Below are 56,212 nucleotides of genomic sequence, written 5' to 3' on the forward strand. Positions count from 1 at the left end.
CCTCTCGTTCTCATGTTCGTGTTCCGCCGCGATGCCGAAGCGTGATTTGGCTGTGCGCTGCGGCTGGTTCGGCTGGTACAGATTTCTGAAGGATGCACTCTCTCGAATGAGAATGCGATTCTCAACAACGAAATTCAGACTGCCATACGCGAATGTCGGTAGTCAACCGCTATCGCCGGAGTTTGGAGAAATCCCAGCTCACGATGTTCTCCGGAACGAGTTGGAGCCAGCCGTGCCGGCCGTCGTAACTGAAGTTCCCGTCCTTGCCGATGTACTTGTCGGCAAACAGGCGCTCGGGGGTGATCAAGGCGTCGTCCGGTTCCCCGTGGCGAGGTATTTCGCCTACTTGTCGCACCTTTCCCTCCAGCTCAACGCCGCGTAGGCCGAGGAAGTCCGTATCTCCCTCGTCGACGATGACGCTTACCCGGGGATCGAGTTCGAGATCGGTCCACCGTCTGCTCCGGGTGAGTGAATTGAGCCAGATCGAGGTTCCGTCCCAGGCGAACCACAGGGCGCTGACGTGCGGTCTTCCGCTCTGTCCGACGGTCGCCACTCGGCAGATCGGCTGCGCGGAGAGGAACGTATGGCGTTCCTCCTCTGTCATGGCGATGGCGGTTCCACGACGCTGTCCTGACATTTTTCCTCCTGCGAATAGTCAAAGAGAGCTTGATTCTCTAGTATGGAGAATATAATTTCCTAGGAAGTCGTCAATTTGGACGATCCACCGACGAGTACCTGTCGGCTCGGCCTGATTTCTTCGCGTCGACACTTGACGCCCACAGGTTCGGCCCTGCTCGGCGATCGACCTATCGAAAAGGGAGGTTCACCATGACCGCACCAATACCTTTGCGGCCGGGAGGCCAGCTCGCCAGTTCCGTGTGCACCACGCGGGTGATCGTCGTCCGCGCACCTGCAGCCGGAAACCCGGTAATCGCCTGTGGGGGTAGCCCAATGGTTCCCGCTGCGCCGGGGCAGGCGGCCGCCTCAACAGTCACCGACGCGGTCACGCTCATCGGGAAACGCTATGTAGACGCCGATCAGAGCCTCGAAGTGCTGTGCACGTCGTCCGGAGTAGGTGAACTGAGCTGCGACGGCGTTGCCATGACCCTCAAGGCTGCCAACGCGCTCCCCGCCTCCGATTGAACACGTAGACAGCAACGAAAGTCGGTGCGGGAGTTCGGGTAACCGGGCGCCGCACCGACGAGCCTTCAGGTGATGCACAGCAGAGGAGTCGATTGTGTCCGGCGGTATGAATTTCGAACTGACCGAGGATCAGGAATTGATCCGCAAGTCGGTCGCTGAACTGGTGAAGAAGTTCGACGATCAGTACTGGATGGAGAAGGACCGGGCGCACGAGTTCCCCGTCGAGTTCTACAACGCCATCGCCGAGGGCGGTTGGCTGGGAATGACCATCCCCGAGGAATACGGCGGTCACGGGCTCGGAATCACCGAAGCCACAATACTTCTCGAAGAGGTGGCCAGGTCCGGCGGCGGCATGAACGCCGCCAGTTCGATTCACCTGTCCATCTTCGGCATGCATCCGGTGGTGGTCCACGGATCCGATGAACTCAAAGCGCGAACACTGCCGCGTATCGCGTCAGGTGACCTGCATGTCTGCTTCGGAGTGACGGAACCTGGGGCCGGTCTGGATACGTCTCGAATCTCGACCTTCGCCAAGCGCGACGGAGACCACTATGTGGTCAACGGGCGTAAGGTGTGGATCTCGAAAGCACTTGAATCCGAGAAGATTCTGCTTCTGACCCGTACTGAGCGTTATGACGACGTCAAGAAGAAAACCGACGGAATGACGTTGTTCCTGACCGATCTGGACCGCAGTTGTGTCGACATCCGGCCGATTGCGAAAATGGGTCGAAACGCCGTCACGTCCAACGAATTGTTCATCGACAATCTTCGGATTCCCGTCGAGGACAGGGTTGGTGAGGAAGGTAAGGGGTTCTCGTACCTCCTCGACGGCCTGAATCCGGAACGCATGCTCATCGCGTCCGAGGCGCTCGGTATCGGCCGGGTGGCACTCGAGAAAGCAGTGAAGTACGCCAACGAGCGTGAGGTATTCGGTCGGCCGATCGGCATGAATCAGGGCATTCAGTTTCCGCTTGCGGACGCGCTTGCCCATCTTGATGCCGCAGAGCTGGTGCTGCGCAAGGCAACCTGGTTGTACGACCAGGGGAATCAGTGTGGTCGCGAAGCCAACACGGCCAAGTATCTGTGTGCCGAAGCAGGTTTTGCCGCTGCGGACCGAGCACTGCAAACTCACGGTGGGATGGGCTATTCCGAGGAATACCACGTCGCCCGCTACTTCCGTGAGGCCCGACTGATGCGGATTGCACCCATCAGTCAGGAAATGATTTTGAACTATCTGGGATCACATACTTTGGGAATGCCGAGGAGCTACTGATGACCGCAACCAATCCGATGTTCGACTTGACGGGACGATCAGCACTGGTCACCGGCGCGGCCGGCGGTATCGGCTCCGCCGTTGCGCGGGCGTTTGCGACGGCTGGAGCGACCGTGCTGGTCACCGACGTCGACGGTGACGCGGCAGCTGCTGTTGCAGAACGTATTACGGCGGCGGGTGGCAAGGCGGACAGTTTTGCGCTCGATGTCAGGGACCGTGCAGCCGCCGACGCCGCGGTGGCACGCGCCGCCGGTTTCACCGAGGGGAAGCTGCACATCCTGGTGAACAATGCCGGCGTGACCGCGCCCGCGATGTTCAAGGATCTTGCGCAGGATTCGTTCCAGCGGATGCTCGACATCCACCTGCTCGGCGCATTCCATTGCTCGCAGGCAGCTTTGCCGTTCCTGGCTACCGACGGGACAGGGCGAATCATCAACGTGACGTCCTCGGCCGGAATCACCGGAACGCTCGGCCAGGTGAACTACTCGGCCGCGAAGGCCGGGATCATCGGCCTGACCAAGTCTCTGGCTCGGGAACTGGCGCGTAAGAACATCCTGGTCAACGCACTTGCCCCATTGGCTGCAACGCCGATGACCGAGACCATTCGCACCGACGAGAAGTTCGCCGCGAACATGATGACGCGAATCCCGTTGCGCCGCTGGGCGGAGCCCGAGGAAATCGCGGGTGCCTTTGTGTTCCTGGCGTCGAATGCTTCTTCCTTCGTCACCGGGCAGGTGCTGCCGGTGGATGGTGGCATGGTGATGTGATGTCGGGTTCGGAGCCTGCCGCGGGCTCCTCTGCTACATCAGGGGGGCCGCTCGCGGGAATTACCGTGGTGACGTTGGAGCAAGCCGTGTCCGCTCCGATGTGTACGCGTACGTTGGCGGATTTCGGCGCCCGCGTGATCAAGGTCGAGAATCCGCAGGGTGGCGATTTTGCGCGAGACTACGACGATGTCGTGAATGGTCTTGCCGCACATTTTGTCTGGGCCAATCGCGGTAAGGAATCAGTCACCTTGAACTTGAAATCCGAGGCCGGGATCGAAACCATGCACAGGCTGTTGGACAAGGCTCACGTGTTGGTGTCGAACTTGGCGCCGGGCGCGATGGCACGACTTCGTCTGTCGGCGAGTGATCTGGCCGAACGGCATCCGGATTTGATCACGGTGGAAATCGACGGCTACGGCGCCGGTGGTCCGCTGTCGCACAAGCGGGCGTACGACCTTCTCGTCCAGGCAGAGTCCGGTGCATGTGCCGTCACCGGACGCCCGGGCGAGCCGGCAAAACCCGGACCGCCCGTCGCCGATATCTCCTCGGGACTGTATGCGGCGCTGTCGATCCTGGCGCTGCTGTGCGGCAAGGGTCGTGGAAACGGCGGCGAACTGTCGTCGGTGTCGGTGAGTCTGTTCGACACCATGACGGAGTTGATGGGCTACCCGCTCACGTACACGAAGTACTCGGGGATCGATCAGCAACCATTGGGGATGAGTTCGCCTGCCGTATCACCGTACGGTTCGTACGGGACCCGAGACGGGCAGACGGTTGTACTCGGCACGACCAACGACCGTGAATGGCAGCGACTTGCCCGCGAGATACTGGAGCGTCCCGACCTGGCGGACGACACGCGGTTTGCCGGCAACTCCGGGAGGGTTCGTCATCGGGAGGTTCTCGACGAGGCCATCGAATCATGGTGTGGTCGACACGATCTCGAGCACATTCAGAAGACTGCCGACGCTGCCGGAATCGGAAACTCTCGCTACAACCTCCCCAGCGAAGTGCTCGAGCACCCACAACTGAGTGCTCGTGACCGCTGGCGGCAGGTCGACACATCTGCCGGCCCGATCGAGGCACTGCTGCCACCGCCGATCATTGCGGGCTTCGAGCCGCCGATGGGGGCGGTACCGGGACTCGGGCAGCACACGGATCGTGTGCTCGCGGACTTCGGTTTCACCGGAGACGACATCGCGGCGTTGCGCGGCGACGGCGCGATCGGACCGGCGTACTGCTGATGGCGCACGAGAAAAACACATCGGTGGCGCCCGGCCCCGTCCTGCTGAGCGACGACCGCGACGGCGTTCGGACACTGACGCTCAACCGCCCGCACCGTAAGAATGCGATCAATCCGGAACTATGGGCAGCACTGCGCGATTCGCTGGTATCCCTCGAGACCAACCGCGATGTTCGGGCGCTGGTCATCGAGGGGGCAGACGGCGCGTTCTGTTCGGGTGCGGATCTGTCGGAAATCGCCGACATCCACCCCATGCACAAGTTGCGCGTCCTCACCGATGTTGCCCTGCTGCTCCACGAACTGCCGATACCGACCGTCGCCAAGGTGTCCGGAGTGGCCGTCGGTGCAGGGTGGAATCTGGCGCTCGGGTGCGACCTGGTGGTGGCCACACCCGAATCGACGTTTTCGCAGATCTTCTCCAAGCGCGGGTTGTCCTTGGACCTCGGCGGATCATGGCTGCTGCCAAAACTTGTCGGTCTACAACAGGCCAAACGCCTTGTATTGCTCGCCGAGACCATCGGCGCCGAGGAAGCCGAGGAACTTGGCCTGGTGACCTGGGTTGTGCCGAAATCGGAGATCGACGGATATGCCCGCGACCTGGCACAGCGATTGGCGTCAGGACCACCTATCGCGCTGGCACAGAGTAAATCGTTGTTGCACGAAGGCGCCGACCGCACGATGCGGGATGCGCTCGCCAACGAGGCACGCGCGCAGGCAATGAATTTCGGTACCTCCGACGCACCGGAGGCGTACGCCGCATTTGCGGAGAAACGTGAACCACGATTTGCCGGCCGCTGGGCCGTGCCGCGAATCGGTAGTTGAACAGAATCAGTTCGGAGAGTGGAGAGACATGCGTGAAGTTGTAATCGCCGAAGCAGTTCGGACTCCGGTGGGGAAGCGCAACGGCGGGTTGTCGAGCGTACATCCGGCGGACTTGTCCGCAGTGGTCCTCGCCGCCCTGGCCGAGCGCACCGGAATTGATCCTGGGATCGTCGACGACGTGATCTGGGGTTGCGTCTCCCAGGTCGGTGACCAGTCGAGCAATATCGGCCGCTACTCAGTACTCGCAGCCGGATGGCCCGAGTCCATCCCGGGTACGACGGTCAACCGGGCGTGCGGTTCGAGCCAGCAGGCACTCGATTTTGCGGTGCAGGCCGTCATGTCGGGTCAGCAGGATGTTGTTGTCGCGGGCGGCGTCGAAGTCATGAGTCGGGTTCCGCTGGGCGCCGCCAAGGCGTCCGGGCAGCCGTATGGCCCCAAAGTCTTCGAACGCTACGACAATTTCTCGTTCAATCAGGGATTGTCGGCCGAGGCCATCGCACAGAAGTGGGCTCTCACGCGTACACATCTCGACGAGTTCTCCGCGCTTTCACACGAGCGCGCCGCCGCAGCCCAGGACGACGGCGCTTTCGAGAGCCAGATCGTCTCGGTGACAACCGATTCCGGAGTCGTCTCGGCTGACGAAGGTATTCGCCGCGGAACCTCGGTGGAGACTCTCGCGAAGTTGAAGCCCGCATTCGCAGATGACGGAGTCATTCACGCGGGCAACTCGTCGCAGATTTCCGACGGCGCCGCAGCACTGTTGGTGACGACGCCGGAGCGGGCACGCCAGCTCGGACTGACGCCGATTGTTCGCTACTGCGCAGGCGCTGTGACCGGTTCCGATCCGGTGCTCATGCTCACCGGTCCGATTCCGGCGACGGACAAGGTCTTGAAGAAGGCTCGAGTCGACCTGAACGAGGTCGGAGTGTTCGAGGTCAACGAAGCCTTCGCGTCGGTGCCACTGGCGTGGCTTGCGGAAACCGGTGCGGATCCGGCATTGGTCAACCCCCTCGGCGGCGCGATCGCGCTCGGACATCCGCTCGGTGGTTCCGGAGCGGTTCTGATGACTCGAATGATTCATCACATGCGCTACAACGGAATTCAGTACGGATTGCAAACAATGTGTGAGGGTGGCGGCACCGCGAACGCCACGCTCGTCGAACTGGCTGTGTGAGGAAGAGACAAAATGCGCAGAGAAGTGTTCACTCCCGATCACGAGTCATTCCGTAAGCTCGCCCGCGATTTCATCGAGAAGCACGTTGTCCCCGAGTACCCGTCGTGGGAAAAGGCCGGCCAGATGCCGCGGGCAACTTTCGAACAACTCGGCTCGTTGGGGCTGCTCGGTACCGCAATCCCCGAGGAGTACGGGGGAGCGGGAATGCCCGACTATCGGTACAACGTCATTTTGCAAGAGGAGTCGGCGCGCGCCCTGGTCACGTTGAGCACGGTCCGCACACAACTCGATGTGATCCTTCCGTATTTCCTTGCCTACGCTAACGAGGAACAGCGATCACGTTGGTTCCCCGGGTTGGCGGCAGGAACACTTCTCTCGGCGATCGCGATGACCGAACCGGGTACCGGTTCCGATCTTGCGGGCGTACGCACCACTGCGGTGCGCGACGGGGACGAGTACGTGGTCAACGGTGCCAAGACATTCATCACCGGCGGCTTGCTCGCTGATCTCGTGATCGTTGTCGCGCGCACGTCGACGGATCCGGAGAATCGACGCGCCGGTCTTTCACTGCTGGTCGTGGAGGATGGAATGCCCGGGTTCACCCGCGGGCGTGTCCTCGACAAGATGGGCTGCAAGGTTCAGGACACAGTCGAGTTGTCGTTCGACAATGTGCGAGTGCCTGCTGCGAACAGATTGGGCGACGAAGGCGCCGCGTTCGGCTACCTCGGTCGCAATCTTCCGCAGGAGCGGATGACTGTTGCTGTCGGTTCGGTGGCTCAGGCTCGGGCCGCGGTGACGGCAACTATCGAGTACGTCAAGGAGCGCAAGGCTTTCGGGACACCGGTTGCGTCGTTCCAGAATACGAAGTTCGAATTGGCGGCTATGTCGGCGGAGATCGAGGCCGGGCAGACGATGATCGATCGGGCGGTTCTCGATCTGGTCGACGGCGAGTTGTCGGGTGCTGATGCAGCACGGGTCAAGTTGTTCTGCACCGAAATGCAAGCGCGCGTGGTCGACCGATGCCTTCAGCTTTTCGGTGGTTACGGCTACATGATGGAGTATCCGATCGCGAGGTTGTACACAGATGCCCGGGTGGCACGTATTTATGCAGGTACGAGCGAGGTTATGAAGGTGATAATCGCGAAGTCCCTCGGGTTGTAAGCGATTTAGGGGTCTTTGCGCGCGCGGCGACCGAAAAGCGGCACATTAGCTGTGTCCTGTTGCACAACTTCATCTTTGATGAGACGCTTGTCACAGAGCTGAAAACAACCTACTGTGTGTTCAGTAGGTTGCTTTGAGCAGAGGAGTTCGATGACCGCGCAGCGCCCGTATGCCACTCTTTTAGCAAAGGGCGAAGACCGGAAACAGCTCATCCTTTCCGCTGCTCAGCGACTACTTGCACTAAACGGGTGGCGCAGCACGACGCTTGCGCAGATCGCCGGTGAAGCCGGTGTGACGTCGGCTGGACTTTTGCACCACTTCGAGTCCAAAGAACAGTTACTGCATGCCGTGCTCGACGCGCGGGATGCAGATGACGATGCTCATGCTGATCGAACTGGCGATGTCATAGAACAGCTCGAGCAAGTGGGTGCGCGGTTCGAACGCTCGCCTCACTTGATCGGGATGTACTCGGTGCTTCTGATCGAGAGTTTGGATCCGGAAGCCCCGTTGCATGGTCGCCTGCTCGCTCGGCAGCGTGCGGCAATCGACACGATTGCCGCAGGTATTCTGCGCGGTCAACGCGCAGGAAAATACCGCAATGATATTGACCCGGCCGTCAAGGCCGTAGAGATTGTCGCGTTTCTCAACGGAATGGAGACCTCATGGCTGCTCGATCGTTCGATTCCACTGACCGAAATCTTCAAGGACTACACGCAATCGCTGACTCGACAGCTCGCGCTCGCCGGCACAGCCTGAGGTACCGTCTGGCAGTCCTCGCGCCCAGCGTTGTCGACGTGGTGCGCCATGCCGGCGGGTGGATGTTCGACCAGGTAATGGCTGGCTGGGACGTCACGGTTATCGTCGAAAAGCACGAGAACACTCGGCCGTTGCAGATTCTCGGGGCAACCACGTTGGATTTGGAGTCCGTGATGGCCGCGCCCAACGGGCCGCGCCCGCAGGCGATTGCTCTGGCGGGTGATCTGTTCGAGTCCAATGCGATGGTGCGTGAAGGATTGCTCGATACCCTCGATCGCGGCATTATCGACGTCACGTTGTGGGGTGACACGGTCCCGAGCGATCTTGCTCATCACTTCGGGCCGAGCTCGCACCAGTTAAGCCGCGCTGCAATGGTTTTCAAGTCCCACGCACTTGCGGCCGCATCCAGCTCGCCCGATCCCGTCGGTGCGACCGAAATGTTTCGTGGGGTCAGTCTGTTCGGCAAGTGTCCGGCAGACGGAGTGAACCTCGTGTCAGTCGGTTAGTGAACTACTTCCCGCGCACGGTCCGGTGCGGGAAGGATCGAGAAGCCGCATGCTCCGGCTGTTGATACGCGTGAACGTGTATCAACAGGCGGAGCATTGTTGTGAGAAAGCAGTGCATGTGAACAGTAATGACTTTGTCAGCAGATATGGCCCGGTAGCGCTGGTGACTGGTGCTTCCTCCGGCATCGGTCAGTCGTTTGCCGAACAGTTGGCGGCCATGGGCCTCGATGTGGTCTTGGTTGCGCGCCGGGAATCGCTCCTGGAGGAATTGGCCTCGAGATTGCGAGCCGAGCACGGCGTCGAAGTAACTGTCTGCTCTGCAGATCTTGCTGAAGTTGCGGCGACGGCGTCGATTCTCGACGCGACATCAGGCCTCGATATCGGGCTGGTTGTGAGTAATGCCGGTTACGGGTTCAAAGGAGAACACTCCGCTATGGACCCAGCAGAGCTGGCGGACATGGTGACGGTGAACTGCACAACGCCCATGCTGCTGACCCGTGGTTTCATTCCGCGCCTACGAGCGCGTGGACGTGGCGGCATCATTGTGACCAGCTCGATCGAAGCATTGTTGGGTTGCCCGTATTCCACGGCCTATTCGTCGAGTAAGGCATTCCTGAACAGTTTGGGAGAGGGCCTGTGGGGTGAGCTGACGCCGGAAGGTATTGACGTACTGACGATTTGCCCGGGGGCTACCGATACCGAAGCGCTGCGGCGGAGCGGGATCGACCCGGCCACGATGAATAATGTCATGTCGCCGGACGAGGTGGTGACGCTGACCTTGGACAACATCGACAACGGGCCGACGCTGTTTCCCAGCGACCATCACAAAGCGGTTTTCGATCAACTCCTGTCGATTCCTCGGCGAGATGCACTGACGGCGATGGCTCGGGGTATGAAGGTGAACTCGGTCCAGCCCAACTAGTCGGGACGGGCAAATGTCTTGGTCGCGTGTTGTTTTGCGGGGATCGCGAGATTTCCTTGCATTCCGCGCGTCCGGGTGAGAATATTCTTCTCATGCCAAAGAATCTTGTTCTGGGTGTTTTGGGCGCACGGGTGTCACAGGCGCCGCGGACCGAGGTGATCGAGGAATGAAGGCCGAGGATCTCTTCCATCTCGGGATCGTCACCGAAACGTTCGAGCAGACCAGGGACGAACTGTCGTCGCTGTTCGGGTACGAATGGGGCCCTGAGGTCGGTGGCCCGATCAACGTCACATTGCCGAGCGGCGATGCCACCGTTGATCTGCGATGTGCGTATTCGGTGACCGCGCCGCGCGTGGAAATCGTTCGCGCCGTTCCGCAGTCGACTCTGTGGGATGCAAGTAGAGGGCAAGGCATTCATCATGTCGGGTACTGGTCCGACGACGTCGCGGCAGATTCTGCAGAGCTGGCGCGTCACGGATACGTCACCGAGGCAACACGTCTCGGGTCTGATGGCATACCGTTCTTCTCGTTCCAGCGTAGTCCTTGGGGATTTCGGATCGAACTCGTGAGCAGAACCGCGAAGACCGGCCTCGAACAGTGTTGGGCGACACCGGTCGCGCGGCAAGCGGAAGTTGGTGCGAAGTCATGACTACTGTCGGAATTGTGACCGGCGCGGGACGTGGCATGGGTTTTGCCTGCGCGCGGCGTCTGACCGACTCGGTGGACCGTTTGTTGCTGGTCGACATGGACCCGGAAACCGTGGCGGCGGCAGCAGCTGAACTTTCCGGGACCGGCCGCGCCGTCGTAGAACCGTTTGTTCTCGATGTCACGGACCCTGCTGGCCTTGCTCGTCTAGTCGATCGAGTGCGTGAACTCGGAACCTTGCGGTCGGTCGCACATGTCGCCGGAATCTCGCCGACCATGGCCGACTGGCGCAGAATCTTTTCTGTCGATCTTGTGGGTACCGCCTTGCTCGCGGAAGCGTTGCGCCCGCTCGCCACGGCTGGCACGGCAATGGTGTGTTTTGCATCCATGGCGCCGACACTGGCGTCACTCGAGCCGGACGCTGCAACCGCTGCAGCGCTGGAAGATCCTCTGCGAGAAAACTTTCTGGACGAGATCTACGAAGCGGTCGGGCCCGCGATCGAACACACCGGCGCCGCGTACGCGTGGGCGAAATACGGTGTTCAGCGTTTCGTGAAACACGAGGCCGTGCGATTGGGCGCCGTCGGCGCACGCGTCTGCTCGCTGTCACCCGGATTGATCGACACCCCTCAAGGCCGACAAGAAGCCGAGAACAACGCGCATCTGCGTGCGCTGGTCACACAGACGCCTCTTGCCCGGACCGGTACTGCTGACGAAGTAGCAGCAGTCGTGTCGTTCCTGCTCTCGGATGACGCCAGCTTCCTCAACGGAACAGATATTCTCGTCGACGGTGGAATCTGCGCCGCGGTGCATACCAGCGGCGGACTGAGTGCGGCTCGTTCGTGACGGGGTATCTTATTCCGATGGACATGAGTGGTTCGACCACCGAGCCGACACAAGATCTGGCAACCCGAATTGCTGCGCGGGCCTTGGCAGATCGAGGCGCTGTGTATGCCAGCGAGGTTCGCCGATTGCTTGACGCCGCGTTGGTGGTCATCAGGTCACTGGGAACGAACTCCCGCCCTCGCGTCGCGGATATCGTGGCACAAGCGGGACTGTCCAACGATGTCTTCTATCGGCACTTCAAGTCGAAAGATGCACTGGTTTCGGCGATCTTGGAGGATGGTTCCGAGCGTTTGGCAACGTATGTTGCGCATCAGATGGACAAGGAGAACACCCCAGAGGGGAAGATTCGGCGGTGGGTCGAAGGTGTCCTGTCCCAGGCCGACGAAGATTCGGCGGCCACTACCCGAGCAGTGCTCTGGAATGCGGGTGGGACGGGCGTCGGCGCAGTATCGGGGCCACCGTCGGCGAGCGGTCCACTGGCGACCCTGCTGCGTGGTCCCCTTGCGGAACTGGGCAGCGCAGCACCGGAGTTCGATGCCACATTGGCGGCACACGCGACAGTCGGAAAGCTCTCCGACTACCTCTGGCAGCGGATTCAGCCTACCGATTCGGATATCGACCGGATCACCGAATTCTGTTTACGCACAATAACGCCCGCCTAGTCGATCTCAATCAGGTCTGAGACTTCGAAGAAACAGTGCTACCGCGGACTGAACATGCCGTTCTTGATCTGCGGGGTCATGCACAATTCCGAACGAGGCCAGGCGGGCCGGACCGCCGGACGCCATGCCGAGAAATAGTTCGGCGAGTACGTCCGGTTCCTCGGCGACGATCTCGCCGGCCTCGGCATGCCGCACGAGTAGATCTGTGACCAACTGTTTGCGCGGCCAGAATCCCGTGCCGTGCGTTCGACGAGCGATGTCCGGAAAGCGCTCAGCGTAGGTGATCGCGATCTGTTCGAGTTTGATCATGGACGGGTTCAGGGCGCGGCTCAGTGCCGTCCTCGCGATGGTGGTCAACGCGACTTCCAGATTGTCGAGATCAGGTGCAGGTGGTTCTGGCACAGGCCAATCCGTGCGTTGGACGGCCCAGCCGAGAACCGAGCGGAAGACTGCTTCCTTGGTGGGGAATCGTGTGTACAGCGTCGGTTTGGTAGTGCCGGCCGCGGCAGCGATGGCATTCATCGACGTCCCCTCGTATCCATGCTCGAGGAACATGGCGAGGGCGCCTTCACGTATGGCGTGATCCAGTGCGGTGGCCTGCTCGAGAGTGGGGCGCCCCCCGCGGCTTCGGCGTGCTCCGGCTGCGCCCGGTTCGGACCTGTGCGACGTCATGAACATCAGTGTGCCAGTCGAACTCAGCTATAGACAGAAAACTAAACCCATGGGTAAAGTTAATTCCGGGGGGCAACATCGACTGGAGGCACAATGTCAGGGACGACCACACAGCGAGATGAGATTGTCGAGCGACTCGACGCGCGATTCCAGGAACTGCGTCAGCAGGTACCGGTACTGAAGCAGCGGGCGGACGACGAGGGGATCACCGAAATCGCACGGCGTGAGGACATGATTCCTCTGCTGTTTCCGCATACCACGTATAAGAGCTACCCGGAATCGTTGATCGCTAAAGGTCAATGGGCGCAGCTTAATCGGTGGCTCGATTCGCTTTCGGCGCATCGCGTCGAGGGAGTGGACGTGTCGGACGTCGTCGACGTCGACGGGTATATCGACGCCCTCGAAGCTGTCGGGCACCTGGTGTCGAGTTCGAGTGGAACGAGCGGGAAGAGTTCCTTCCTCAACAAGTCCGTACAGGATCGCGAAGTGTCCATGCAGAACATGCTGGACTGCCTGACGGACTTGGGGATTCATCGCGACAACTCGTGGCACGTTATCCCGGTCGGGCCGGAAACGGGTCTGAGTGGACACAACGCCCTGCGTGATCTCATCTACAAGGAGTACGGCCGACCGGACGGAATCGAGCGGCCGTCGGGCGCGGAGGCAAGCGGTCACTATGCGTATATGGCGCGTCTGTCTGCCATGCGTAAGGCAATGGCAGACGGGACCGCGGCACCGGACGAGCTAGCTACCCATGAGGCGTCAGCCGCCGCGCGCCAGGCGGAAAACGAACGCCGTCTGCGGCATTGGGCAGAGCAGATCATCGAACACCGCACCGAGAAGATCTTTTTCAATTCTCAGTTCCCGAACCTGTTCCGCCTCACCGAGATTCTGCGAGAACTCGGAATGAAGGAGGGAGACATCACGGGGGAGAACGCGATGACTGCGGGCGGCGGGCTCAAGGGCATGTCACTGCCGGCTGACTACCAGAACCAGATCTTTCGAATGCTGAATATCGATCCGAGCCGGTTCTTTCACTACTACTCGATGCAAGAGTTGAATATTCGTTTGCCGAAATGCGCGTCGGGTCGGTACCACGTTCCTTCGGAGCTGGTTCTGTTCGTTCTCGACAAGAACGGCGAAGCGCTTGCACCCGAGTCGGATGGCAAGGTGGAAGGCCGCGCCGCGTTCTTCGACACTACCGTCGACGGACGTTGGGGCGGAACGATCACCGGAGACAAGATCTCGGTCGAACTCGGTGACTGCTCCTGTGGCCGAACCGGCCCCACGGTTGACGCAGACATCACCCGCTACTCCGATCTGGCAGACGACGACAAGATCACCTGTGCCGGCACCACGGACGCGTACGTCCGCGGATTCCTCGAGGACTGAGAGAAACTTCAATGACTACGTCATCAACACTCGCACCGAGTAAGTCCAAGATCCGTGTACCTCATTTCATCCGAGGCAAGCTCGTCTGGGGTGAGGACACCGAGTATCTGTCGCGGGACTTCGGGGTTCCGTTTGTCACGCCGGCTCTGGAACTGAACAGATTGTTCGTGCCACGCACCGAACCCGGACCGGCATTCGACGTGCCGGTCACGGACATCATCGACTTCCTGGTCGAGACGGCAAAGCATCTCACGCTAGAGACAAACGAGTACCTGCAGGAATCCCTCGAGATGACCCTTCAGGTCAGTGCGCTGCCCAGGAGAATCATCGAGAACACCTTCGCGCGGCCGGGCCAGTTCCTGACGCGGGAGGCGCTGGAATACCGTCTTGACCGCACCTTCGGTGATCGCAACCTCCTCGACGGATGGGTGGAGCGCACCGACCCCAACGGTCGTGTGAGCCGGGTCCGGGCATTCCCACCCCGCCTCGTGCACATGCTTGCCGGAAACTCGCCGAGCGCCGCTATGACATCGATCGCAGACGCGGCGCTTGTCAAGGCAGTCAACGTCTTCAAGATGCCATCGGCTGACCCGTTCACCACCGTGGCGGTACTGCGCACCATGTCCGACATCGAACCCGATCATCCGATCCTGCGCTCGATGTCCGCCGTGTACTGGCGCGGCGGTGACGAGAAGGTCGAGAGCGTGCTCTACCGCTCCCAGTACTTCGACAAGCTTGTGGCGTGGGGTGGTGGCCCCGCCATCGAGAACGCCGCGAAGTACGCCGGTCCCGGCTTTCAGCTGATCTCCTTCGACCCCAAGGTCTCGATGTCCGTCATCGGACGTGAAGCCTTCGAGTCCGAAGAGACTCTCCGCGAGGTCGCGGAGTTGGCAGCGTCCGACGCCACTATCTTCAACCAGGACGCCTGCCTCGCGGCGCGTCACATTGCCGTCGAGGGTGACATCGAGCAGGTGGATCGCTTCTGTGCGTTGCTGTGTGAGCGTCTGGGAGTCGACCGCGACTTTGCCGAGGCCGTTGGTCCCAAGACGCCGCGCGATATTCGCGAAGAAGTTGAGGGCATGCGATTCCTCGAGCCCGACTACCGCATCTGGGGCAGCTACGACGGCAGTGGTCTTGTTGTCCGCTCACCGGAACCGGTGGACTTCCACCCGACCAACAAGACGGTCAACGTCGTCCCCATTGCATCGATGGCCGACGCGGCGCATTTCGCGACGGTGGCAACACAGACCGTGGGTGTTTACCCGACACACCGCAAGGCCGAGGTACGAGATCGCCTGGCAACAGCAGGAGTTCAGCGTGTGGTGAAGCTCGGTAGCGCGTTGACCGGCAGTATGGGCAGCCCGCACGACGGCATGTACCCGTTGCATCGATTCGTCAACTGGGTAGTGGACGACGATGCCTGAAGCCGTGAGTGGTGCAGGCATGCCGCTGCGAGTGCTCGGCAGATCCGGACTACGAGTCAGCGAAATGTGTCTGGGCGCCATGACGTTCGGAACGGACTGGGGCTTCGGAGCCGACGAGTCCATTTGTCAGGATATCTACAAGGAGTTCCGCAGCGTCGGCGGTAATTTCATCGACACAGCCAACAATTACACCAACGGTGCGAGCGAGACGATTCTCGGGCGGCTGATCGCGTCCGAGCGTGACGATGTTGTCGTGAGTACCAAGTACACGCTGCCGACACATCCGGGTGATCCCAATTCCGGTGGAAATCATCGGAAAAGCTTGCGTCGCAGTGTCGAAGAGAGTCTGCGACGCCTCGGCACCGACTACGTCGACTTGTTGTGGGTGCATGCGTGGGATCGGCAGACGCCGGCCGAGGAGACGCTCCGCGGACTTGACGATCTGGTCCGCAGTGGCAAGGTCTTGGCGATCGGTATCACCAATACTCCGGCCTGGGTGGTTGCCCGCTCGAACGCAATCGCCGAGTTGCGCGGTTGGAGCGCCTACTGCGCCATGCAGGTCGAATACTCCTTGGTGGCACGAAGTCCCGACCGTGAGCTTCTTCCGATGGCGAGCGAATTGGATTTAGCCCTGTGTGCCTGGAGTCCTTTGGCTCGCGGCCTACTTGCCGGAAAGGGAGACCCCGAACGACTCTCGCCTGCCGGTCGGGAGGCCCGAACCGTTGCCCAAGACATTGCGGCCGAACTGGGAGTCAGCCCCGCGCAGGTTGCCTTGGCGTGGGTCATACGTCGGGGGCTCATGCCGTCGATCGGCGCGCGCACGGTGGAACAGCTTCGAGACAACCTCGGCGCTCTGCAGGTGATGCTCGACGAAGGGCAGCAGGAGCGTCTCGACGCAGCATCGCGGGTGCGACTCGGCTATCCGCACGATTTCCTGAACGAGCGGCGCGCGGTGTTGGAGCCGCAGGAGTTGTAGCAGCTTCAATTTCTGAAAAGCATCGACAAAGGGTCGGCACTTTGTTAGATTCTCGACATTAGAGTCGGCTTATTACGTCATCTTGTAGATGGGAAGTGCGTTGGACAAGCTCGATCATTGGATCGCCGGTAGTGCGGTGATGCCGACCAGTGCCGACTACATGGCTGTCACAGACCCGGCAACCGGATGTGAGGCAAGGCAACTCGCGTGCGGCAATGCTCACGACGTCGACCTGGCGGTTCAGGCCGCATCTGCTGCCGAAACGGCATGGAAGCAGATACCGGCGCTTGCTCGGGCGCGGTTGTTCGGTGACCTCGCCCGGGCCATGCGCGCCGATTCTGCGGAGTTGGCCCGGTTGGAGATCAGTGAAACCGGTAAACCGGAGGCCGTTGCACTGGCTGAAGTCGAGAACTCGGCGACGTACTTCGATTTCTACGGCGGGTTGATCGGCATGCCGGCCGGTGACACTCTCGACGTGGCACCGGATCAGCATGTGTACACCCGCCGTGAGGCTTTCGGAGTAATCGGAGTCATCACGCCGTGGAATGTGCCACTGAACCAGGCAGCGAGGGCGTGCGCACCAGCTTTGGCTGCCGGCAACACAGTGGTGGTCAAGCCGTCGGAGAGCACGTCGGCGTCGACGGTTCGGTTGGCTCAACTCGCGACCGAGGTGGGTTTTCCGGCCGGAGTCTTCAACGTGGTTCTCGGTACGGGTCAGGATGCGGGTGCTGCTTTGGTGGCCCATCCGGATGTGTCCAAGGTGGCATTTACGGGTTCCGTGGGCACCGGCCGTGCGATCGGGCATGTTGCTGCAGACCGAATCATCCCGGTGACACTGGAATTGGGTGGAAAGTCCGCCAACATCGTCTTTGCCGACGCCGATGTGGAGAAGGCGGTTGCAGGTTCGCTGCTTGCTTTCACGGCCAATGCCGGCCAGGTGTGTTCCGCCGGCACAAGGCTCCTGGTTCATCGATCGATCCACGACGAGGTCGTACAGAAATTGGCTGCGGGTGCCGCAGCGGTGCGTCCCGGGCGCGATATCGGTCCACTCATTACCAGGGCGCAGTTCGAACGAGTGCAGGAATACTTCAAGATCGCGGAATCCGAAGGTGCACAGGCTGTAACCGGAGGAACAGTCTCTGTGGTGGCACAGGAGACCGGCGGCTTCTACATCGATCCCACGGTGTACATCGGAGTCGACAACTCGGCCCGGATCGCGCGCGAAGAGATATTCGGACCCGTGGTTCTCGTGCTCGCGTTCGATACCGAAGACGAGGCGATCGAACTGGCCAACGACTCGGATTACGGACTGGTAGCCGGTGTTTGGACCAGCAATGTGTCGCGGGCACTGCGGGTCAGTGAGCGGATCCGAGTTGGTCAGGTGTTCGTCAACACCTGGTCAACCGGATCCGTGCAGACTCCGTTCGGCGGGTGGAAGAACAGCGGTTACGGGCGCGAAAAAGGTGTGGAGGCACTCCATCACTACAGCCAGGTCAAGTGCGTGACCATCAAATTCGAGGGAGATTCACAGTGACACAAGATAGCCCGCTCGATCTGGCTCACCAGACCGTCTTCGAGGCCGGTTTGGCAGTGCGTAGGGAAGTCCTCGGTGCCGAATACGTCGATGCGGCAATGACCCGGAATGCCGGGACTGACGGCGAAGAGTTACAGAAGTTCGTGAGCGAGTTCGTGTGGGGCGGTGCCTGGACCAGGCCAGGCCTGGACCGTCGGAGTCGTTCGCTGATCAATCTCGGAATTCTGATCGCCCTCAGCCAGCCCCATGAGTTGTCCGTCCACGTTCGCGTGGGTCTGAGCAACGGCCTGACTCGTACAGAGATCACCGAGGCCGTTATCCACGCCACCGCCTATGTGGGAGTGCCCATGGGTATGGCGGCGATGCGTGTGGTTCAGGAAACCCTGACTGCCGAACTGGGCCCCCTCACCGCGGAGGTCTCGGCATGAGCGTGATTCCGTTGCCGGGCAAAAGTGTCGGTCTTGTCGGGCTGGGTGCGATGGGTGGCCCGATAGCCCGCAACTTCGTCAACTCCGGCCAACCGTTGATTGTCCGTGACGCCGATGCCGCGTCGCAGCAACGGTTTCTCGACAGTCATCCGAGCGCTGTGGGCACAACGGATTTCGCGGACTTCGCGAAGTGCGACGTGGTGGTGCTGGTCCTGCCGACCAGTGACATCGTCGATGCCGTGGTTCTCGGTGAGGGGGGACTACTGTCGCAACTGCAGGCAGGTAGCACCATCGTGGACATGGGGTCGAGCATTCCGGACCGCACTCAGAAGTTGGCTGGAATAGCCGCCGAGCAGGGTGTTCGAGTTGTCGACGCCCCGGTCAGTGGCGGAGTCGGACGTGCACTGAAGGCGGATCTTGCCGTGATGGCGGGCGGTGACGCCGATGTGGTCGCAGAGGTTCTGCCGCTCCTGCGTGCCACCGGAACGGCAATCATCCACGTCGGTCCGGTTGGGTCGGGGCACGCTGCAAAGGCACTCAACAACCTTCTTGCAGCCAACGGTCTTGTTGCCGCAGCGGAGGCCATGTTGGTGGGCCGCAAATTCGGTATCGATCCGGCGACGCTCCTTTCGGTGATCAATGCCAGTAGCGGCCGGAACCAGGCAACGGAGACGAAGTACGAAAAATTCGTTCTGTCAGGAACATTCGACTCAGGATTCGCCGCAACTCTGATGCGCAAGGACATCGGAATCGCTTTGGATTTGGCTCGTTCTCAGGACGTATCCACTGTTCTCGGCGACACGCTCGGCAAGATCTGGGAAACCGCTGTCGACGGCTTGGCTCCAGGAGCAGACCAAACCGAGGTTGTGCGATACCTCGAGGAGCTTGCGCAGGTGTCGCTTCACGATTAGCTCCGTGTAGGTGATGCGAGGCGCGTACCCCTCATTCCACGACACCCCGTCGGATGCGAAGATGATTCGAATCCAACGGGGTTTCGAATTCAGCGGAGTGAGGTGGTCATGGCTTCATCGCCGCGGCGCGTGGGTGCCGAGAAGTCGAAGACGCGAGATGTTCTGCTGGACAATGTCGAGAAGATGATGCTGGACACCGGCTACGCCAGCGTGACCTATCGATCTTTGGCAGCAGAGGCCGGTGTGACCGCGAGCCTGGTCCAGTATTACTTTCCCACTCTTGACGACATCTTCCGCGCCGCAATTGCGAGGTACACCGATCGCAACCTCGCGGTACTGCAATCTGCGCTGCAGAAACGAGCCGAAGATCCGTTGCATGTGTTGTGGGAGTACAGCTGGGATGAAGCCACAAGTGCTCTGATGACGGAGTTCATGGCTCTCGGCAATCACCGTGAGTCAATCCGTGCTGAAATCGCCGAAGTCACCGAACGGGTCCGGCAACTGCAGATGGAGGCCGTGGCTCGCAAGTTCGGGCCGGGTGCTCGACCGGACGGCAGGCTGTCTCTCGGCGCAATGGTGTTGCTGATCACCGGGATTCCCAAGTTCCTCAATCTGGAATCGGGTATCGGCGTCGACACTGCGCATGCCGAAGTGGTGGAAGCACTCGAGGGCTACATCGATTCGGTGGAGCCTCGCATCACGCAGACTGCGCGCACCAAGCGACCGCGGACATAAGAAACGGATCGCGACTTTTTTCGAAAATTGGTACGACTGTATAGCAAGTGCGGTACTGTCCTGTAGTGCGCGAGCTCGCTTGACCTCAGACTGCTTACCGAGCGCCAAAAGTACCTCTTCCCAGTATTTTTCGAGAAACGTGCCGATCGAGGAGTTCTTCTTGCCTGCTTCCATACGTCCCATCACGTCGACCGTCGGACTGGAGGTCACAGGTCTGACTGCCGACGATCTCATGAAGTCGGATTCTGCCCGAGAGATTCGGCAACTCCTGGACCGGCATGGGGTCCTGGTGTACCGCGAGATCAACATCGACGACGACGCCCTGTTGTCTCTCAGTCGTGCACTGGGCACCGTCGTAGTCCAATCCACCGGCGAGCACCGCCTCCCGGAGATTCAGACCATCACCATGGATCCGTCCAAAACGAATGCAATTCTCGCGTCGTATCGAGCGGGGAACTTCCACTGGCACATCGACGGTGCCACACAAGTCATTCCGCAGCAGGCGACGCTCCTGAGCGCTCGAGAGGTCGATCCAGCCGGGGGCGACACCGAGTTCGCCAGTACGTACGCGGCGTATGACGGCTTGAGCGACGAGGAGAAGGCCGAGTTCGAGTCTCTCGAGGTTGTGCACACGTTTGGGCATGCACAGTCGCTGGCGAACCCGGATCCCGACGAAGCAACCAGGCGAGCCTGGGCACGGGTACCAGCGCAGGTTCATCCGTTGGTATGGACGAGAAAGAATGGACGGAAGTCGCTGTTGCTGGGCGCTACCGCGTCCGAAGTTGTCGGTTGGCCGATCGAGCGAAGTCGTGCGTTGTTGGATCGACTGCTCGAGTGGTCCACACGCCCCGAATACGTACTGCGCCAGGTGTGGCGCAAAGGTGACCTGGTCATCTGGGACAACACCGGAATGCTGCATCGAGCGACGGAGTTCGAGCCCTCGTCTCAGCGGCTCATGCACCGCACGACCTTGGCGGGGGAGGAATCAGTCTGTCGTGGTTGAGGGTCTGTGGTGGTTGAGGATTGGCCGAGTCCGTGAACACTATTTGCGACTATGACATGCGTGTGGGCTTCGCATCGTCTTGACTGGTGATGCGAAGCTTGCACGCCGTATATGGTTCTGGCAGAGTCGGGTTCAGTCTCGGTGGACTGGGCCCTGGCGGGTGGTGGAGCGGCGGGGTCGTTGTTTCGGGTCGATTGCAGCTGGTGGGATGAACCAGGGTTTGTGGTCGTCGCCCATTTTGATTTCCCAGATACCGCGAAACCCGCTGGTGCTGTGGATCAATCGGTGGTGGTTGCGGCAGAGGAGGGTGAGATTGTCCATCACCGTCAGGCCGCCGACCGACCACGGTTTTATGTGGTGGGCGTCGCACCAGGCCGGGACGGCATCACAGTTGGGGAAGGCGCAGCCTTTGTCCCGAGCAATCAACGCGGTCCGCTGCTCGGGTGTGACGAGGCGTTTGTGTGGGGTTGCATCGAGCGGTGCGCCGTTGCCGTCCATCAGGACGGTGGAGAGCATGCAGTCACAGGCAAGCATCCGGGTGAGGCTCACACTGAGTGGTCCCATCCAGGGCATGTATCCGACGTCGAGATCCTCGACATCAGGCTCATCGAAATCCGACGCGGTATTGCTGCGCATGGTCGCGAAGTCTCGATGCTCGGCAAGATCTTTCGCAGTGATATGCACGTTCACATGCGGACGCTGACCACCATCCACCCCGATCATGGCATTGTCGAGGTACCGGCGAATCAGTTCGGTGAAGGCGTCGGCGGTGCGTTTGGCGGCCGACCGCTGATCCGGGGTTCCGTCCGCGGCCGGTTTCGGCATCGACAAACCCGAAAGAGCCGACAACAACATTTCGCCCGTGAGCGCGTCGAAATCACCCTTGATCGCGATCCGCCCGTTCAACGTCGGCGAAATCCGCAAGACGTTGAGATCATCGTCTTCACCGGGTGGGGTCTCGTCGGATTCGAAAATCCGCTCCAGGACCGCAATCGCGTAGCGGAGTTTTATGGTGGTCGCTTCCACCCCGGATGCCGCAGCGAGCAGTGTTGCCATGCAGGACGGTAGAGCGTTCTCCGGCATACCTTTTGGTGGGGATTCACAGAACGCGACGATTATTGCCGCATGATCGAGCGAGAGATCACCGGCCTCGAACTGCGCAGCAATGTCGGGGAACACCCGCAACGCGGCGCCAAGGGCAGCGATCTTGTTACCGGCCGCGTTCTGCAGCATCGTATTCGCCGCCAACCACCCACACCGCGGTAGCACAGCACCTGCTCGTCCGGATTGAGTGCCAACTCGTCGACCGCGGCAACCCGAATCGCTTCCAACCGAAGAATTTCCGCCGATACGCAGACTGCAACGTCTCGAACCTCGGCCGCTCGTAGCCGCCACAACCTGCCACGCACACCCGCAGCCGAACCGGCTACAACATCCTCCACCGAAACAAAATCGCTCACCGTAGTCATCAAGGCCTCCCCACCCTGACCCAATTATAGTCGAACAAACATTCGAATCAAGAGACATTTCGGGCACATTTCGGCCGAATGATATTTGTAGCCAGAATCTTTGACCAAAGCCGAAGTGGTTTCAGGAGCCGTGACGACCGGCGCGCTGAATCGAGAGTCGATGCTCGTACCGTTCCGACGCATGCACCGTCAACGAGATCTCGACCGGAACTCCATTGCCGTTCCGGTAGACCCGCTCGATGTGCAGGGCGGGTCTGCCCGGCGGGGTGTGCAGAATTTCGGCGATGTCGTCGGATACGAGAATCGCGGTGACAGTTTCTTCAGCTCCGGCAACAGGACCCGCGACGCTACCGACCGAGGCAAGGATGGTCCCGGGAGTACGGACTGTCGGGATCAGGTTCTCCGATATCAGTGTTTCGGCGACGTCGGGCGGAAGAATGATCGTGTTGACCGCATACGGCTGGTTGTCGATCCAGCGCCGAACCTTCAACTGCGCCACAACAAGACTGTCGAGTTCGAGCTTCTCGGCGTGGACACGGTCGCGTTTGAGTTCGAGAGGCGAGATGACTTCCATCTCGGTGCCCGGCCACTCCTCGAGTTGTTCGATCGAATCGGTGGAGCGGACGGAGCGGCCGGTGCTGGGCTGATCCGTCGGAAATGTTCCCCGACCGCGGACGCGATATACCAGTCCGTCCGCCACAAGCTCCTGAAACGCTCGCCGCACCGTTTGCCGTCCGAGGCTGTACTCGGTCATGAGTTCGGTATCGGTGGGCAGCGGAGTGTCCTTGTCGTACCTGCCGGCAGCGACCGCTTCGGCGAGCGTCAGAGCCAGGCGCCGGTACCCCGGTAGATCGGTACTGCCCGACAGGACTGACCCGCCCATCTTGTTCTCCCAGATCATGGTCGATTGACTGCCGATAGTGTCATCGGCAACGCTATCCCATTCGGAAGAACCGGCGTGAGTCAGACGCGATTCGGTAGAGCGGCGTTGACTGCGTCGTCGAGCAGTCCGAGATTGCCGTCCAGCTCGGTGACGATCTTTCGGACGACGCCCACGTCCTTGCTCAGGAAATCTCCGACCGAATCTGCGAATGCGGACACTGAGCCCTTGGCTGAAACACTGGTCAGTGCACGGCTGTTGGAACTGCCGTATGGCAGGGCCGCGAGCAGATCGCCCTCGTCGATGCCGAGTTGTGTTCCCAGTGCGACAGCTTCGGTGAGAAGGCCGATCTGAGCGGCGAACAGAGCATTGTTGACTAGCTTGACCCGCTGTCCGTTGCCAGTGGGGCCGACATAGAGAACTGGATCTGCGTAGCTTTCCAGGGTCGGCTGGATGCGTGCCAGGGTGTTGGCATCGCCGCCGACAAAGAGGGTCAACCTACCTGCGGCGATATCGTGCGGTCCACCGCTGACCGGTGAGTCCACGACTGCGACACCAAACTGTGCTGCGTGCTCGGTTACGGCTTCAGCTGTGCGCGGGCTTCCCGTTGTATGCAACACCAGGGTGGATCCGCGAGGCATCGACGCGAGCAAGTCGCTGCCGAGACATATCTCGCGAACCTGCTCGTCCGTGAAAACGCAGATGATCACGAGGTCGGTATCGCCGCCGACCTCTGCGAAGGTGGACACGGCCTGCGCACCGGAGGCTTCCAGCGCAGTTTTTGTTGCGGCGGAGCGTGCAAGCCCGCGAACCTCGTGACCGGCTTCGACGAGACGGCTGACCATCGGTCCGCCCATCCGCCCGGCGCCGATGAACCCGACGCGTGTCATCGGCGGTGATCCATGAGTTCGAGGGTGGCGTCAGCTGCGGTCAGGACGACTCCGGTGGGTGCTTGGGCTGTTGTCGCGAGATCTGCAATCAGCCCGACGTCCTTCTGCAGCAATGTGCCCGCGTGCTGGGCGATACGCTCGAGCGTTCCACCGGCAGAGACGATCCGGCTCAGCGCGAAGCTGTTTGCCGTGCCGTGTGAGATCACGTCTCCGAGGCGGTTGGGATCAACACCGAGCGACTGGCCGAGCGCAAGCGTGTTCGCGGCTGTGGCCAAATTTGCCGTGAAGAGGAGATTGTTGAGCAGCTTCGTGATCTGACCGGACCCCAAAGGTCCAAGGTGAACAACAGGATTCGCGTACATCGAGAAGACGGGACGGACGCGTTCGAAGTCTTCGTCCCTGCCGCCCACCATCACCAGAAGGCGGCCCTCGGTTGCGGCGATGCCACCGCCACTGACGGGAGCGTCAACGACGGAGATTCCTCGAGTAGCCGCTATTTCCCCGAGTTCGCGACAGGTATCCGGGTGAACCGTGCTGTGCACGGCAATGATTCCACCTGGCTTCATGCCCGCGAGGACGCCGTCCTCACCCGTGACAACGTCGAGAACATCGGCGTCGCTGCCGACGCAGATGCACACGAGATCGCTTGCCGCGCCTAGTTCCGCCGCAGATTCGGCGAACTTGGCTGCGGTGTCGGCAAAGGGAACGCGGGCTTCGGGACGTCGTGCCCACAGCGTGGTTTCGTAGCCGGAGTGGACGATTCGCCGTGCCATCGGCGCGCCTTGGCTACCGAGTCCGATGAATCCTACGTGCATCGCGGGTCCTCCTAGAGTGATCATGAAACCTCCTGTAGCTGTGGCCGCCAGAACAAGCCGAGAAGTACGGCGGTGCCGACCGCGCCCACTCCGAGGGCGATACCGCCACCTGCCCACCCGGAGAGTTCGATGTTCAGTGCGCCGTCGAGCGATATGCTGCCTGGCCCGAGCATGGCTGCGGCGAGCGCTACAAGCGCGAGCACCATCACATACTCGTAGCCGTCACGAAAGATGAAGAATCCGTTGGGGCGGTGTGCCAGTATCCCGGCAACCAGCATGACCGAGATGACCGCCGCACAGGCAAACGGATTCAGGAATCCGACGATCAGCAAGACACCGGCACCGACTTCGGTGACCACGCTCATCCAGGCCTGGAATGTGCCGTTGCGTAGTCCCAGTCCGCTGAACCAGCGAGCCGTGCCCTCGATCTTTCCGCCACCGACCCAGTGATTGACTCCGTGAGCAATCATGGTCGAGCCCACGGCCAATCGGATCAGTAGAAGTGCAACATCTGCGGAATTCATGGGGTCACCTTCCGTGGCTCGCGTGCGCGGCCGTGCTGTCGTCTGTTGTCAGGTCTGCGAATTCGGATCGGCCGGCGATGCATTCCTCGACAAACGCCAAGACGCGGAGGTGATATGCAGTCGCGGTGTAGCCAAGGCTGAGGTTGTGTCCACCGTCGAACTGCTTGTCCACGACTACTCTCGGCGCAGCGGTGAACAACTCGGCGACGGTGAGCAACGCCTCGGGATCGTTACGCCACACATGCTCGTATTCGCCTGCAGTGAAATGGACGGGAATATTCACGCGTGCAGCAAGATTCGGAAAGTTCTCGCGGGGCCAACTTCGCACCACGTCACCTTCGTACTTCGGTGTCCGGGATGCGATCGGAAGACCGCCGAACAGTTCTTCCGGGTACAGCCGACTCGGCTGCCACAGCAACTCGCGCACGGCGATCGGATCGGCGTTGCGGGCGGTGACGCCCAGGATTTCCTGGGCAAGGGGCTGTTGCTCTCGGCCGGTGCCGGAGAGTTCGATTCCGAGGAAGGCGTCTCCGCGATCGTCCGCGGCCAACCTGGTGGCCAATTCGCAGCCGATGGAGTGAGCCAATACGAATATTCCTGCGCCGCGGTCGATTCCCTCGAGGTGACGCTCGAGCGCCGCATACGTTACATCGACGCGAACATCGGGATCGACCAATTCGGTCGCATGGGGATTCGAGCTGCCGTAACCCGGCCGGTCGAGCGCCAGCACGGTGAATCCGAGGGCTGCTGCGGTGTGCAACAGCGACAGGCGGGGGTGCCCGGGGCAGTCGAAGTACGCAGAGTTTGTTGCTCCGCCATGCACAGCGAGAATGACCGCGCGCGGTTCTGGAACCTCGATCAGCAACGCGGACATGGGAATACCGTCGACATCGACGATCCGGTGTACGGGAACGGGGCCTGAAGCGGTCGTGCCAGCCGAACTGGCTACTACGGTATTCGTGGTGCTCATGTATCCGTCCTGAAAAATAGCGAGCAGGGTGAGCATTGAAACTTCGCCTTCACGAATGCGTTTCGTGAAGGCGAAGTCTCGAATCAGATGTGGTAGTCGTACGACTTCAGGTAGCCGCCGCCGTCGACGCGCATCTGCATGCCGGTGACGTAACGAGCTTGCTCCGACGCGAGGAAGAGGACGGTTTCGCTGATGTCCTCGGGCTCGACCCACGGGATCTGCATTGCCTGCTGAACCGGGAAGGACAGCACAGCGTCTTCACGGCCCGGGTTCTCGAGGTCGGGGCGGAATGACTTGTACATCGATTCGTTGTGCAGCATGTCGGTGTTGCAGTTGGTGGGGTGCACAACGTTTGCGCGAATTCCGCGCGGTGCGAGGTGCGTCGCCAGCTCGTGTACGTAGTGGGAGAGTGCACGCTTGGAGAACACGTAGGCAACTCCGCCGAGGTCCTTACCTGGTACATCGACCTTGCTGGTGTCGATCATGGACGCCGTCGAACCGGTGGCGATGATCGAGGCGCCCTTGCCCAGGTAGGGCAGCGCTGCCTGGATGGCATTGATGGTGCCGACGAGGTTGGTGTCGACGGTGTCGGACCAGGCCGCGATATCCGGTTCGCCGCGCATTCCGGCGACGCCTGCCTGCGCGACAACGATGTCGAGGTGACCCAACTCGGCAACGCCGCGCTCGAGTGCCGCACGCAGTTCGTCGACCTTACGGACGTCGGCCTTGGCAGTGACGATGCGGCGACCGTGCTTCTCGACGAGACGAGCGGTCTCCTCGAGATCCTCAGGAGTGGCCATCGGGTAGGTGATGGAATCGAAGTCGGCGCAGATGTCGACGGCGATGATGTCGGCGCCCTCTTCGGCCAAACGAACCGCATGGCTTCGGCCCTGACCTCGTGCTGCGCCGGTGATGAACGCAACCTTGCCTTCAACGCGTCCCATGGTGAATCCCTTCGTTTGATGTGTTGGGTTGTTCAAACTGGTTGCGTAACAGTGTTATTTGCCACGCGTGCAGCGGAAGGACTTAGGTGTTGCGGCCGCCGTTGACGCCGAGGATCTGACCGGTGATGTAGCCGGCCTCTTCGGAGATGAGGAACGCGCAGGCTGCGGCGATGTCTTCCGGTCGGCCGACGCGCCGAACCGGTGTCTTGGCAATGTGGTCTTCGACGGTGCCGCCCAGGAGACGCTTGCCTTCGGCCGTACGCAGCATCGGGGTGTCGATGAATCCCGGTGGCACGGCGTTGACGGTGATTCCTTCGGGGCCGAGTTCCAGCGCCAAGGACTTGGTGAGTCCGTTGACCGCGGACTTGGACGCGACGTAGTGAGTCATGAACGGCTGCCCGGAATGCGCGCTGGACGACGAAATATTGACGATGCGTCCCCAGCCGGCTTCGAGCATGTCGGGGAGCGCCGCCTGGCAGCAGTGGAATACGCCGTCGAGGTTGACGTCGAGGACGCGCTTCCAATCGTCGAACGACAGTTTCGTGAATCGCTGGAATCCGTCGAGGCCGGCTGCGTTCACCAGAATGGTGACGGGACCCAACTCGGTGCGGATCTCCGCCAGAACCTCGTCCAACCGCGCGCGGTCCGTGACATTAGCTGTGTACGAATACTTTTCGTCCGAGGGTGTGAGGTCGATCGTGGCAACGTTGTAACCGTCGGCGCGCAGGCGTTCTGCGACAGCGCGGCCGATACCCGAACTGCCACCGGTGACAACTGCAGTTCGCGTGATCTGAGTACTCACGTTTTCTCCGTTCGCGGATTCGCTCATGCCCACGGCTCATTGCCGAGGATGGTGGTGCGGTGCATCGTTCGCTCCGACTTGGGGTCGTAGGGAAGTGCGCGGTGCAGCATTCCGGTGTTGTCCCAGATGACTACGTCGTCGACTTCCCACGTATGGCTGTAGGAGAAGCGCTCCTGAGTGGTCCATGCGAGCAGTTCGTCGAGGAGCGCCCGGCTTTCGTCGGGCTGCATTCCGACGACGTGGTCAGCCGTTGCGCCGAGGACGAGTGACTTGCGTCCGTCGCGGTGTTCCCAGACCAAGGATGATTCATGGGTGGGCAGACGGCGCCAGGATGCAAGTTGCTCGTCCGTGGGGTTCGGCTCGATAAGTCGCTGCGCAGCTTCGAAGCTGTGTACGACGCGAAGATCGTCGTAACGCTTACGTTCCTGCTCCGGCAGGTTCTCGTAAGCCGCGTAGGTGCTGGCGAATTCGGTGCCACCGCCAGTCATGGCCACGTGCCGTGCCGTCAGCATTGTCGCCTTGGCCGGCACGTCGTTGGTGGTGTCGTCGATGTGCCAATTGAACGTGCCCCGAAGGTATTCGGCCGACGGGTTCTTGGCCGGGTCGAGCGTGACCTTGAAAATTTCCTTGCCCGCGGGGGCCAATACCGGTCCGAGCTTGCGGCTGAATGCGACCTGAGCCTCGTCGTCGAGGTGCAAACCGCGGATGAGCAGTACCCCGCGCCACTTCAATGCCTCCAGGCATCTCGCAACTACAGCCTCGTCGTCCAAGCTGTCGATACCGATGACCTCTACGCCCAATGCCGGGCTGAGCGCCTTAGTCTCCATCAGAAGAATCTCCCTTCAATTTATGAGAACCATACTCTCGCCTTCATGATGCCCGCAAGAGTCGAAGAAGGGCAGATCACTCGGGTGGAAGTCCGGCGATCGGGGAACGCGGTTCGTTCCTGTGGGGCTATGCGAGAGTCTGTCTGATTGCTACAATTCCCGGAGCGAGAATGCAGTATTCTCATTTGTGAGAATGGCGTATTCAAATCAGAGGGAGGCGAGATGCACTCGATGGATATCAGGAGTGACCTCCTGATTTACCGCGTACCTGCTCTCGCTTGAAGTTCTGAGCGATTTTCACGATTACGGGGAGACTGGCATGTCATACATCGCTTCGATAGGGACGTACCTACCGTGCTGGGGAACGTCGGATTCCCGCGTGCCGGGTGACGACGAGGACGCGATTACTCTCGCGGTCGAGGCCGGCAGAGCGGCGTGTAGCACCAGCACCTCCGTAGAACACGTCATTCTGGTGAGCCGGGATCTGCCGCTGCTGGAAAGTAGTAATGCCGCGGTTCTGCTGGCCGGACTCGGACTCGATCCAGAGCTGGAGGTGGTCGAGCGCCTCGGCGGCGCACCCGCAACGCTCGACGCCGTCAGTAATGCTCGGCCGCGGACACTGATCATCGGCGTCGACCTTGAACCGGCAGGGGCAGCCGCCGTACTGACGTCGGACCACGGACTGCGAGTCCGCACCGCTGCTCGGGTGTCGCGCAGCCTTCCGGTGCGTACTCGTAACTCCATTGGCGTTGTACATGATTACGGCGATCCGCGGTTGCTCAAGGAACGCGGATTTGTTGCATCGCTGTCAGCTGCGTGGGTGGATGCACCGGTTGCGGTAGCCGGTGTCGAGCACAAGCAGGCCACGACATTGTGCGCCGCAGAGCCGGTTCGGCTACCGACACTCGGCGCGAGTTCGGGTCTGTTTGCCCTTGCTGCCATGGTCGATTCGGGAAGCACCGGATCGCTCGTCGGTGTCGAGCAGGCCAGCCTCTCGGGAGTCCGGGTCGCGGACGGCACTGCTGAGGTACACCGCCGGGAGCCCGCGCCGCGTCCCAAAGTGGAAGGCCAGTTCGTGCCGGGCGCCGATATTCCGATTTCGCTGGCAGCCTACGAGCGTGCCTTCGACGCAAAAGTCCGGTGGGAAGCGGGAAAATACGAGGACAGCGACGACCTGGACTTTCCCCCTCGCTATCGGGTCGACAACGACGGCACGCTGCAGACGGACTACACGTTTGTGCCACTACCACGAACCGGGTCGGTGTATACCGAAGTAACCGTGCATGTTCCGGTTCCCGGACTGAAGACTCCCTACTCCTTGGTGATCGTGGAACTCGACGACGTCGACGTTCGAGCGCTCGTCAAGGTGACCGGCGTCGAACCGGGAACTGTTGATCTCGGCGATCGTGGCCGGATGGTTCTACGCCGGGTGGCGATCCGCTCCGGGGTGCCGGACTACGGATACGCATTCGAACCGGAAACAGCATTTCTGATCGAGCAGGAGGCGGTATGAGAAACGTGGCGATAGTCGGCGCGGGGATGACACCCTTTGCCGAGCATTTCACCCTGGGTATCAAAGACCTGTTGCCCATGGCGTTCTCCGAATGCGCCGCCAGTATCGACAAGGGCTTGGACAAGTCCGATCTGCAGGCGGCCTGGTTCGGTGCGATGGGAACTCCAGACGGCTTTCCGTCCGGCATTCTCGCGGACACTCTCGGCCTGGCAGACATCCCCGTAACACGCATCGAAAACTCCTGTGCAACAGGCCATGATGCCGTGCGCAACGCGCTGTTCGGAATCGCGTCCGGTGCCTTCGACGTCGCAGTGGTCGTAGGAGCGGACAAACTCCGCGAGAGTGCGTCCAAAGACATGCTGTGGGAGTGGGAAGCTATGGCCCGCGACATGGCGTGGGATTACCCGCTCGGTCTGGTGGCTCCGGCCGGCTTCGCCTTGCACGTGCGTCGCTACCTGCACGAATCTCCTGCCACCCGGGAGCATATGGCCATGGTGGCCGTCAAGAATCATCTTCACGGCGTCAATAACCCGAAGGCCTGCAAGCGGTTCGAGATCACCATCGAGGAAGCTCTGAACGCACCGACCATCGTGACGCCGTTCAGTGCCTACGATTGCGCACCGCAGAGCGACGGCGCGGCAGCGTTGGTGCTGGCGGCAGAAGACGTCGTGGAGAGATACACCGATCGTCCGGTCTGGATCCGCGGCGTCGGCTTGGGCCTGGATTCCGTCATGCACCAGCACAAGCGTGACATGACGTCGTTCCCCGCCACGGTTCGCGCTGCGAAGCAAGCCTTTTCGATGGCCGGCATGACCCCTTCCGACGTGGATGTCGCAGAGGTACACGACTTCTTCACCGGCATCGAGTTGATCAGTTACGAGGATCTCGGCTTCGCCGACCGGTTCGAGGGGTTCAAACTCATCGAATCGGGAGCTACCGGAATCGGCGGCTCCATTCCGGTGAATCCGAGTGGAGGTCTGATCGCCAAGGGGCACCCGCCGGGAGCAACGGGTGTCGCGCAGTGCGTCGAGTTGTTCGAACAGCTACGCGGTGATGCCGTCAATCAAGTTGACGGTGCCCGGATCGGTTTGGCACACAACGTGGGTGGACCGACAGCCGTTGCAGCAGTGACCATTTTGGAGGGGCCGAACGTCTGACAGTAATAAGTACCGAGAACTTCAGGCAGTGGGCGAGCGTCGAGCGACGCTCACTCACTGCTGCCCAGAAGGCGACGCGCGAATCACCGACATGGTGTGTGAGCGCGTCGTCAATGGTGCTCTTTTGCAGTGCAACTGAAAGCTGATCGACTGTGTCGATAGCTCGAGATTTGCCGTAGCCGCCTGTGTTCACGCGCCAGGCGGCTGGTCTTGTTGTCGTGGCCCGTGTCGGTCGTTTTCACCAGTGGCGCCGAAGATCTCGATAATCGTCTGTGTGTTTCTTCCTTCCTGGGTACTCGATTCCGGTGACGTGGGCATTCTTCGACGTGCGGACCTGCGCAGAACCATTTTCCTTGACACTTTGCGCAATAGTGTCTAGTTTTATGATCGCTCAGCCAGGTGCCGCTCAGCCAGATTTACTGCGGCAGGGTTTGCCGTTGCAAGCCGAGCCCGGGTGGGTTGATCTCCGTTCCGCGCATTTCTCGAGGGGGTAGCAGTGTCCGTGGGTGACGTGACGGAATTTTTGCTGGGCCGGCGGCGGCGCGGATTTTACCGATTGCCTTGCAATAGACACTGATTCATTGCAGTGATCGAGGTGGGGTCGCGCTTCTGGTGTCGATTCGCCTTGTGAGAGTCGGTGTTTCAGTGTGTTCGACGGGGGAAATACTGTAATGCGCACTCGGCGACGAAGGTTCGGTAAGCACTGTGATCTTGACCTCATTCGGCAACTCGTGCTAAGAAGGTGCTCAGCATTTTAGTGTGAAAGCTGAGATCCGCACAGGTGGTCATCATCTTTCGGGGGCAATGCTCAGTTCGGAAGGTGGCAGATCACTCGGTAGCGGTGACGGCAGGTTCGACGCAATGCGTGCCCACTCTCGTATGCGGCGGCGGACTGAACTTGTGGGCGAACGGAAAGTGGAAGATCCATGGAGATCCCAGATCGAAGTTTTGGCCAGAAGCGTTCTGCATCAAGTGAAATCACGAGTTGGATGCACGGGTATACGCGACGGCATCCCGTTGCCGCACTGGAAACAGTTGGTGGACAATGCGTTCTCGGGCTTCGTGCGATCCAGTACTTGGTGATCGACATCGCGACATTCCGTTTTCCAGTAGCGGAGTTCGTGCGTCAGACGGCCTTCATGGCGTCGGCATCCGCCGTTCCGACTCTGTTTGTCGCTATACCGATCGGCGTGACATTGTCGATTCAATTCGGCTTGCTCGCCGGACAGGTCGGTGCGACATCCCTGGCGGGCGCTGCCAGTGGCCTCGCGGTGATCAGACAGGGCGCTCCGATGGTCGCTGCATTACTCATGGCATCGGCAGCGGGATCGGCGATATGCGCTGACCTCGGATCTCGCAAGATCCGCGACGAGATCGATGCGTTGGAGGTCATGGGGATTTCGGTGATCCGCAGGCTTGTGGTGCCCAGGCTTGTAGCGGCGATTACGGTTGGTGTTGCACTGACGGGGCTCGTCTGTTTTGTGGGATTCTTTTCCGGCTACCTGTTCAACACCTTTGTCCAGAACGGCACTCCCGGCAGTTTCGTGTCGACATTTGCATCCTTTGCCACCGTCGGTGATTTCTTCCTGACGATGATCAAGGCAGTGCTCTACGGCGCGATCGTGGCAATCGTCGCCTGCCACAAGGGACTTACCACTCGCGGTGGACCCGCAGGCGTTGCCAACTCGGTCAATGCCACAGTGGTGGCGTCGATCTTGCTCCTCATGGTCGTGAACGTGGTCCTGACACAGTTGTACGTGTTGATGTTCCCGCGGACGGGTTTCTAGATGGCATCGCGGTATTACCCGCCGGGTATGAGGTCAGCGGTCAAGGTGGTCTCGGCGCAGGCAACAGTTGTCATGCGTCTGGGTCACATGGTCACCTTTCTGGGCCGGGCACTGGCCGCAGTTCCCTGGACCTTGAGGCATTACCGGAAGGAATTTCTGCGGATTCTTGCCGATGTCACATGGGGCAACGGTTCGATCGTAGTTGGCGGCGGAACGGCGGGTGTGATCATCGTTCTGGGTGCGGCGGCGGGGGCGATCGTGGGAATCGAAGGCTACAACGCGTTGCATCTGCTCGGTTTGGAGCCGGCGACCGGGATGATCGCGTCGACCGCAACAACGAGGGAACTGGCACCCATCATGGCGTCGTTGGCTTTTGCCGCGCAAGCAGGATGCCGCTTCACAGCGCAACTGGGTGCGATGCGGATCTCGGAGGAGATCGACGCGATGGAAGCGCTGGCGATCCGTCCTATTCCGTATCTCGTGACAACGAGGCTGATGGCATCCGTGGTTGCGGTGGTGCCGCTGTATCTACTCTGCCTCGCCTTGAACTACGTTGCGGTGAAGGTAGTCATCGGGCTGTCGGGTGGGGTGTCGACAGGTACCTACGAGCACTACTTCCGCCTGGTTCTCAGCGCGACGGACATCGGTTACTCGTTGGTGAAAGCTGTTGTCTTCGTGATTATTACCTCTACCATTCAGTGCTACTACGGTTTCTTCGCGTCCGGTGGCCCACAAGGGGTCGGGACTGCCGCCGGCCGAGCGATGCGTGCCAGCATCTCTGCGATGATTGTCGTCAATCTGCTACTGACGGTAGCGTTCTGGGGCATCGGCTCCGGGGCAAGGCTCGGTGGGTAGCTGATGCCGATACTGTTCGAAGCCGACGGCCGAGGCCCCTCTGCGACAACACTTCTCCTGCACGGTGTTGGTGCGCTGATTGTCGTGGCGCTGCTGATCACCGGATTGATCGCGAAAATGAACGGAGTCTTCGACAAGGCATTCGAGGTTACAGCGGTTCTTGCCGATGTCGGGGACGGATTGCCTGCGCGCTCGGACGTGAAATTTCGAGGCGTGCTGGTCGGAGTGGTGAACAGTGTGGATACATCGAGCGGCGGCGAGTCGAAGTATGTCGACATCGCTCTGAAACCGGAGTACGCGGCCGGGATTCCGGCAACCGTGACCGCTCGTGTTGTGCCCAGCAACGTCTTTGCCGTGTCGTCCGTTCAGTTGGTCGACAACGGGAGCGGCCCCCCGCTGTCGCCCGGCGCGGAAATCCCGCAAGACGAAAGTCTGTCGACGGTACAGTTGCAGACCGCGTTGACAAAACTCCGTGAAATCGTCTCTGCTACAGCACGTATCGGGACGGATCGCACACTCGGAATGCTCGCGGCCGTTGCGGCGGCAACAGACCGTCGGGGCGCCGATATCGTCACTGCGGGTGAGCAACTCCGCCGAATTGCCGCCGAACTCGGTGAGTTGACCACACCGAACGGTGAACCTTCCAGCTTGGGTGCGTTGTCCTCCGCCATCCGCGGTCTCCAAGAAGCTGCACCCGACCTCCTTGATGCCGTACACCATTCCGTCGTACCCATGCGGACCTTGGCACAGAAGGATGCCGCGTTGACCGCGCTGCTGACTGCCGGTTCGACAACACTGTCGGAAGTCGGTTCCGTTCTCGACAACAACACGGACAAGATCGTCGCTATCACCACACAACTTTCACCGGTTCTCAGCGTAGTTGCCGACGGCAGTACGGAATTCGCGCCCATCGTCACGCGGATGAAAGTCATATCCGACAAGTGGTTCAGCGAGTTCTGGCCGGTGGGTCAGCAGAACGCGACGGGAAAATTCCTGTTCCAATTCACACCGCACAAGATGTACACCCGCGCCGATTGTCCCCGCTACGGTGAGTTGGCCGGTCCGAGTTGCGCGACTGCGCCGGAGACCGCCGCGCCACCTGTGGTAGCTGACGGCGTTGCCCGTCAATTCGACTTTGCCCCGACGTCCGGAGGGAATGTCGGTCCGGTCGGAAGTGCCCAGGAGAAGGAACTTCTGGGCGATCTTCTGGGAGGCGAATCGACCCCTGCCGACGAGTTCATCCTCGGACCGTTGGCCCGGGGCAACACCGTGCAGGTGACACCCGAACCCGACGTGCCACTCGAACTCGAGCAGGGGATCCGATGAGCTATCGAAAACCCTTGATCGGAATCGCCGTGTTCCTGCTGATCTCCTGTGGCCTCACATGGACGGTGTTCGTCACACTGCAGCGCGGTGTTCAGGGCGAGACTAAATCCTTTACCGCGGTCTTCACCGACGTATCGGGATTACGCGCCGGCGACGACGTGCGGATGGCTGGGGTTCGGGTGGGGCGCGTCGATTCGGTCAGTCTCGACGGAACGCTCGCGCGGGTGGCTTTTCGGATCGAATCGGACCAAGCGCTGTACGGCAACACCAAAGCCGCGATCACGTATCAGAACATCATCGGACAGCGCTATCTCGGGTTGTCCCTCGGTGAGCAGGGGGAACCTCGAGTTTTGGTGAGTGGGGACGAGATTCCGGTGGAGAACACGGAACCATCCTTCGACATCTCGATTCTTCTCAATGGTTTCGAACCGCTGTTCAGCGTGCTCGATCCGCAGCAGATCGACAATGTCACAACCGCGATTGTCAGTGCACTGCAAGGTGATTCCGGATCGATCACCACATTGGTATCCGAGACGTCGACCCTTGCCGAGTCGTTTGCCGGCCCGGACAAGATTCTGGGCGACATCATCGTCAATCTGGACGGCATCGTTCACAGCCTCGCACTGCAGAGCACCAACGTCGACACGATGATCACGCAGGCACGGACGATCTTCGAACAGCTGGCAGCCAGGCGCGGCGAAATGGTCGACTCGTTGGATTCGATCGCGCTCGTTGCCGATCAAGTAGCGACACTGTCGAGCGACGTCGCCCCAGACCTGAGTGAGTTCCTCACTCGAGAACCGGGTTTCGCCCAGCACTTCCTGGACAACAAGGACACCTTCGGATACTTCGGTTTCAACTTACCGCCGATGTTGAAAGGGCTTGCGCGAGCGAGCCAGGACGGAAGTTACATCAACACGTACCTGTGCAATCTCAATGTCACCCTCGTCCCGGCGATCAGTGCCGTGATCCCCGCGATCGTTGCGCAGTCGACGCCCGGTGGTCAGATTACCCAGTCGAAGATTTGCAGGTAAGCGAAAGATGATCAGAGAAGCCACATCGAATTACGCTCGGAGACTGCGTAAGCCCCTCGAGGATCGCAGTGCACTGGGGATCGGGGTCTTGACGGTGGCAGGTCTTGCCATCGCGATGGTCGTTGCCCTCTGGGTTACATCCGCGGGAATCGGCAAGGTCAGCTACGACGCCGAATTCACTCAGGCCGCCGGAGTCAGCGCGGGGGACGCGGTCACCATCGCGGGTGTTCCAGTGGGAACCGTCGATGGTGTTCGACTCGCAGGAGATCACGTTGTCGTGACCATGCAGATCGACGAGGGTGTCTCACTGGGAGCCGGTACCGCAGCTTCCATCAAGTTGACGACGTTGTTGGGATCGCGATACGTCGAGATCCGTCCCGGCGGTGGCGGTGACATTGCCGATCATCGGATCGGGTTGGCCAACACCGAAGTTCCCTACGATCTGCAGCAGACACTGGATAATGCGACCACCACATTCGAGCAGGTTGACGCGGAGAAGATCGGGCAAACACTTACCACGTTGTCCGATCAACTGGAGGGCACACCTGCGCTCGTACCGCAGGTACTCGCGAACATCGAGAACTTGTCTTCGGTGCTGGCCGAACGGCGCGGACAGATCGGTTCGCTGCTGACCAGTACAAGTGAGGTGACAACTGTAATCCGCGGGCAGCAGAACAGTCTGGGTGAGTTGGTGCGCAACGGCCGTGACGTGTTGGCTGAAATCAACGCCAGACGGGAAGTAGTCGACCAACTACTCGTATCGACCACCGCACTCGTAGACCAACTGCACAGCGTCGTTGTCAATGACAGTCCGGCAATCGACGAACTGATCAACAATCTGAATGGCCTGCTCCAAAGCCTGAGCAACAATGACGATCTGCTGCGCAACACATTGGAGATCCTGCCGGTTCCGTTGCGCAACTTCGCCAATACCTCCGGGACCGCCAACGAAGTCGATTTCACGGCCCCCGCTGGGCCTTTCATCGACTCGTGGATGTGCGCTGTCAGCGGCCATGCAAACGAGATGAACTTGCCGCCCTATCTGAAGGACTGCAAATGAGATCTCTCATATCGATAGCGAAGGTCGCGTTGGTAGTTGTTCTCGCTACTGCCGGTTGTTCGGGTATTCGCAGCGCAACCTCGATGGACAATACGATCACCGTCACGGCGCAATTCGACAGTGGCGCAGGACTGTACGAAGGGAACTCCGTCTCGGTTCTCGGCGTTCCGATCGGTTCGGTGACCAGCATCGTCCCCCGCGGCACCGTGGTGGAAGTAACGATGAGCCTCGACAGCGGAGTCAAGATCCCGGAAACTGCGCAGGCAGTAACTGTGTCGACGTCGGTGTTGACCGACCGTCATGTCGAAATCACTCCGCCATACCGGGACGGCCCGGTGATGACGGACGGCGACATCATCCCGATGGACCGAACAAAGACTCCCGTCGAATTCGATCGACTGATCGCCATGGCGGACAAGATGGCGATCGAGTTGCAGGGCGATGGAGAGGGTTCCGGCCCGGTCGCTGACCTACTCGGGATCGGCAGCGCGATGGTCGACGGGAACGGGCAAGCCATCAAGTCGTCACTGAGCCAGTTGGCGTCGGCGCTGCAACTGGGTAGCGACGGCGGCGCGCAAACACAGAATGCCATCACGACTGTTGTGGACAATCTTGCAGTCTTGACTTCCGTTGCCGCGAACAATGATCAGGACATTCGTGAATTCGGTTCAGCCCTGGCGCAAGTGAGTGATCTGCTCGGTGAGGCGGACTTGGGCTCGGGGGACACCGGTACCAAGCTCAACGAAATCCTTGTCGAGGCAGATAAACTTCTCGCGGCCAACCAGGGAACTCTGCAATCGACAGTGACCAACGCAAACACCGTGGTGACCGCATTGGCCGACTATCGGCGTGAACTTTCTGAATTTCTTACTGTCACACCACTTTTGATGGACAACGCTTACAACGCAATCGATCAGGAGAACGGCGGTGCGAGGGTGCACGCTCAGCTGGAAAAGGTCTTTCTCGACGGGCAGTTGGTCAAGGAGATCTGCAATGTCCTCGGCCTGCGTCAGCTTGGCTGCAGCACGGGAACACTCGAAGATTTCGGCCCGGACTTCGGGATCTCCGGGATGCTCGAGGGCTTGGCGGGGTTGCCGCGATGACGCCCGGAGGGTGGCGGGTTGTTTCCGCCGGGGCATGCGCCGGTCTGATGCTGTCCACGGCAGCGTGTGGTGTGGGGCTCGAGAGTCTCCCGTTGCCGGCACCTGGAGTTTCCGGGGACTACTACACGCTGTACGCGGTCTTCGACAATGCACTCAATCTGCCCGCCCAAGCGAAGGTGAAACTCCAAGGTGCAGACATCGGCGAGGTCGAAGCGATGAGAGTGCAGAACTACGAAGCGATAGTCACGATGCGGATCAAGGATGGAATCAGCCTGCCGGTCGGGGCGGGCGCGGAATTGCGGTCGGCGACACCGCTGGGAGACGTGTTTGTCGCAGTGGAACCCCCGCCTGGACCTGCGTCGAACGGTGCTCTTCTGTCCGACGGAGACAGCATCCCGATTGCGTCGACTTCGTCTGCGGCGACGATCGAAGAACTCCTCACCACATCGTCGTTCTTGATCAACGGAGGCGTCCTGCGCAACCTGACGAAGGTTGTCAACGGGCTCGGAGAAGCTGTCGGCGGACGAGGTGAGGAAATGGCGGACCTGATCGGTGAATCGACCGCTCTGATCGGGACACTGTCGAGCCGGAGCAACGAGATTCGTGAGACGCTTGCGTCGACCAATCAGCTTCTCGTGACGGTGTCGGAGCAGCAATCGTCGATCGACGACGCGATTTCGGCAGCCGGTCCCGCGCTCGGCACTCTGAACGCCAACACTGCGCAAATGCTTGATCTGCTCGCACAGGTGGCGCAGGTAAGTAGTCAAGTGGGAAAGTTCCCGTCGGTGAGCGGTACCGGCGCAGGCGGGATGGTCGCCGACATCAACACAATCGCTGCAGAACTCAACGACGCGGCAACCGATCCCAACGCGAGCCTCGCAGCCGTCAACAGGCTTTTGCCGCCACTCCTCAAGATCACCAACTCGACGTCCGCCCATGTCAATGCCGACCTGGAACAGCTCGCTATCGGGGCGATTGCGGATCCGAACCATCCCGCTGACCCTGGCAGCCGACTTCCGGATTCGAGCGACTGGGATGCGCTGGTGGGAACGATTACCTACACGCTGATGCGGTTGCAGGGCAGAGTGCTGGGGACCGGCCGATGAACAAGCAGATCCCTGACGGTGAGGGTGAGATGGGCCCGGTTGCGCGGCTGTCGGAAGTCCCCGCGGCAGCTCTCGTCAGCGCCGTCCGCTTCAGTAGCGCTCACCGACTCACAATGTCGGTGGTTGCACTCGCCGCAACCCTGGTTGTCGGCGTGGTGTACCTGACCTTCGGGGTCTTTCACCTGAGCCCGATCAGCTCGAAGATTACCGTGCGCGTGCATTTTTCGATATCCGGCGGGCTGCTGCCGCAGCAGGAGGTGATGCTCCGCGGAGTTCCTGTGGGAAAGGTGAATTCGGTCGAGTTGACCGACAGTGGTGTAGTTGCCGTCGCGGAGATCGACGGGGGTGTCGAGATTCCACTGGGCGGTGAAGTGCGTGTGGCGGGACTGTCGATGGCAGGCGAACAGTATCTGGACTTCAGGCCTACCACCGACAGTGGTCCGTATCTTGTCGACGGATCGGAAATCTCTTCCGACGAAACGTCGACCCCGGTGCCGCTGGCGTCCATGTTGGGAAACCTTGACGGCATGCTGGCCCAAATCGATCCTGCCGAACTCGAGATGATCGTCGCGGAACTCGGCGTCGGACCGGAAGGGCCGAAGAAACTGTCGGCGATACTCGACGGCGGCGCCTTCCTCGTCTCGACGCTCGATTCGGTATTACCGCAGACGGCAACCCTTCTGCGCAGCAGCAAGGTTTTGCTCGGCACACTTGGTGACAGCGGCCCTGGGCTGCGCAGTACTGCGAGCAATCTGTCGGAACTTCTGCTCGGCGTCGAAGCGAAGGACACGGGGCTTCGTGAGTTCCTCGACGGTACGCCGTCGACTCTGAAGTCGATTGACGCGCTCATCGCCGACAACTCGCCGACAATGGTTCAGCTCCTCGGCAATCTGACGACGGTAGCCCAGATGGCCTACTTGAACGTACCTGCGCTGCAAGAGTTCTTCGTCCCGACATACCGTCAAGGCTCCACACTCGAAGCACTCACATCTGTTTTTCACGACGGTGGAATCTGGGCGTTTGTCAACATCTACCCGCGCTATTCGTGTGACTACGACTTGCCACGTCTACCGGCGACGGTTCCGGATTTCCCGGAACCGTACCTGTACACGTATTGCGACAACGAGGACCCGTCGGTGCTTGTCCGCGGCGCTCGGAATGCGCCACGTCAACCAGGTGACGACACCGCCGGCCCGCCTGCCGGTGTTGCACCCGACACGCGAGCGTCGCCGACACCGATTGGGCCTCAATCGATTCCACTTCCCTATGGAGGTCCTGATCTCGAACAGAGTCCACCGGGGTGAACGCGGAAGAGCAGTTGAAACAGGAACATCGCAGCAGAGGAGAAGGAAAAATGAGCGAACGCGGTTCGACGACAACAATCGACAAGGCTGCAGATCTGGACCCGGAAGTAGACGAATCCGCAGCGGAGGGCAAGAGTGATGTGGGGTCGAGCGACACGGAGCCGGAGGTTCGCGTTCGCCGATGGGGGAGCGTAGTCGGAATCTCTGTGATTGCAGCCGTGGTGGCCATATCACTGTCCATGGCAGCAGTTTTCGGTTGGAAGCTACACGAAGCGCGCGCTGTCGACTCGGCAGCGGCCGCCGCACTCGATGCGGCGCGCCAGTACGCGGTGACTCTGACAAGTGTGAGTTCGGATTCGCTCGATCAGAACTTTGCGGCCGTACTCGACGGAGCCACCGGGGAATTCAAGGACATGTATTCCCAGTCCAGTGAACAGTTGAAGCAACTGCTGGTCGACAACAAGGCCGCAGCTCAGGGAGTTGTGATCGATGCCGGGATCAAATCGGCGACCGCTACGGAAGTCGAGGTCCTGTTGTTCATCGACCAGACCGTCAGCAATACCGTCGCACCTGATCCGCGGATCGACCGCAGTCGAGTCGTGATGACGATGAACCTGGTGGACGGTCGCTGGCTCGCCGGCAAGGTGGATCTACCGTGACACCGCGAGCGGGGAGCGGGGATGCCACTTGGACGGCCCCGCTCCGCACTCATTCACGTTCGGAGAGAGCCGCTCTGGGACATTGTGCAATCGACGTGCGAACTCGGTCTTCGGCGTCGTGCGGTACCTGGCCGGCAGTTACTTCCAATTCCTCGTTGGTGTCGAGGGCAAATACTTCCGGCGCGTTTTCCACGCAGAGTGCATTTGCCTCACACAGATTCTTGTCGACGACGACGCGCATCCGGAGTCCTCCCTGATCAAGTTCACGGCTCGAATCCATGCCGTGTTGCACTGAGTGCGCGAACGAAATTGGTTCCAGCGGATCGGAACGCATACCCGCGTGAATGTAAAGTCATCCACCACCTTGGATACTGTACCTTCGCAGAAGAGATTGCAAGCCCCAAAAGGGTTAGGGCTGTGTCTAATTCGTGTCTTCGAGCCGTTTGCCTTCGAGTCGAACCAAATACTCCTCGACCAAGGCGAAGGTCTCCGCGTGCCCACCGAAAACGCCGAGTGACTCTTCCATCACGAGTACGCGTGACAAGCTTGTGATCAATACCAGCGCTGCGGCAGGCGGGCATGTTTTCGGATCGATACCGTACTCCTGCAACACATTTCCCATTATTTCGAGTTGAGCTGCGCGGAATCGCTCGGAGTAGTCGGCGATTTCCGCCCGGATGACTTTCCGATGATTGGCGAGGGCGACAAACTCCATAGTGAAGGCGGTGCCCTCCGCTGCGATGCTGAACTCCCACAGTGCTCTCAGGGGTTGTGGCGATTTCAGTAGTTCGGCCTGACGCTCGAGACCTTCTACCGCGCGGCGACGAAACAGTTCGAGAAACAGATCGTCCATCGTGCGGAAGTAGTAGTACACGAGCGGCGGCTTCAGTCCGGCCTTCTTTGCGATGCGGCGAGAGCTGACCGCCGCATACCCCTCTTCCAGCATGACTTGTTCTGCGGCGTCGAGGAGGAGTGCTCGATTTTTTGCATCAGGTGCGCCGATTCTGCGTGGCGAAGTCATCCGTGGCTCCCTAAGCGTCAAAGGCTGGTCATGTGAACGGTTCTCGCTACAGCCTAATGCGAAGAAAACTCCGCTAGACCATTGCCTACACCCTAAGCTACGCATATGCTCAGCATTATGTTGATCGACTGATCAGCATTTGCCAGGCGACGTCGACAATTCGGCTCGCCTAGATGCCCGTCGACCCCGCCCGTCCCGAGGGTGCGCTGCCTTCCGACACACGTGCCCAGCCCCAAAGACGTCAATGCCCTGCTTTCCGACACAGGAGACCCGTAATGACTGAAATCGATCAGGTCGACTTCTTCACCGATCCGTCGATCGTGGATGATCCGTACCCGTACTTCGAATCCCTACGCGCGCAGTGTCCCGTCGTGCGAGAGCCACACCACGGTGTTGTTGCCGTGACGGGGTACGACGCGGCGACTGCTGTGTACCGCGACTCCGAGGTGTTCTCGTCGTGTGTTTCGGCAACGGGCCCCTTCCCCGGGTTGCCGTTCGAACCCGAGGGTGACGACCTCGGCGCTCTGATCGAGCAGTACCGCGATCATTTCCCGCTGCACGAGCATCTGGTGACCATGGACATGCCACAGCACGCGGCGCACCGGTCGTTGTTGAAGCGACTGCTGACGCCCAGGCGTTTGGCGGAGAACGAAGAGTTCATGTGGCGGCTCGCGGATCGCCAGATCGACGAGTTCATCGCCCGGGGCTCGTGCAACCTCATGAGCGACTATGCGCAACCGTTTGCGCTGCTTGTCATTGCTGATCTGCTCGGTGTACCGGAAGAGGACCATCAGGTATTTCGCGTGACGCTCGGCGCGCAACAGGCGGGCTCGATCGACGAGTCCGAGGCCTTCACGAGCAATCCGCTCGAGTTCCTGGCAGAGCGATTCACGTCGTACATCGAGGACCGTCGACGGGAACCGCGCGACGATGTTCTGACGGCCATCGCCACAGCCAAGTATCCCGACGGCTCGACTCCGGAGGTCGTCGATCTCGTGCACGTCGCGTGCTTCTTGTTCGCTGCCGGCCAGGACACGACGGCGCGGTTGTTGACCGCGTCCTTCCGATTCATCGCCGAGAATCCCGAACTGCAGCAACTGCTTCGCGACGAACCGGAACGTATACCCAATTTCGTCGAGGAGACACTTCGGATGGAGGGTCCGGTCAAGAGCGACTTCAGGCTTGCGAAGAACCCGACAACTGTTGGCGACATGGATGTTCCGGCCGGGACCATCGTCATGATCTTGAACAGTGCGGTGAACCGTGATCCGGAAAGGTTCGAAGATCCCGACACGTTCGACATCGAACGGCAGAATGCGCGCGAGCACATAGCTTTCGGTCGAGGAATACACGCGTGCCCGGGTGGTCCGCTGGCCCGCGTCGAATCACGTGTCAGCATCACTCGACTTCTGGATCGACTGAAGGACATTCGGATTTCCGAGGCCGAGCACGGACCAGCTGACTCGCGGACGTACGAATACGAACCGACATACATTCTGCGGGGCCTCAAGGCGCTGCATCTCGACTACACCCCCGCGACGGAATCCTCGTCGGCGGAATCCGTGATGACTGAAACCCACTGACTAGCCCCCACTGACTAGCCCCCACTGACTAGCACCCACTAACTAGCACCCGTTGACTGAAACTCGTTGACGAACAAGGAGAACAACATGACTTCATCCACTCAGGGGACCTCCGCGAACGACCGTGTGGCGGTCGTGACCGGCGCTGGATCGGGTATCGGGCTGTCTGTGGCTCAGGCTCTTTCGGAGCAGGGTCACCGAGTTGCATTGTTGGACAGAAATATCGACGAAGCGCAACGTGTTGCCGAGAAGTTGAGTGCGGACGGCACCGAGGCCATGGCGTACCAAGTGGATGTCACCGATCGTGTTGGTGTCAGGGCGGCCATGGACGCGGTACGCGGTGAACTCGGCCCGATCTCGATCATCGTCACCAGCGCGGGTGTCGAGACGTTCACACCGGTAACCGAAATCAGTGCGGAAGAGTGGGACCATATCGTCGCGGTCAACCTCACCGGAACCTTCACCTCCATCCAGGCAGTTGTTCCCGACATGATCGAAGCCGGGTGGGGTCGAATCGTCACCATCTCGTCGTCGAGCGCTCAGTCGGGCGCGCCGAACATGGCCCACTACGTAGCGTCCAAAGGTGGGGTCATCGCACTTACTAAGGCACTGTCCTTCGAGCTTGCGCCGCAGGGGATTACCGTCAACTCGATCCCGCCGTCGATCATCGATACCCCGATGGCTCGTAAGTCCGAAGCGGACGGAGATTTTCCCGGCGTCGACGTTATCGCAAGTATGACGCCGGTCCGTCGTGCCGGACTGCCCAGTGATGTGGCTGCGGCGTGCGCGTTCCTCTGTACAGACAACGCGGGCTTCATCACGGGACAGCTCATCGGTGTCAACGGAGGTTGGTATATGTAAATTGTCCGTTTCCTGGTTTCTTTTCCAGTGGCACAGTACGATTCCGTTCAGATTTCGACTTACTCGACCCTCGCTCGTCGGAGATCCACCGGCCACGGGGTTCGGTCCGAATTCATCTAGGCGCGCTGCCTCTCCCACCCGTGGCCTTGGCACTCACGCCGCCGGCGTCCGCCGGTCTCTTCAGCCTGTATCGGTCGGCCCGTGGGGCCAAGTAACGAGGAGGAACGGTTGAAACTACAGCGAATACTTGTTGCCGTCGCGGCGACAGCACTTCTTGTCAGCGGATGTAGTGGCCGCGAGAGCGGCGGCAGCGAGAACATCGAAGGCGGTGGTGAGGGGGCTACCGCACAGTCTGCATCTGGCGACTTCGGTGATCTCCAGGACGTCTGTCAGTCTGGGGACGCCCAAGGCGGCACTGCTCAAGGTGTCACTGCCGACGAGATCGACGTTGGAGTTTTCTCGGACATGGGATTCACCAAGAATGCCGAATTCGAGGAAGCCGCAAAAGTTTTCACGTCCTGGTGTAACGACGCCGGAGGTATCAACGGTCGTAAAGTGGTCGCTACCACCCGCGATGCGAAGCTGATGGAGGTTCGTCAGCGAATGGTCGAAGCCTGTCGTGACGACTTTGCGCTCGTCGGTGGTGGCGCCGCCTTGGATGCTCTCGGCGTCAAGGACCGGCTGACGTGTATGTTGCCGAGTTTCCCAGCTCAGGCCGTCCAAGAGCGTTCTGCCGGAGCTGATCTCGAAGTCAGTGCATCTCCCGCAAAGATCCCGGGCTATGACAATTACAACGGTTTCCGAACCTGGGTGGTGAACGAGGCGTATCCGGATTCGAAGGGTGCGGTGGGAATGATCAACGGCGATTCCGCTGTCACCAAAGCGATTGCGGGCGTTACCGCTGAGACCCTCGAGGCCGCCGGTGCCACGCTGGTCTACAACGAGCTGTATCCGGCGATGGGTGTGTCGGACTGGACTCCGTACGCGCAAGCAATCAAGAGCAAGGGCGTCAAAGGGTTGATCTTCATGGGTGAGTTCGGTCAGTTGGCCAAGCTCGAAGAGGTCCTCACCAACATGGACTACAAGCTCGACTGGATCGATGCCAACAATAACGCCTACAACGCGTCGTTCATCGAACTGCTGGGGAAGTCCGCCGACTTCCAGAACAACCTCGTAGATCTCAGTGGTGTGGCGCCGTTGGAAAGTGACGAGCCTGCGGTGGAGGAGCTCGAGGCTCTGTACGAGAAGTACGCACCGAATGCGCAGATCACACTCCCGGCGATGCGGGCGATGTCATCGTGGCTGCTGTTCGCGAAGTCGGCTGCCAGTTGTGGCGACGAACTTACCCGTGCTTGCCTCTACAAGGCAGCGACGGCCGAGACTGCTTGGACCGGAGGCGGTTTGCATGCCGCAAACGATTTGGCGAATCCGATTCCACCGCAGCCGTGCTTCAATGTCGAACAGGCCACGTCGGACGGTTGGCAGGCAGCAGACTTCAATCCCGACAACGGTCTCTACCGCTGCGATATCCCGGCTCGCAAGTTGGTCGCCGACTTCGGCACGCCGATGACACTGGCAGACGTCGGTATGAGCATGGGCGATTTCGAGTAATGGAACAATTCGTCACCTTCGGGATCGTCGGTCTGAGCACGGCCGCGATCTACGCGATCATCGGCAGCGGCTTGGTGGTCACCTACACCACCACCGGAGTGTTCAACTTCGCACACGGCGCGACCGGCATGATGGCGGCATTCTCCTACTGGCAGCTCAGTGTCGGGTGGGGCTGGCCGGTGTGGTTGTCGGTAGCGACCGTACTTCTGGTTCTTGCACCGGCTTTCGGGCTTCTCGTCGAACTGTTGGTGCGGCCGGTTCAGGCTCTCGGCGAGGCCGAGAAGCTGGTGATGACGATCGCGTTGCTGAGCGGTCTGATTGCGCTCGCCCGATGGATCTGGAATCCGAACAAAGCTCGCTCGCTTCCCAGGTTCTTTGCCGAGCAGAACTCTTTTCACATCGGGTCAGCAACAATCAGTTGGCATCAAGCCTTGACACTGGTGGTGGCGATCGCCGTTGCGGTGTCTCTACGAATACTGATGCTGCGCACCCGAACCGGAACCGAAATGCGAGCGACCGTCGATGACCGTGCCTTGGTGGGACTTACCGGGGCAGATCCGGTACGGGCCAACCGGGTTGCTTGGATTCTGGGAACCGTGTTGGCCGCAATCGGCGGTATCCTCATCGCTCCGATGGTTGCGCTCGACGCGACCCAACTGTCGCTGGTCATCGTCAGTGCTTATGCCGCAGCGATATTCGGTCGGTTGAAGAGCCTGCCCATGACATTTGTCGGCGCAATTGTCGTGGGCTGCATGGAGGCGTATCTGACCGGCTACCTCCCGCAGAATCCGTACCTCCCAGGTCTGCGGCTGGCGGCGCCGGCGATATTGCTGTTGCTCGCGCTGTTGCTCTTTCCGCACGGGCGACTTCGAGGACGCGACCGTCACCTCAGTGCGGTTCCGCTACCGAGCGTTCGAGGGACGTTAGTCTTCGCCGGGGTGATCGTCGCGTTCGGTCTCGTCTTGGCCACAGTGCTGGGTGAAGGTGATCTGATCACCTACGGACAGATCTTCGCGTTCGGCGTGATCGCGTTGTCCTTCGTTCCACTTGTCGGTTACGCCGGTCAGATATCACTTGCGCAGTTGACCATGGCGGGGGTGGGTGCAATTGTCTGTGCACGCTTGGGCGGAAATGGGCAGTGGTGGGCACTTTTGGCGGTGATGGTCATCGCGGGCATTGTCGGAGCGGTCATCGCGATCCCCGCGCTCCGGCTCAATGGTGTCTACCTGGCACTCGGGACGGCGGCCATTGCGGCCGTCTTCGACCGATGGATATTCACGATCCCGTCCTTCGAGGTGTTCGGAGTCGAGATCGTGCTGTTCGACCAGGGCTCAGTGGATTTGGTCGGCCCACGACTGTTCGGATTAGAGGTGAATACTCCGGCAGAACTGACGGTGTTCTCCGCGATCTGTCTTGCCCTCGTCACGATCGCCGTGGCCGCGTTGCGCCGCGGGCGACTCGGCCGCCGGTTGATTGCGCTGCGCGACAGTGAGGCTGCCTTCGCGACCCTCGGGGGCAGTCTGCTGTTGACCAAGATGCTGGTGTTTGCGCTTGCCGCTGGTATTGCGGGGCTTGGTGGGGCGCTGTACGGAATGCAACTGATGTCGGTCACCGCCGAACAGTTCAGTTTTGTTGCCGGGCTAGGGATTTTCCTGATCGCTGTCGTGGGTGGCCTGGGAGTTGTGGGTAACGGGCTCTTCACGGGCACGATGATTGCCGGCCCGTTGAACGCGATCGTGGCATTGTGGCCGGCGGCCGCCAACCTCGTGCAGACGCTGCCCGCTGCTGCCGGCCTCGCTTACAGTTCCGGCGCGGTCGACGACGGAGTTGTGCCGAGCTTGCGCCGGCGCTGGGAATCGGCTCTCCGGGACCGCCTTGTAATGGCGGTCTTGCTGGGTTGGATTGCAGCGCTGTGGGTTTTGCGTGTCAATGACGTCGTCAACGGGTACGTACTCGTGGTGGGCGTAGTGATCGGGGCATTGGCCGCCCGCAGTTGGGCCGAAGCGCGGCATCGTCAGGTTCCGGCGGAGCCGGAAATTCCGGTGGAGTTGTGGGGCATATCGCGCCCATGGACCGCCGAAGACGGGGAGGTGCTCAGTCGTGAAGTCGCAGCTCGAAGTTGAGGACATCACGGTGATGTTCGGCGGTCAACGCGCGCTCTCCGGGGTCTCGCTGAAGGCGGAGCGTGGTCACGTGACCGGACTGATCGGACCGAACGGGGCAGGCAAGAGCACGCTGTTCGACGTCATTTCCGGGCTCCGCAAGCCGGCCACGGGAAAGGTGTTTCTCGGTGGCCGCGACGTGACCAGAGCCGGGCCGTCCCGGCGTGCGAAACACGGTCTGGCGCGGACGTTTCAACGACTGGAACTCTTCGGCCGACTCAGCGTCCGCGACAACCTCCTGGTTGCCGCGGAACTGGGGTCGCAGCGACGCAAGGCCGGATCCGTCGCCGACGACATCATCGATCGACTCGGATTAGGACTGGTTGCCACGACAACCGCGGACTCCTTGTCCACCGGCATGGGTCGCCTCGTCGAGGTGGCCAGAGCAATGGCCGTGAATCCCACCACCCTTTTGCTCGACGAGCCCGCCGCAGGTCAGGACCGCGAAGAAACAGAGCGGTTCTCGCTGATTTTGCGCTCTCTGGCGGAGGAGGGGATGGCTGTCCTGCTTGTCGAACATGACATGGAATTGGTGATGAACGTGTGCGACCAGGTGTATGTACTCGATCTCGGGAAGATCATCTCCGTCGGCCCGCCTGAGCTGATCCGCCGCGACGACGCTGTTCTGGCAGCGTATCTGGGGGGATCATGAATCCGATCCTCGAATTGCGGCGTGTACGAGCGCGTTACGACGAGATCACGGTTCTGCACGGGATCGACCTCAGTGTGGCGCCAGGTCAGATAACTGCCTTGCTGGGGCCCAACGGTGCCGGGAAGACGACGACTCTCCGAGTCGCTGCCGGAGTTCATCCGATCACCTCGGGGCAACTCGTGGTTGGAGGGCGCGATGTCAGTGGGATTCGTCCTCGGGATCTGGCCAGATCCGGTGTCTGCCTGATCCCGGAAGGCCGTGGTGTGTTTCCCAACCTGAGCGTCCGGGACAACTTGCTCATGATGACGTTCACCGGTCGCACGCGCGAGGAAATCGAGGAGATCGCGTTTGCTCGGTTTCCGATCCTCGCCCAGCGCGCATCGCAGACGGCAGGCACACTGTCCGGCGGTGAGCAGCAGATGCTCGCGCTCGCCCGCGGTCTCGCGACGGACCCCGCTGTCCTTCTCCTCGACGAGTTGTCGATGGGGCTCGCGCCGTTGATCGTCGGCCAACTCTACGAGCAGGTCGCCCTGATTGCCAGAGCGGGTGTCGCCGTACTTGTGGTCGAGCAGTTCGCGAACACCGTGCTCGAATTTGCCGATCACGCAGCAGTTCTGGTGCGTGGCCGGATCCAGAAGCAGGGCAGCCCAGATGGCTCACTGCGTTCCGAACTAGCTGCCCTCTACCTTGGGAGTGTCACATGACCGCGACTGAAACCCGCGCCGACCGCTTCACTCGCGAGTTGGCCGAACAGAAAATTCCCGATCCCTCCGCCGGCCGATCCGCCCTTTGGCTCAGGTTGGGACTGGTGCTGATGGTGATCGGTCCGGCCTTGGGTATCGCGTCGTACTTTCTCTCGCACAACACTTCCGATCCCTTGGTGCAGCGCGACGCGATCATTCTTGCCCTCGTCGGGATTTCACTCGGCGTGAGCGGGTCGGCACTGTACATCCGCTATTCCATTACCGGATTCCTCAGGTTCTGGATGGCCAGGCAGTCCTACGACCTGAGCCTGGTGGGAGATCGACTCTCCGAGCACGATATTCAACCCTGACAGCCGCAGCTGCCGTTGTTCCTCGCGGCGGTTCGGTGCGGACGGGCGCGTCCGTGAGCTGGTGAAAGTTTTTTGCAACCACGGTGTTCCGAAACATCGTGGTGGAAAGCCCATGGTGGGTGGAACCCGTCCGCCCATCGGAGAGGATCCGTCATGCGCAATTCGGTAATTCGTCGAGTCGTGGCCGCCGCCGGTTTTGTTGCCGTCGTGGCCGCCACGGTCACAGGCTGCAGCAGTGATTCCGACAGCGACACCGCTGACACCACAACAACTTCGGCAGCGGCCACGAAGGCTTCGGGCACGTCGTCTGCGGGGACCACCGCGGCGGCTGCGGCCGACGACGCGACGACAAAGGAGATCACGGACGTCTTTGTCACCTTCTTCAACGGAACTACTCCGCCCGCGGATCGTGCCGCTCTGGTCGAAAACGGTGACGTGTTCCTGCCGACTCTCGAAGCGCTGACGGCAAATCCGCAGGCCACTGCAACCACTGCAACGGTGCAAGGCGTCGAGGCCACCGGTACGAACGCTGCCGTCAAGTGGACGCTTCTGATGAACGGGGCTCCGGTTCTGCCGGACCAGTCCGGTGAAGCGCTAGAGCAGGCCGGTGAGTGGAAGGTGTCGGCCGCGACGTTCTGCACGCTGTTGGCGATTCAGGGCGGCGGGGCGCCGGTTCCCGGTTGCTGATCGCCCACAACGACGCGACGTCGACGCCGGTAGCACCGGCGCCGACGTCGCATGCACGTGCACGCCAACAGATGTCAGCTCAAGTATCGAACCAGATTTTGTGCGACACAGGCGGGCCGCTCGGACCCTTCGGCGGTGATCGTGACGGTGCGCTCCACCTGGATTCCGCCGTCGATGTCGGTGACGGATGTGAGCTCCACTGTTCCCCGCACCCGGCTGTCCACCAAGACCGGGCTGATGAACCGCACTTTCCCCAGTCCGTAGTTGAGCGCCATGCGGGCGCAACTGACGGCCATGACTGTCTGAACTATCGGTGCCAGCAATGACAATGTCAGGAATCCATGTGCGATGGTGGCGCCGTACGGTCCGTCTGCAGCACGGTCCGTATCGACATGTATCCACTGGTCGTCGTCGGTGGCTGCCGCGAAGAGATCGATCCGTTTCTGATCGATCGTGATCCAATCGCTGGTGCCGATCGTTGTCCCGACAGCGGCTCGGATATCGTCGAAGGTGGTGAAATCAGTCTGGTCCAAACCACTCTGGGTGCTCAACCGGCCAGCCTGAGTTCAACGGGGTTCAGTCGCAGATCGCAGATGTACGCGAGTTCTGCCGCGATCTCGGGTGAGAGGTCGCTCTGCTCTCCGACCTCCAGGATGCTGTGGAGGCGACGGAAGAATTGATCAGGCGTGATCCCGAATTGGACAAAAATGTCTTCGGCGGGTCCGCCGTTCCAATGTCGCCACTTCAGGGCGAACGTCAATATCGCATCATGGTCGTTCATTACACGCCTCCTCAATTCAAACGTGAGTTCGGTTATCTCAATTGGTCTTTCATGACTTTGCCAGTCGCATTGAGTGGCAGTGCGTCGAGGAACTCGACAGTGCGAGGAGCTTTGAACCCGGCCATCCGCTCGCGGCTCCAGGAGAGTAGGTCTTGTTCTGTCACTGTATGTTTGGTGACCACAAACGCTTTGCCGACCTGCCCCATTCGTTCGTCGGGAACGCCGATCACGGCAACCTGATCGACCGCCGGGTGTTCGAGGAGGAAACCTTCGATCTCGGCTGGATATGCGTTGAACCCGCCGACGATGAACATGTCCTTCTTGCGGCCGACGATACTGAGCCGTCCCTCGTCGTCAAGCTTTCCGAGATCGCCGGTGTGCAGCCAACCGTCCGTGTCGATCGCTTCGGCGGTTGCCTGCGGATCGTCAAGGTATCCCTGCATGACGTTGTATCCGCGAATCAGTACCTCGGAATCGTCTGCGATTCGCAATTCGATTCCGTCACATGGTGTACCGACGGTAGTTGCTATCTGCTCGAACGAGTCGCCGGGGCGCGACGCGGTTGCCGTTCCCCCTTCGCTCAAGCCGTAACCCGTCATGATGGTCTGGAACGGAAGTTCCTTTGCGACCTGGCGGATGAGTTCTACCGGAATGTCCGCCGATCCGGTGACCGCAGCACGTAGTGACGACAGATCTCGGGTGTTGGGAGCGGACAGCAGTGACTGGTAGAGCGTCGGCGGTCCCGGGAGCATGGTGATCTTCTCGGTCTCGACCAGTTCCAGTACCTGATCCACGTCGAGAACGGCTACGGGCAGAATGGTGGCGCCGCGAATCAACGACGCGACAACGCCTGCTTTGTAGCCGAACATGTGGAAGAACGGGTTGACGACCAGGTAGCGATCGCCTTCCCTCAGGTCTGCGAGATCGCACCACTCCGAGAACATTCGCAGTGTCTGGTGATGGTTCATCATGACGCCCTTGGGGCGGCCGGTCGTTCCCGACGTGTACATGATGTCGGCGATGTCGTCGCCGCTGATCTCGCATTCGAAAGGTGCACCGCTGGAAAGGAAATCCGACTTCAAGTCGATGACCGGTACGTCATCGGGTGCACTGTACTCGAGGCCCAGGAACCCCTTCTGGACGAGTACGGCTTTGGCGCCGCTCCGTCGGATGATGTCGGCGGCCTCGTCGGCCTTGTACCGCGTGTTGACGGGAACCAGCACTCCGCCGGCGGTCAAGATGCCGAATGCGGCGATGATCCATTCGGCGGAGTTGGGCGCCCAGATCGCCACTCGATCGCCCTTGTCCACGCCGATCGAGGCCAGAGCGCCAGCGGCCCGGCGGACCCGATCAGCGAGTTCGACGAAGGTGATCCGGACGGGCCCGTCGACGACCGCTTCGGCAGTGCCGAAGCGGTCGGCCGCACTCAGGACCATCTCAGGGATGGTCTGCCACTTCACAGCGAAAGGAGCCCTGCAAGGTTGCCGCCCATGATCTTTGCCTGATCCTTCTCGTCCAGGTGCCCGAGCATGTCCGCGAAGTGCCGCGGCTCTGCCAAGCCCTCCGGATGCGGGTAGTCCGAGCCGAAGAGCACTCGGTCGACTCCGACGAGATCGATCAGATCGGTCACGCCCTCCTCGTAGAACGGGCTGACGTGGACCTGGCGCTTGATCGCAGCGACGGGATCCTGCATACCGAAGCCTTCAGGTGCCTTCTTGAAGGTGTCGGCGAGGCTGTCCAGAAGTGGCCGCAGCCAGGCAGATCCACTTTCGATGACCGCAAGCTTGAGGTCAGGGAAGCGGAACAGTGCGCCGTGGCAGACCCACGATGCCACGGTGTCCTGTACGGGACGCCACTCGTTGACCATGCGGAACGTGTTGGTCTGGAACGGCAGCATCTCGCCGTCCGTGCCTTCCCACTCGGCGTCGAAGCGCGCGTATCCGCTGTCCGACGAGTGCATCGCGACGAGGAGGTCGAGCTCAACGACGCGCTTCCAGAAGGGGTCGAACTCCGGCATGGCAAACGAACGAGGGCCCTTGAATCCGGGGACGGGTGCCGGTCGCACGAGAATAGCCCTTGCGCCGCGCTCGGCAACCCACTCGAGTTCTTCGAGTGCCTTGTCGAGGATCGGCAGGCTGATCACCGGGGTGGTGAAGATGCGGTCCTTGTAGTTGAACTGCCATGTCTCGTACAGCCACTCGTTGAGTGCGTGCACAACAGCGTGAATCAGGTCCGGATCGTCACGCATCCGCTCTTCGACCAGGCTGGCGAGGGTCGGGAACATCAGCGTGCGGTCGACGCCCAACTCGTCCATGAGTTCCAGGCGCGGGCCCGGCTCGCTGAAGGCGGGGATTGCCTTCATGGACTTACCGAAGATCTCGCGACGGCTCTTGCCTTCGGGGTTTCCGTTCTTGAAGTACTCCTCCATGGAACCCGGGCGTGCAACGACGCTGAACGTGGGGTTGGGGATGTACTCACTGATCTGTCCGCGAATGGCGATCTTGGTGCGTCCGTCGACCTCGACGTACTTGATGGCGTCCTTGTACTTCGCCGGGAGGTACTTGGTGAGGGCCTCGGCAGTCTCGTACAGATGGTTGTCTGCGTCGAACAGCGGGTAAGGCAGGTCCTTCGGGGGCATGAGATTCTCCTTTGCGTTTGATGAGAACACTATTCTCTTTTTTAAACGGTCGCAATATCCTGGCGGACCAAAAACTTCTGAATCTTGCCGCTGGCCGTCCGGTGGAAGTCGTCCACCTGGTGCAATTCCTCCGGCCACTTCTGTTTTGCGACGCCGGCTCGGTCGAAGTGAGCGCGGAGTTCGTCCATCGTCGGCAAGCTGTGGCCGGGCAGCAGGCGCAGCACCGCGGCAACGTGTTCGCCGAGGCGCTCGTCCGGGGCGGATACCGCTGCGGCTTCGGCGACTCCCGGCATCGAGAGAAGGATTTCCTCGACCTCGAGTGCGCTCACGTTCTCGCCGCCGCGAATGATGATGTCGGACTTGCGGTCCGTGATCGTCAGGTAGCCGTCCTCGTCGATTTCACCGATGTCCCCGGTGTGGTACCAACCGTCGGCGTCGAATGTCGCGTCGGTGAGCGCCTGGTCGGTGTACCCGATGCAGAGATCGGGTCCACGGCTGAGGATTTCTCCGTCATCGGCAAGCCGGATCTCCGCGCCCTCCATGACATTTCCGTCGGTGAACAACCGCTTGTCTTCCGGGGCAAGGTGGCTCGATCCCGTGATCGACGGATGTTCGGTGCTCCCGTACGAGCGGAAGACGGTGATGCCGAAGTCGGCCAGTCTTCTCGTGACCGCCGCGGGGACGGACGAGCCGCCGAGTCCCGCATATTTCATGCACGCGAGATGTTCCGGCGTGAACTTCGGATGATCGAGCAGGCTGGTGAGGAAGTAGGTTGCGCCGCCGCCGACGGTGAGTTGATCGCTGGTCATCAACTCCAGTGCCTGTTCCGGATCCCACGCATCGGTGAGGTTGATCGGGGAGCCGTCGACGACTGGAATGAGGAAGGCATTGACCATGCCGATGAAGTGACCGACCGGGGCCGACGTGAGTTGCTTGCCACGGTCTTTCGGGTACAGACCCAAGAGCTGACGGGTTTCGTGCCCGAGTGTCTGATGACTGTGGATGACGCCCTTGGGGGCGCGCGTCGTGCCGGAGGTGAAAGCGATGAGCACGGCGGAAGTGGGGTCTGTGTCGATGTTCTCCGCCAGTGGTACGTCGCTGAGCAGATCTTCGAAATCGCGACCGACAACTCCGACGACGGGGAT

General features: G+C 60.7%; 57 protein-coding genes and 1 pseudogene (1 of these 58 cut by a window edge). 40 read left to right on the forward strand and 18 right to left on the reverse strand.

The annotated features are described in order from the left end of the window. Window positions 1-169: 169 nt before the first annotated feature. Window positions 170-637: a pyridoxamine 5'-phosphate oxidase family protein gene (locus tag RG2_RS00005; protein ID WP_033231791.1), complete on the reverse strand. Its 468-nt coding sequence runs from the start codon at window positions 635-637 to the stop codon at window positions 170-172. A 191-nt stretch (window positions 638-828) separates the two neighbouring features. On the opposite strand from RG2_RS00005, the gene RG2_RS00010 reads away from it, so the two are divergent. From RG2_RS00010 to RG2_RS00070, 13 genes are all read left to right on the forward strand, one after another. Beyond that, window positions 829-1,143, forward strand: a complete 315-nt coding sequence (locus RG2_RS00010; protein ID WP_033231790.1) for a hypothetical protein — start codon at window positions 829-831, stop codon at window positions 1,141-1,143. 106 nt (window positions 1,144-1,249) lie between these two features. After that, window positions 1,250-2,416, forward strand: a complete 1,167-nt coding sequence (locus tag RG2_RS00015; protein ID WP_033231878.1) for an acyl-CoA dehydrogenase family protein — start codon at window positions 1,250-1,252, stop codon at window positions 2,414-2,416. After that, entirely contained in the window at window positions 2,416-3,183 is a 768-nt protein-coding gene (locus RG2_RS00020) for an SDR family NAD(P)-dependent oxidoreductase (protein WP_033231789.1), read from the forward strand. Before RG2_RS00015 ends, RG2_RS00020 begins: the two co-directional genes overlap by 1 nt. Then, window positions 3,183-4,424: a CaiB/BaiF CoA transferase family protein gene (locus RG2_RS00025; RefSeq protein WP_045064751.1), complete on the forward strand. Its 1,242-nt coding sequence runs from the start codon at window positions 3,183-3,185 to the stop codon at window positions 4,422-4,424. Before RG2_RS00020 ends, RG2_RS00025 begins: the two co-directional genes overlap by 1 nt. Further along, entirely contained in the window at window positions 4,424-5,245 is an 822-nt protein-coding gene (locus RG2_RS00030; protein WP_051730291.1) for an enoyl-CoA hydratase/isomerase family protein, read from the forward strand. The genes RG2_RS00025 and RG2_RS00030 overlap by 1 nt, the downstream gene beginning before the upstream one ends. Before the next feature lie 28 nt (window positions 5,246-5,273). Continuing rightward, on the forward strand, window positions 5,274-6,419 hold the full coding sequence (locus RG2_RS00035; protein WP_033231788.1) for a thiolase family protein: 1,146 nt from the start codon (window positions 5,274-5,276) through the stop codon (window positions 6,417-6,419). A 12-nt stretch (window positions 6,420-6,431) separates the two neighbouring features. Next, window positions 6,432-7,580 carry an acyl-CoA dehydrogenase family protein gene (locus tag RG2_RS00040; protein WP_033231787.1) on the forward strand — a complete coding sequence of 383 codons (1,149 nt, stop codon included), beginning with the start codon at window positions 6,432-6,434 and terminating at the stop codon, window positions 7,578-7,580. 150 nt (window positions 7,581-7,730) lie between these two features. Beyond that, complete coding sequence (locus RG2_RS00045; protein WP_033231786.1) at window positions 7,731-8,336, forward strand: TetR/AcrR family transcriptional regulator; 606 nt, start codon at window positions 7,731-7,733, stop codon at window positions 8,334-8,336. Beyond that, on the forward strand, window positions 8,333-8,842 hold the full coding sequence (locus RG2_RS00050; RefSeq protein WP_033231875.1) for a hypothetical protein: 510 nt from the start codon (window positions 8,333-8,335) through the stop codon (window positions 8,840-8,842). The genes RG2_RS00045 and RG2_RS00050 overlap by 4 nt, the downstream gene beginning before the upstream one ends. A gap of 118 nt (window positions 8,843-8,960) precedes the next feature. Further along, window positions 8,961-9,764 carry an SDR family NAD(P)-dependent oxidoreductase gene (locus tag RG2_RS00055; protein WP_051730307.1) on the forward strand — a complete coding sequence of 268 codons (804 nt, stop codon included), beginning with the start codon at window positions 8,961-8,963 and terminating at the stop codon, window positions 9,762-9,764. Window positions 9,765-9,930: 166 nt separating this feature from the next. After that, window positions 9,931-10,413 carry a VOC family protein gene (locus RG2_RS00060; protein WP_033231785.1) on the forward strand — a complete coding sequence of 161 codons (483 nt, stop codon included), beginning with the start codon at window positions 9,931-9,933 and terminating at the stop codon, window positions 10,411-10,413. Continuing rightward, the gene (locus RG2_RS00065; protein WP_033231784.1) at window positions 10,410-11,255 is read left to right on the forward strand and encodes an SDR family oxidoreductase; all 846 of its coding nucleotides are present in this window, start codon (window positions 10,410-10,412) and stop codon (window positions 11,253-11,255) included. Before RG2_RS00060 ends, RG2_RS00065 begins: the two co-directional genes overlap by 4 nt. Before the next feature lie 23 nt (window positions 11,256-11,278). Next, window positions 11,279-11,917, forward strand: coding sequence for a TetR/AcrR family transcriptional regulator (locus RG2_RS00070; RefSeq protein WP_033231873.1), 639 nt, complete (start codon window positions 11,279-11,281; stop codon window positions 11,915-11,917). 6 nt (window positions 11,918-11,923) lie between these two features. On the opposite strand, the gene RG2_RS00075 is transcribed toward RG2_RS00070, so the two are convergent. After that, window positions 11,924-12,589, reverse strand: coding sequence for a TetR/AcrR family transcriptional regulator (locus tag RG2_RS00075; RefSeq protein WP_033231872.1), 666 nt, complete (start codon window positions 12,587-12,589; stop codon window positions 11,924-11,926). 93 nt (window positions 12,590-12,682) lie between these two features. Here RG2_RS00075 and RG2_RS00080 point away from each other — a divergent pair, with 93 nt between their 5' ends. The 8 genes from RG2_RS00080 (at window position 12,683) to RG2_RS00115 (ending at window position 20,992) form a co-directional block, all read left to right on the forward strand. Next, on the forward strand, window positions 12,683-13,981 hold the full coding sequence (locus RG2_RS00080; RefSeq protein WP_033231783.1) for a hypothetical protein: 1,299 nt from the start codon (window positions 12,683-12,685) through the stop codon (window positions 13,979-13,981). 11 nt (window positions 13,982-13,992) lie between these two features. Beyond that, window positions 13,993-15,405, forward strand: coding sequence for an acyl-CoA reductase (locus tag RG2_RS00085; RefSeq protein ID WP_033231782.1), 1,413 nt, complete (start codon window positions 13,993-13,995; stop codon window positions 15,403-15,405). Next, a complete protein-coding gene (locus tag RG2_RS00090; protein WP_080711620.1) occupies window positions 15,398-16,381 on the forward strand; it encodes an aldo/keto reductase in 984 nt (327 codons plus the stop codon). Before RG2_RS00085 ends, RG2_RS00090 begins: the two co-directional genes overlap by 8 nt. 88 nt (window positions 16,382-16,469) lie before the next feature. Further along, a complete protein-coding gene (locus tag RG2_RS00095) occupies window positions 16,470-17,915 on the forward strand; it encodes an aldehyde dehydrogenase family protein (RefSeq protein ID WP_080711619.1) in 1,446 nt (481 codons plus the stop codon). Continuing rightward, window positions 17,912-18,343, forward strand: coding sequence for a carboxymuconolactone decarboxylase family protein (locus tag RG2_RS00100; RefSeq protein ID WP_230590011.1), 432 nt, complete (start codon window positions 17,912-17,914; stop codon window positions 18,341-18,343). The genes RG2_RS00095 and RG2_RS00100 overlap by 4 nt, the downstream gene beginning before the upstream one ends. After that, complete coding sequence (locus RG2_RS00105) at window positions 18,340-19,254, forward strand: NAD(P)-dependent oxidoreductase (RefSeq protein WP_033231781.1); 915 nt, start codon at window positions 18,340-18,342, stop codon at window positions 19,252-19,254. The genes RG2_RS00100 and RG2_RS00105 overlap by 4 nt, the downstream gene beginning before the upstream one ends. Window positions 19,255-19,362: 108 nt before the next feature. Continuing rightward, the gene (locus RG2_RS00110) at window positions 19,363-19,989 is read left to right on the forward strand and encodes a TetR/AcrR family transcriptional regulator (RefSeq protein ID WP_033231780.1); all 627 of its coding nucleotides are present in this window, start codon (window positions 19,363-19,365) and stop codon (window positions 19,987-19,989) included. Between the two features lie 160 nt (window positions 19,990-20,149). After that, window positions 20,150-20,992 (forward strand): TauD/TfdA dioxygenase family protein, encoded by an 843-nt coding sequence (locus tag RG2_RS00115; RefSeq protein WP_033231868.1) that lies wholly within the window; start codon window positions 20,150-20,152, stop codon window positions 20,990-20,992. A 132-nt stretch (window positions 20,993-21,124) separates the two neighbouring features. Here RG2_RS00115 and RG2_RS00120 read toward each other — a convergent pair. The 9 genes and pseudogenes from RG2_RS00120 to RG2_RS00160 all read right to left on the reverse strand — a co-directional run bounded on the left by RG2_RS00120 (window position 21,125) and on the right by RG2_RS00160 (window position 29,113). Beyond that, window positions 21,125-22,461 (reverse strand): annotated as a pseudogene (locus RG2_RS00120) (HNH endonuclease signature motif containing protein). A 121-nt stretch (window positions 22,462-22,582) separates the two neighbouring features. Continuing rightward, window positions 22,583-23,344 (reverse strand): GntR family transcriptional regulator, encoded by a 762-nt coding sequence (locus RG2_RS00125; RefSeq protein ID WP_162487724.1) that lies wholly within the window; start codon window positions 23,342-23,344, stop codon window positions 22,583-22,585. An 80-nt stretch (window positions 23,345-23,424) separates the two neighbouring features. Then, window positions 23,425-24,231: an NAD(P)-dependent oxidoreductase gene (locus RG2_RS00130; protein ID WP_033231778.1), complete on the reverse strand. Its 807-nt coding sequence runs from the start codon at window positions 24,229-24,231 to the stop codon at window positions 23,425-23,427. Further along, the gene (locus RG2_RS00135) at window positions 24,228-25,046 is read right to left on the reverse strand and encodes an NAD(P)-dependent oxidoreductase (RefSeq protein ID WP_033231777.1); all 819 of its coding nucleotides are present in this window, start codon (window positions 25,044-25,046) and stop codon (window positions 24,228-24,230) included. Before RG2_RS00135 ends, RG2_RS00130 begins: the two co-directional genes overlap by 4 nt. A gap of 20 nt (window positions 25,047-25,066) precedes the next feature. Then, complete coding sequence (locus RG2_RS00140; RefSeq protein WP_033231776.1) at window positions 25,067-25,570, reverse strand: DoxX family protein; 504 nt, start codon at window positions 25,568-25,570, stop codon at window positions 25,067-25,069. A 4-nt stretch (window positions 25,571-25,574) separates the two neighbouring features. After that, window positions 25,575-26,540, reverse strand: a complete 966-nt coding sequence (locus RG2_RS00145) for an alpha/beta hydrolase (RefSeq protein ID WP_045066686.1) — start codon at window positions 26,538-26,540, stop codon at window positions 25,575-25,577. Window positions 26,541-26,623: 83 nt separating this feature from the next. After that, the gene (locus RG2_RS00150; protein ID WP_033231775.1) at window positions 26,624-27,484 is read right to left on the reverse strand and encodes a mycofactocin-coupled SDR family oxidoreductase; all 861 of its coding nucleotides are present in this window, start codon (window positions 27,482-27,484) and stop codon (window positions 26,624-26,626) included. An 82-nt stretch (window positions 27,485-27,566) separates the two neighbouring features. After that, window positions 27,567-28,286: an SDR family NAD(P)-dependent oxidoreductase gene (locus tag RG2_RS00155; RefSeq protein ID WP_230590010.1), complete on the reverse strand. Its 720-nt coding sequence runs from the start codon at window positions 28,284-28,286 to the stop codon at window positions 27,567-27,569. A gap of 23 nt (window positions 28,287-28,309) precedes the next feature. Then, on the reverse strand, window positions 28,310-29,113 hold the full coding sequence (locus tag RG2_RS00160) for a TauD/TfdA dioxygenase family protein (RefSeq protein WP_080711616.1): 804 nt from the start codon (window positions 29,111-29,113) through the stop codon (window positions 28,310-28,312). A gap of 319 nt (window positions 29,114-29,432) precedes the next feature. Between RG2_RS00160 and RG2_RS00165 the strand changes: the two genes are divergently transcribed. The 11 genes from RG2_RS00165 to RG2_RS00215 all read left to right on the forward strand — a co-directional run bounded on the left by RG2_RS00165 (window position 29,433) and on the right by RG2_RS00215 (window position 42,017). Further along, window positions 29,433-30,626, forward strand: coding sequence for an OB-fold domain-containing protein (locus RG2_RS00165; protein WP_033231773.1), 1,194 nt, complete (start codon window positions 29,433-29,435; stop codon window positions 30,624-30,626). Continuing rightward, on the forward strand, window positions 30,623-31,783 hold the full coding sequence (locus tag RG2_RS00170; RefSeq protein ID WP_033231772.1) for a thiolase C-terminal domain-containing protein: 1,161 nt from the start codon (window positions 30,623-30,625) through the stop codon (window positions 31,781-31,783). The genes RG2_RS00165 and RG2_RS00170 overlap by 4 nt, the downstream gene beginning before the upstream one ends. Window positions 31,784-32,709: 926 nt before the next feature. After that, window positions 32,710-33,570, forward strand: coding sequence for an MlaE family ABC transporter permease (locus RG2_RS00175; RefSeq protein WP_033231771.1), 861 nt, complete (start codon window positions 32,710-32,712; stop codon window positions 33,568-33,570). Beyond that, a complete protein-coding gene (locus tag RG2_RS00180; protein ID WP_033231770.1) occupies window positions 33,571-34,425 on the forward strand; it encodes an ABC transporter permease in 855 nt (284 codons plus the stop codon). A 3-nt stretch (window positions 34,426-34,428) separates the two neighbouring features. Then, window positions 34,429-35,751: an MlaD family protein gene (locus tag RG2_RS00185; RefSeq protein ID WP_051730289.1), complete on the forward strand. Its 1,323-nt coding sequence runs from the start codon at window positions 34,429-34,431 to the stop codon at window positions 35,749-35,751. After that, window positions 35,748-36,785, forward strand: a complete 1,038-nt coding sequence (locus RG2_RS00190) for an MCE family protein (RefSeq protein ID WP_033231769.1) — start codon at window positions 35,748-35,750, stop codon at window positions 36,783-36,785. Before RG2_RS00185 ends, RG2_RS00190 begins: the two co-directional genes overlap by 4 nt. Before the next feature lie 7 nt (window positions 36,786-36,792). Beyond that, window positions 36,793-37,845: an MCE family protein gene (locus tag RG2_RS00195; RefSeq protein ID WP_051730288.1), complete on the forward strand. Its 1,053-nt coding sequence runs from the start codon at window positions 36,793-36,795 to the stop codon at window positions 37,843-37,845. After that, window positions 37,842-38,948: an MCE family protein gene (locus tag RG2_RS00200; RefSeq protein WP_174557320.1), complete on the forward strand. Its 1,107-nt coding sequence runs from the start codon at window positions 37,842-37,844 to the stop codon at window positions 38,946-38,948. Before RG2_RS00195 ends, RG2_RS00200 begins: the two co-directional genes overlap by 4 nt. Beyond that, on the forward strand, window positions 38,945-40,054 hold the full coding sequence (locus tag RG2_RS00205; RefSeq protein WP_033231768.1) for an MlaD family protein: 1,110 nt from the start codon (window positions 38,945-38,947) through the stop codon (window positions 40,052-40,054). Before RG2_RS00200 ends, RG2_RS00205 begins: the two co-directional genes overlap by 4 nt. Beyond that, window positions 40,051-41,358 carry an MlaD family protein gene (locus tag RG2_RS00210; RefSeq protein WP_080711615.1) on the forward strand — a complete coding sequence of 436 codons (1,308 nt, stop codon included), beginning with the start codon at window positions 40,051-40,053 and terminating at the stop codon, window positions 41,356-41,358. The genes RG2_RS00205 and RG2_RS00210 overlap by 4 nt, the downstream gene beginning before the upstream one ends. A gap of 50 nt (window positions 41,359-41,408) precedes the next feature. Further along, window positions 41,409-42,017 (forward strand): Rv1363c family protein, encoded by a 609-nt coding sequence (locus RG2_RS00215; protein ID WP_033231767.1) that lies wholly within the window; start codon window positions 41,409-41,411, stop codon window positions 42,015-42,017. Window positions 42,018-42,066: 49 nt separating this feature from the next. Here RG2_RS00215 and RG2_RS00220 read toward each other — a convergent pair whose 3' ends face one another. Next, window positions 42,067-42,297, reverse strand: a complete 231-nt coding sequence (locus RG2_RS00220; protein ID WP_371851286.1) for a ferredoxin — start codon at window positions 42,295-42,297, stop codon at window positions 42,067-42,069. A 141-nt stretch (window positions 42,298-42,438) separates the two neighbouring features. Then, entirely contained in the window at window positions 42,439-43,038 is a 600-nt protein-coding gene (locus RG2_RS00225; protein ID WP_033231766.1) for a TetR/AcrR family transcriptional regulator, read from the reverse strand. Window positions 43,039-43,313: 275 nt separating this feature from the next. Here RG2_RS00225 and RG2_RS00230 point away from each other — a divergent pair, with 275 nt between their 5' ends. From RG2_RS00230 to RG2_RS00265, 8 genes are all read left to right on the forward strand, one after another. Further along, window positions 43,314-44,621, forward strand: a complete 1,308-nt coding sequence (locus RG2_RS00230) for a cytochrome P450 (RefSeq protein WP_045064720.1) — start codon at window positions 43,314-43,316, stop codon at window positions 44,619-44,621. Window positions 44,622-44,708: 87 nt separating this feature from the next. Then, entirely contained in the window at window positions 44,709-45,482 is a 774-nt protein-coding gene (locus RG2_RS00235) for an SDR family NAD(P)-dependent oxidoreductase (protein ID WP_033231765.1), read from the forward strand. Between the two features lie 228 nt (window positions 45,483-45,710). Beyond that, entirely contained in the window at window positions 45,711-47,093 is a 1,383-nt protein-coding gene (locus RG2_RS00240; RefSeq protein WP_230590009.1) for an ABC transporter substrate-binding protein, read from the forward strand. Then, complete coding sequence (locus RG2_RS00245; protein WP_033231764.1) at window positions 47,093-49,216, forward strand: branched-chain amino acid ABC transporter permease; 2,124 nt, start codon at window positions 47,093-47,095, stop codon at window positions 49,214-49,216. Before RG2_RS00240 ends, RG2_RS00245 begins: the two co-directional genes overlap by 1 nt. After that, the gene (locus tag RG2_RS00250) at window positions 49,194-49,907 is read left to right on the forward strand and encodes an ABC transporter ATP-binding protein (RefSeq protein WP_230590008.1); all 714 of its coding nucleotides are present in this window, start codon (window positions 49,194-49,196) and stop codon (window positions 49,905-49,907) included. The genes RG2_RS00245 and RG2_RS00250 overlap by 23 nt, the downstream gene beginning before the upstream one ends. Then, the gene (locus RG2_RS00255; protein ID WP_033231763.1) at window positions 49,904-50,611 is read left to right on the forward strand and encodes an ABC transporter ATP-binding protein; all 708 of its coding nucleotides are present in this window, start codon (window positions 49,904-49,906) and stop codon (window positions 50,609-50,611) included. Before RG2_RS00250 ends, RG2_RS00255 begins: the two co-directional genes overlap by 4 nt. After that, window positions 50,608-50,961 (forward strand): hypothetical protein, encoded by a 354-nt coding sequence (locus RG2_RS00260; protein ID WP_033231762.1) that lies wholly within the window; start codon window positions 50,608-50,610, stop codon window positions 50,959-50,961. Before RG2_RS00255 ends, RG2_RS00260 begins: the two co-directional genes overlap by 4 nt. A gap of 153 nt (window positions 50,962-51,114) precedes the next feature. Beyond that, on the forward strand, window positions 51,115-51,648 hold the full coding sequence (locus RG2_RS00265) for an MTB12 C-terminal domain-containing protein (protein WP_033231761.1): 534 nt from the start codon (window positions 51,115-51,117) through the stop codon (window positions 51,646-51,648). Window positions 51,649-51,722: 74 nt separating this feature from the next. On the opposite strand, the gene RG2_RS00270 is transcribed toward RG2_RS00265, so the two are convergent. The 5 genes in view from RG2_RS00270 to RG2_RS00290 are tightly spaced (at most 41 nt apart) and all read right to left on the reverse strand, a layout consistent with a single transcriptional unit that may run on beyond the window. Beyond that, complete coding sequence (locus RG2_RS00270) at window positions 51,723-52,199, reverse strand: MaoC family dehydratase (RefSeq protein ID WP_033231760.1); 477 nt, start codon at window positions 52,197-52,199, stop codon at window positions 51,723-51,725. After that, window positions 52,196-52,429, reverse strand: coding sequence for a hypothetical protein (locus tag RG2_RS00275; protein ID WP_033231759.1), 234 nt, complete (start codon window positions 52,427-52,429; stop codon window positions 52,196-52,198). The genes RG2_RS00270 and RG2_RS00275 overlap by 4 nt, the downstream gene beginning before the upstream one ends. Before the next feature lie 32 nt (window positions 52,430-52,461). After that, the gene (locus tag RG2_RS00280; RefSeq protein WP_072782235.1) at window positions 52,462-53,889 is read right to left on the reverse strand and encodes a FadD3 family acyl-CoA ligase; all 1,428 of its coding nucleotides are present in this window, start codon (window positions 53,887-53,889) and stop codon (window positions 52,462-52,464) included. Then, window positions 53,886-55,067 carry an amidohydrolase family protein gene (locus RG2_RS00285; RefSeq protein WP_033231757.1) on the reverse strand — a complete coding sequence of 394 codons (1,182 nt, stop codon included), beginning with the start codon at window positions 55,065-55,067 and terminating at the stop codon, window positions 53,886-53,888. Before RG2_RS00285 ends, RG2_RS00280 begins: the two co-directional genes overlap by 4 nt. 41 nt (window positions 55,068-55,108) lie before the next feature. Continuing rightward, window positions 55,109-56,212: the 3' portion of an AMP-binding protein gene (locus RG2_RS00290; protein WP_033231756.1), read on the reverse strand. 429 nt of this gene lie beyond the right edge of the window; the window shows 1,104 of its 1,533 coding nt (coding positions 430-1,533); the start codon falls outside the window, past its right edge; its stop codon occupies window positions 55,109-55,111.

It is taken from the genome of Rhodococcus globerulus NBRC 14531 (genome assembly GCF_001894805.1).
In the GTDB taxonomy this organism is placed as follows: Bacteria; Actinomycetota; Actinomycetes; order Mycobacteriales; family Mycobacteriaceae; genus Rhodococcus_F; species Rhodococcus_F globerula.

What these genes read in the sequence shown, in the direction of transcription:
- RG2_RS00005 (WP_033231791.1), bottom strand. Translation starts at nt 637, where the DNA reads ATGTCAGGACAGCGTCGTGGAACCGCCATCGCCATGACAGAGGAGGAA.
- RG2_RS00090 (WP_080711620.1), top strand. Translation starts at nt 15,398, where the DNA reads ATGCCTGAAGCCGTGAGTGGTGCAGGCATGCCGCTGCGAGTGCTCGGC.
- RG2_RS00110 (WP_033231780.1), top strand. Translation starts at nt 19,363, where the DNA reads ATGGCTTCATCGCCGCGGCGCGTGGGTGCCGAGAAGTCGAAGACGCGA.
- RG2_RS00105 (WP_033231781.1), top strand. Translation starts at nt 18,340, where the DNA reads ATGAGCGTGATTCCGTTGCCGGGCAAAAGTGTCGGTCTTGTCGGGCTG.
- RG2_RS00025 (WP_045064751.1), top strand. Translation starts at nt 3,183, where the DNA reads ATGTCGGGTTCGGAGCCTGCCGCGGGCTCCTCTGCTACATCAGGGGGG.
- RG2_RS00260 (WP_033231762.1), top strand. Translation starts at nt 50,608, where the DNA reads ATGACCGCGACTGAAACCCGCGCCGACCGCTTCACTCGCGAGTTGGCC.
- RG2_RS00175 (WP_033231771.1), top strand. Translation starts at nt 32,710, where the DNA reads ATGGAGATCCCAGATCGAAGTTTTGGCCAGAAGCGTTCTGCATCAAGT.
- RG2_RS00160 (WP_080711616.1), bottom strand. Translation starts at nt 29,113, where the DNA reads ATGGAGACTAAGGCGCTCAGCCCGGCATTGGGCGTAGAGGTCATCGGT.
- RG2_RS00095 (WP_080711619.1), top strand. Translation starts at nt 16,470, where the DNA reads ATGGGAAGTGCGTTGGACAAGCTCGATCATTGGATCGCCGGTAGTGCG.
- RG2_RS00205 (WP_033231768.1), top strand. Translation starts at nt 38,945, where the DNA reads ATGACGCCCGGAGGGTGGCGGGTTGTTTCCGCCGGGGCATGCGCCGGT.
- RG2_RS00150 (WP_033231775.1), bottom strand. Translation starts at nt 27,484, where the DNA reads ATGGGACGCGTTGAAGGCAAGGTTGCGTTCATCACCGGCGCAGCACGA.
- RG2_RS00075 (WP_033231872.1), bottom strand. Translation starts at nt 12,589, where the DNA reads ATGACGTCGCACAGGTCCGAACCGGGCGCAGCCGGAGCACGCCGAAGC.
- RG2_RS00265 (WP_033231761.1), top strand. Translation starts at nt 51,115, where the DNA reads ATGCGCAATTCGGTAATTCGTCGAGTCGTGGCCGCCGCCGGTTTTGTT.
- RG2_RS00215 (WP_033231767.1), top strand. Translation starts at nt 41,409, where the DNA reads ATGAGCGAACGCGGTTCGACGACAACAATCGACAAGGCTGCAGATCTG.
- RG2_RS00080 (WP_033231783.1), top strand. Translation starts at nt 12,683, where the DNA reads ATGTCAGGGACGACCACACAGCGAGATGAGATTGTCGAGCGACTCGAC.
- RG2_RS00010 (WP_033231790.1), top strand. Translation starts at nt 829, where the DNA reads ATGACCGCACCAATACCTTTGCGGCCGGGAGGCCAGCTCGCCAGTTCC.
- RG2_RS00185 (WP_051730289.1), top strand. Translation starts at nt 34,429, where the DNA reads ATGCCGATACTGTTCGAAGCCGACGGCCGAGGCCCCTCTGCGACAACA.
- RG2_RS00230 (WP_045064720.1), top strand. Translation starts at nt 43,314, where the DNA reads ATGACTGAAATCGATCAGGTCGACTTCTTCACCGATCCGTCGATCGTG.
- RG2_RS00020 (WP_033231789.1), top strand. Translation starts at nt 2,416, where the DNA reads ATGACCGCAACCAATCCGATGTTCGACTTGACGGGACGATCAGCACTG.
- RG2_RS00220 (WP_371851286.1), bottom strand. Translation starts at nt 42,297, where the DNA reads ATGGATTCGAGCCGTGAACTTGATCAGGGAGGACTCCGGATGCGCGTC.
- RG2_RS00275 (WP_033231759.1), bottom strand. Translation starts at nt 52,429, where the DNA reads ATGAACGACCATGATGCGATATTGACGTTCGCCCTGAAGTGGCGACAT.
- RG2_RS00195 (WP_051730288.1), top strand. Translation starts at nt 36,793, where the DNA reads ATGATCAGAGAAGCCACATCGAATTACGCTCGGAGACTGCGTAAGCCC.
- RG2_RS00170 (WP_033231772.1), top strand. Translation starts at nt 30,623, where the DNA reads ATGAGAAACGTGGCGATAGTCGGCGCGGGGATGACACCCTTTGCCGAG.
- RG2_RS00140 (WP_033231776.1), bottom strand. Translation starts at nt 25,570, where the DNA reads ATGAATTCCGCAGATGTTGCACTTCTACTGATCCGATTGGCCGTGGGC.
- RG2_RS00235 (WP_033231765.1), top strand. Translation starts at nt 44,709, where the DNA reads ATGACTTCATCCACTCAGGGGACCTCCGCGAACGACCGTGTGGCGGTC.
- RG2_RS00225 (WP_033231766.1), bottom strand. Translation starts at nt 43,038, where the DNA reads ATGACTTCGCCACGCAGAATCGGCGCACCTGATGCAAAAAATCGAGCA.
- RG2_RS00125 (WP_162487724.1), bottom strand. Translation starts at nt 23,344, where the DNA reads ATGGGCGGGTCAGTCCTGTCGGGCAGTACCGATCTACCGGGGTACCGG.
- RG2_RS00285 (WP_033231757.1), bottom strand. Translation starts at nt 55,067, where the DNA reads ATGCCCCCGAAGGACCTGCCTTACCCGCTGTTCGACGCAGACAACCAT.
- RG2_RS00040 (WP_033231787.1), top strand. Translation starts at nt 6,432, where the DNA reads ATGCGCAGAGAAGTGTTCACTCCCGATCACGAGTCATTCCGTAAGCTC.
- RG2_RS00065 (WP_033231784.1), top strand. Translation starts at nt 10,410, where the DNA reads ATGACTACTGTCGGAATTGTGACCGGCGCGGGACGTGGCATGGGTTTT.
- RG2_RS00015 (WP_033231878.1), top strand. Translation starts at nt 1,250, where the DNA reads ATGAATTTCGAACTGACCGAGGATCAGGAATTGATCCGCAAGTCGGTC.
- RG2_RS00210 (WP_080711615.1), top strand. Translation starts at nt 40,051, where the DNA reads ATGAACAAGCAGATCCCTGACGGTGAGGGTGAGATGGGCCCGGTTGCG.
- RG2_RS00145 (WP_045066686.1), bottom strand. Translation starts at nt 26,540, where the DNA reads ATGAGCACCACGAATACCGTAGTAGCCAGTTCGGCTGGCACGACCGCT.
- RG2_RS00060 (WP_033231785.1), top strand. Translation starts at nt 9,931, where the DNA reads ATGAAGGCCGAGGATCTCTTCCATCTCGGGATCGTCACCGAAACGTTC.
- RG2_RS00070 (WP_033231873.1), top strand. Translation starts at nt 11,279, where the DNA reads ATGAGTGGTTCGACCACCGAGCCGACACAAGATCTGGCAACCCGAATT.
- RG2_RS00190 (WP_033231769.1), top strand. Translation starts at nt 35,748, where the DNA reads ATGAGCTATCGAAAACCCTTGATCGGAATCGCCGTGTTCCTGCTGATC.
- RG2_RS00130 (WP_033231778.1), bottom strand. Translation starts at nt 24,231, where the DNA reads ATGACACGCGTCGGGTTCATCGGCGCCGGGCGGATGGGCGGACCGATG.
- RG2_RS00200 (WP_174557320.1), top strand. Translation starts at nt 37,842, where the DNA reads ATGAGATCTCTCATATCGATAGCGAAGGTCGCGTTGGTAGTTGTTCTC.
- RG2_RS00255 (WP_033231763.1), top strand. Translation starts at nt 49,904, where the DNA reads ATGAATCCGATCCTCGAATTGCGGCGTGTACGAGCGCGTTACGACGAG.
- RG2_RS00245 (WP_033231764.1), top strand. Translation starts at nt 47,093, where the DNA reads ATGGAACAATTCGTCACCTTCGGGATCGTCGGTCTGAGCACGGCCGCG.
- RG2_RS00085 (WP_033231782.1), top strand. Translation starts at nt 13,993, where the DNA reads ATGACTACGTCATCAACACTCGCACCGAGTAAGTCCAAGATCCGTGTA.
- RG2_RS00035 (WP_033231788.1), top strand. Translation starts at nt 5,274, where the DNA reads ATGCGTGAAGTTGTAATCGCCGAAGCAGTTCGGACTCCGGTGGGGAAG.
- RG2_RS00165 (WP_033231773.1), top strand. Translation starts at nt 29,433, where the DNA reads ATGTCATACATCGCTTCGATAGGGACGTACCTACCGTGCTGGGGAACG.
- RG2_RS00045 (WP_033231786.1), top strand. Translation starts at nt 7,731, where the DNA reads ATGACCGCGCAGCGCCCGTATGCCACTCTTTTAGCAAAGGGCGAAGAC.
- RG2_RS00030 (WP_051730291.1), top strand. Translation starts at nt 4,424, where the DNA reads ATGGCGCACGAGAAAAACACATCGGTGGCGCCCGGCCCCGTCCTGCTG.
- RG2_RS00135 (WP_033231777.1), bottom strand. Translation starts at nt 25,046, where the DNA reads ATGCACGTAGGATTCATCGGACTCGGTAGCCAAGGCGCGCCGATGGCA.
- RG2_RS00180 (WP_033231770.1), top strand. Translation starts at nt 33,571, where the DNA reads ATGGCATCGCGGTATTACCCGCCGGGTATGAGGTCAGCGGTCAAGGTG.